Annotated in this window: 57 protein-coding genes, 1 pseudogene, 1 riboswitch and 1 other annotated feature (1 of these 60 running past the window's edge); of the genes and pseudogenes, 11 read left to right on the forward strand and 47 right to left on the reverse strand. The window is 38.5% G+C overall.

The window, feature by feature from the left end; translation table 11 throughout:
• Positions 1-149 precede the first annotated feature (149 nt).
• The 3 genes from CJ191_RS04210 to CJ191_RS04220 all read right to left on the reverse strand — a co-directional run bounded on the left by CJ191_RS04210 (position 150) and on the right by CJ191_RS04220 (position 4378).
• Positions 150-851: an O-methyltransferase gene (locus tag CJ191_RS04210; RefSeq protein WP_180960932.1), complete on the reverse strand. Its 702-nt coding sequence runs from the start codon at positions 849-851 to the stop codon at positions 150-152.
• Positions 852-935: 84 nt separating this feature from the next.
• Positions 936-2285 carry a hemolysin family protein gene (locus CJ191_RS04215; RefSeq protein ID WP_102199077.1) on the reverse strand — a complete coding sequence of 450 codons (1350 nt, stop codon included), beginning with the start codon at positions 2283-2285 and terminating at the stop codon, positions 936-938.
• 275 nt (positions 2286-2560) lie between these two features.
• A complete protein-coding gene (locus CJ191_RS04220; protein ID WP_070468830.1) occupies positions 2561-4378 on the reverse strand; it encodes a glycoside hydrolase family 3 protein in 1818 nt (605 codons plus the stop codon).
• 250 nt (positions 4379-4628) lie between these two features.
• Between CJ191_RS04220 and cbpA the strand changes: the two genes are divergently transcribed.
• On the forward strand, positions 4629-5276 hold the full coding sequence (cbpA, locus tag CJ191_RS04225) for a cyclic di-AMP binding protein CbpA (RefSeq protein WP_070468828.1): 648 nt from the start codon (positions 4629-4631) through the stop codon (positions 5274-5276).
• Between the two features lie 73 nt (positions 5277-5349).
• Here the strand turns inward: cbpA and CJ191_RS04230 are convergent, their stop codons facing one another.
• The 12 genes from CJ191_RS04230 to CJ191_RS04285 all read right to left on the reverse strand — a co-directional run bounded on the left by CJ191_RS04230 (position 5350) and on the right by CJ191_RS04285 (position 16943).
• Positions 5350-5949 (reverse strand): MBL fold metallo-hydrolase, encoded by a 600-nt coding sequence (locus CJ191_RS04230; protein WP_070468826.1) that lies wholly within the window; start codon positions 5947-5949, stop codon positions 5350-5352.
• Between the two features lie 86 nt (positions 5950-6035).
• Positions 6036-6530, reverse strand: a complete 495-nt coding sequence (locus tag CJ191_RS04235) for a QueT transporter family protein (RefSeq protein WP_070468824.1) — start codon at positions 6528-6530, stop codon at positions 6036-6038.
• Positions 6531-6535: 5 nt separating this feature from the next.
• A riboswitch (PreQ1 riboswitch) is annotated at positions 6536-6580 on the reverse strand.
• A 163-nt stretch (positions 6581-6743) separates the two neighbouring features.
• Positions 6744-7415: a DUF2179 domain-containing protein gene (locus tag CJ191_RS04240; protein ID WP_102199078.1), complete on the reverse strand. Its 672-nt coding sequence runs from the start codon at positions 7413-7415 to the stop codon at positions 6744-6746.
• Between the two features lie 27 nt (positions 7416-7442).
• Complete coding sequence (locus CJ191_RS04245) at positions 7443-8108, reverse strand: ABC transporter permease (RefSeq protein ID WP_070468820.1); 666 nt, start codon at positions 8106-8108, stop codon at positions 7443-7445.
• Positions 8108-9091, reverse strand: a complete 984-nt coding sequence (locus CJ191_RS04250) for an osmoprotectant ABC transporter substrate-binding protein (RefSeq protein ID WP_083272812.1) — start codon at positions 9089-9091, stop codon at positions 8108-8110. Before CJ191_RS04250 ends, CJ191_RS04245 begins: the two co-directional genes overlap by 1 nt.
• Positions 9075-9725, reverse strand: coding sequence for an ABC transporter permease (locus CJ191_RS04255; RefSeq protein WP_070468817.1), 651 nt, complete (start codon positions 9723-9725; stop codon positions 9075-9077). Before CJ191_RS04255 ends, CJ191_RS04250 begins: the two co-directional genes overlap by 17 nt.
• Positions 9725-10945 carry an ABC transporter ATP-binding protein gene (locus tag CJ191_RS04260; RefSeq protein ID WP_070468815.1) on the reverse strand — a complete coding sequence of 407 codons (1221 nt, stop codon included), beginning with the start codon at positions 10943-10945 and terminating at the stop codon, positions 9725-9727. Before CJ191_RS04260 ends, CJ191_RS04255 begins: the two co-directional genes overlap by 1 nt.
• Before the next feature lie 299 nt (positions 10946-11244).
• Complete coding sequence (gene acpS, locus CJ191_RS04265; protein WP_070468813.1) at positions 11245-11601, reverse strand: holo-ACP synthase; 357 nt, start codon at positions 11599-11601, stop codon at positions 11245-11247.
• A 243-nt stretch (positions 11602-11844) separates the two neighbouring features.
• Positions 11845-13350, reverse strand: a complete 1506-nt coding sequence (locus tag CJ191_RS04270; protein ID WP_070468811.1) for a DEAD/DEAH box helicase — start codon at positions 13348-13350, stop codon at positions 11845-11847.
• Positions 13351-13606: 256 nt separating this feature from the next.
• On the reverse strand, positions 13607-15010 hold the full coding sequence (locus tag CJ191_RS04275; protein WP_102199079.1) for a UDP-N-acetylmuramoyl-tripeptide--D-alanyl-D-alanine ligase: 1404 nt from the start codon (positions 15008-15010) through the stop codon (positions 13607-13609).
• A gap of 126 nt (positions 15011-15136) precedes the next feature.
• A complete protein-coding gene (locus tag CJ191_RS04280; protein ID WP_070468807.1) occupies positions 15137-16189 on the reverse strand; it encodes a D-alanine--D-alanine ligase family protein in 1053 nt (350 codons plus the stop codon).
• 37 nt (positions 16190-16226) lie between these two features.
• Entirely contained in the window at positions 16227-16943 is a 717-nt protein-coding gene (locus CJ191_RS04285; protein WP_257994124.1) for a hypothetical protein, read from the reverse strand.
• A gap of 187 nt (positions 16944-17130) precedes the next feature.
• On the opposite strand from CJ191_RS04285, the gene CJ191_RS04290 reads away from it, so the two are divergent.
• Positions 17131-17835 carry an SMI1/KNR4 family protein gene (locus tag CJ191_RS04290; RefSeq protein ID WP_102199081.1) on the forward strand — a complete coding sequence of 235 codons (705 nt, stop codon included), beginning with the start codon at positions 17131-17133 and terminating at the stop codon, positions 17833-17835.
• Positions 17836-17918: 83 nt separating this feature from the next.
• Here the strand turns inward: CJ191_RS04290 and CJ191_RS04295 are convergent, their stop codons facing one another.
• From CJ191_RS04295 to cysK, 3 genes are all read right to left on the reverse strand, one after another.
• The gene (locus tag CJ191_RS04295) at positions 17919-18623 is read right to left on the reverse strand and encodes a class A sortase (protein WP_070468803.1); all 705 of its coding nucleotides are present in this window, start codon (positions 18621-18623) and stop codon (positions 17919-17921) included.
• Between the two features lie 549 nt (positions 18624-19172).
• A complete protein-coding gene (gene epsC, locus CJ191_RS04300; RefSeq protein ID WP_102199082.1) occupies positions 19173-19736 on the reverse strand; it encodes a serine O-acetyltransferase EpsC in 564 nt (187 codons plus the stop codon).
• Complete coding sequence (gene cysK, locus CJ191_RS04305; RefSeq protein WP_102199083.1) at positions 19726-20646, reverse strand: cysteine synthase A; 921 nt, start codon at positions 20644-20646, stop codon at positions 19726-19728. Before cysK ends, epsC begins: the two co-directional genes overlap by 11 nt.
• Positions 20647-20938: 292 nt before the next feature.
• Here cysK and CJ191_RS04310 point away from each other — a divergent pair, with 292 nt between their 5' ends.
• Positions 20939-21403, forward strand: a complete 465-nt coding sequence (locus CJ191_RS04310; RefSeq protein WP_070468800.1) for a GNAT family N-acetyltransferase — start codon at positions 20939-20941, stop codon at positions 21401-21403.
• Positions 21404-21549: 146 nt separating this feature from the next.
• On the opposite strand, the gene CJ191_RS04315 is transcribed toward CJ191_RS04310, so the two are convergent.
• From CJ191_RS04315 to CJ191_RS04415, 19 genes and pseudogenes are all read right to left on the reverse strand, one after another.
• The gene (locus tag CJ191_RS04315) at positions 21550-21933 is read right to left on the reverse strand and encodes a RidA family protein (protein WP_102199084.1); all 384 of its coding nucleotides are present in this window, start codon (positions 21931-21933) and stop codon (positions 21550-21552) included.
• A 118-nt stretch (positions 21934-22051) separates the two neighbouring features.
• Positions 22052-22204, reverse strand: a pseudogene (locus tag CJ191_RS04320) (aldo/keto reductase); the annotation flags it as partial.
• Between the two features lie 65 nt (positions 22205-22269).
• On the reverse strand, positions 22270-22533 hold the full coding sequence (locus CJ191_RS04325; protein ID WP_070468798.1) for a type B 50S ribosomal protein L31: 264 nt from the start codon (positions 22531-22533) through the stop codon (positions 22270-22272).
• A gap of 104 nt (positions 22534-22637) precedes the next feature.
• Positions 22638-23933, reverse strand: coding sequence for a transcription termination factor Rho (gene rho / locus CJ191_RS04330; RefSeq protein ID WP_070468797.1), 1296 nt, complete (start codon positions 23931-23933; stop codon positions 22638-22640).
• A gap of 219 nt (positions 23934-24152) precedes the next feature.
• Positions 24153-25433 (reverse strand): UDP-N-acetylglucosamine 1-carboxyvinyltransferase, encoded by a 1281-nt coding sequence (locus CJ191_RS04335; protein WP_102199085.1) that lies wholly within the window; start codon positions 25431-25433, stop codon positions 24153-24155.
• A 404-nt stretch (positions 25434-25837) separates the two neighbouring features.
• A complete protein-coding gene (gene fba, locus CJ191_RS04340; RefSeq protein ID WP_102199086.1) occupies positions 25838-26692 on the reverse strand; it encodes a class II fructose-1,6-bisphosphate aldolase in 855 nt (284 codons plus the stop codon).
• 248 nt (positions 26693-26940) lie between these two features.
• On the reverse strand, positions 26941-28221 hold the full coding sequence (locus tag CJ191_RS04345; RefSeq protein WP_102199087.1) for an NAD(P)H-dependent oxidoreductase: 1281 nt from the start codon (positions 28219-28221) through the stop codon (positions 26941-26943).
• Between the two features lie 19 nt (positions 28222-28240).
• Positions 28241-28846 carry an NADPH-dependent FMN reductase gene (locus CJ191_RS04350; protein WP_070468793.1) on the reverse strand — a complete coding sequence of 202 codons (606 nt, stop codon included), beginning with the start codon at positions 28844-28846 and terminating at the stop codon, positions 28241-28243.
• 36 nt (positions 28847-28882) lie between these two features.
• Entirely contained in the window at positions 28883-29827 is a 945-nt protein-coding gene (locus tag CJ191_RS04355) for an FAD:protein FMN transferase (protein WP_102199117.1), read from the reverse strand.
• Positions 29828-29846: 19 nt separating this feature from the next.
• Positions 29847-30221 carry a YbaN family protein gene (locus CJ191_RS04360; protein WP_070468791.1) on the reverse strand — a complete coding sequence of 125 codons (375 nt, stop codon included), beginning with the start codon at positions 30219-30221 and terminating at the stop codon, positions 29847-29849.
• A gap of 162 nt (positions 30222-30383) precedes the next feature.
• Positions 30384-31694, reverse strand: coding sequence for an MFS transporter (locus tag CJ191_RS04365; RefSeq protein ID WP_102199088.1), 1311 nt, complete (start codon positions 31692-31694; stop codon positions 30384-30386).
• Positions 31695-31821: 127 nt separating this feature from the next.
• Positions 31822-32463 carry an orotate phosphoribosyltransferase gene (gene pyrE, locus CJ191_RS04370; RefSeq protein ID WP_070468789.1) on the reverse strand — a complete coding sequence of 214 codons (642 nt, stop codon included), beginning with the start codon at positions 32461-32463 and terminating at the stop codon, positions 31822-31824.
• A gap of 12 nt (positions 32464-32475) precedes the next feature.
• Positions 32476-33183: an orotidine-5'-phosphate decarboxylase gene (pyrF, locus tag CJ191_RS04375; protein WP_102199089.1), complete on the reverse strand. Its 708-nt coding sequence runs from the start codon at positions 33181-33183 to the stop codon at positions 32476-32478.
• Positions 33184-33668: 485 nt separating this feature from the next.
• Positions 33669-34364: a 5'-methylthioadenosine/S-adenosylhomocysteine nucleosidase gene (gene mtnN / locus CJ191_RS04380; RefSeq protein WP_102199090.1), complete on the reverse strand. Its 696-nt coding sequence runs from the start codon at positions 34362-34364 to the stop codon at positions 33669-33671.
• A 1-nt stretch (position 34365) separates the two neighbouring features.
• Positions 34366-35226, reverse strand: a complete 861-nt coding sequence (locus CJ191_RS04385) for a MetQ/NlpA family ABC transporter substrate-binding protein (protein ID WP_102199091.1) — start codon at positions 35224-35226, stop codon at positions 34366-34368.
• A 335-nt stretch (positions 35227-35561) separates the two neighbouring features.
• On the reverse strand, positions 35562-36038 hold the full coding sequence (locus CJ191_RS04395; protein WP_102199092.1) for an S-ribosylhomocysteine lyase: 477 nt from the start codon (positions 36036-36038) through the stop codon (positions 35562-35564).
• A gap of 116 nt (positions 36039-36154) precedes the next feature.
• Positions 36155-36395, reverse strand: a binding site (T-box leader).
• 686 nt (positions 36396-37081) lie between these two features.
• Positions 37082-38683, reverse strand: a complete 1602-nt coding sequence (locus CJ191_RS04405) for a CTP synthase (protein ID WP_102199093.1) — start codon at positions 38681-38683, stop codon at positions 37082-37084.
• Between the two features lie 232 nt (positions 38684-38915).
• Positions 38916-39491, reverse strand: a complete 576-nt coding sequence (gene rpoE / locus CJ191_RS04410) for a DNA-directed RNA polymerase subunit delta (protein ID WP_070467210.1) — start codon at positions 39489-39491, stop codon at positions 38916-38918.
• A 70-nt stretch (positions 39492-39561) separates the two neighbouring features.
• Positions 39562-40014: a DUF1934 domain-containing protein gene (locus tag CJ191_RS04415; protein ID WP_102199094.1), complete on the reverse strand. Its 453-nt coding sequence runs from the start codon at positions 40012-40014 to the stop codon at positions 39562-39564.
• 169 nt (positions 40015-40183) lie between these two features.
• Here CJ191_RS04415 and CJ191_RS04420 point away from each other — a divergent pair, with 169 nt between their 5' ends.
• The 3 genes from CJ191_RS04420 to CJ191_RS04430 all read left to right on the forward strand — a co-directional run bounded on the left by CJ191_RS04420 (position 40184) and on the right by CJ191_RS04430 (position 43423).
• Complete coding sequence (locus CJ191_RS04420; protein ID WP_257994123.1) at positions 40184-41056, forward strand: lipoate--protein ligase family protein; 873 nt, start codon at positions 40184-40186, stop codon at positions 41054-41056.
• Between the two features lie 62 nt (positions 41057-41118).
• Complete coding sequence (locus CJ191_RS04425; RefSeq protein ID WP_070467215.1) at positions 41119-42510, forward strand: HD domain-containing protein; 1392 nt, start codon at positions 41119-41121, stop codon at positions 42508-42510.
• Between the two features lie 73 nt (positions 42511-42583).
• The gene (locus tag CJ191_RS04430; RefSeq protein ID WP_102199096.1) at positions 42584-43423 is read left to right on the forward strand and encodes an aldo/keto reductase; all 840 of its coding nucleotides are present in this window, start codon (positions 42584-42586) and stop codon (positions 43421-43423) included.
• Between the two features lie 336 nt (positions 43424-43759).
• Here CJ191_RS04430 and CJ191_RS04435 read toward each other — a convergent pair whose 3' ends face one another.
• The gene (locus tag CJ191_RS04435; RefSeq protein ID WP_102199097.1) at positions 43760-44911 is read right to left on the reverse strand and encodes a pyridoxal phosphate-dependent aminotransferase; all 1152 of its coding nucleotides are present in this window, start codon (positions 44909-44911) and stop codon (positions 43760-43762) included.
• Between the two features lie 280 nt (positions 44912-45191).
• Between CJ191_RS04435 and CJ191_RS04440 the strand changes: the two genes are divergently transcribed.
• Both CJ191_RS04440 and CJ191_RS04445 read left to right on the forward strand, forming a co-directional pair.
• The gene (locus tag CJ191_RS04440; protein WP_070467221.1) at positions 45192-46259 is read left to right on the forward strand and encodes a YIP1 family protein; all 1068 of its coding nucleotides are present in this window, start codon (positions 45192-45194) and stop codon (positions 46257-46259) included.
• 29 nt (positions 46260-46288) lie between these two features.
• Positions 46289-47392 carry an NAD(P)/FAD-dependent oxidoreductase gene (locus CJ191_RS04445; RefSeq protein ID WP_070467222.1) on the forward strand — a complete coding sequence of 368 codons (1104 nt, stop codon included), beginning with the start codon at positions 46289-46291 and terminating at the stop codon, positions 47390-47392.
• Between the two features lie 401 nt (positions 47393-47793).
• On the opposite strand, the gene mscL is transcribed toward CJ191_RS04445, so the two are convergent.
• From mscL to CJ191_RS04475, 6 genes are all read right to left on the reverse strand, one after another.
• The gene (gene mscL / locus CJ191_RS04450) at positions 47794-48195 is read right to left on the reverse strand and encodes a large conductance mechanosensitive channel protein MscL (RefSeq protein ID WP_102199098.1); all 402 of its coding nucleotides are present in this window, start codon (positions 48193-48195) and stop codon (positions 47794-47796) included.
• A 134-nt stretch (positions 48196-48329) separates the two neighbouring features.
• The gene (locus tag CJ191_RS04455) at positions 48330-49367 is read right to left on the reverse strand and encodes a YdcF family protein (RefSeq protein WP_070467226.1); all 1038 of its coding nucleotides are present in this window, start codon (positions 49365-49367) and stop codon (positions 48330-48332) included.
• A gap of 8 nt (positions 49368-49375) precedes the next feature.
• Positions 49376-50272 carry a 16S rRNA (cytidine(1402)-2'-O)-methyltransferase gene (gene rsmI / locus CJ191_RS04460; protein ID WP_102199099.1) on the reverse strand — a complete coding sequence of 299 codons (897 nt, stop codon included), beginning with the start codon at positions 50270-50272 and terminating at the stop codon, positions 49376-49378.
• 4 nt (positions 50273-50276) lie between these two features.
• A complete protein-coding gene (locus tag CJ191_RS04465; protein WP_070467230.1) occupies positions 50277-50657 on the reverse strand; it encodes a GIY-YIG nuclease family protein in 381 nt (126 codons plus the stop codon).
• Positions 50647-51405 (reverse strand): tRNA1(Val) (adenine(37)-N6)-methyltransferase, encoded by a 759-nt coding sequence (locus CJ191_RS04470; protein WP_070467231.1) that lies wholly within the window; start codon positions 51403-51405, stop codon positions 50647-50649. The genes CJ191_RS04465 and CJ191_RS04470 overlap by 11 nt, the downstream gene beginning before the upstream one ends.
• Positions 51405-51800: an initiation-control protein YabA gene (locus CJ191_RS04475; protein ID WP_102199100.1), complete on the reverse strand. Its 396-nt coding sequence runs from the start codon at positions 51798-51800 to the stop codon at positions 51405-51407. The genes CJ191_RS04470 and CJ191_RS04475 overlap by 1 nt, the downstream gene beginning before the upstream one ends.
• Positions 51801-52153: 353 nt before the next feature.
• Here CJ191_RS04475 and CJ191_RS04480 point away from each other — a divergent pair, with 353 nt between their 5' ends.
• From CJ191_RS04480 to CJ191_RS04490, 3 genes are all read left to right on the forward strand, one after another.
• The gene (locus CJ191_RS04480) at positions 52154-53053 is read left to right on the forward strand and encodes a GNAT family N-acetyltransferase (protein WP_070467235.1); all 900 of its coding nucleotides are present in this window, start codon (positions 52154-52156) and stop codon (positions 53051-53053) included.
• Positions 53054-53233: 180 nt separating this feature from the next.
• Positions 53234-54235: a biotin--[acetyl-CoA-carboxylase] ligase gene (locus CJ191_RS04485; protein WP_102199101.1), complete on the forward strand. Its 1002-nt coding sequence runs from the start codon at positions 53234-53236 to the stop codon at positions 54233-54235.
• Positions 54236-54357: 122 nt separating this feature from the next.
• Positions 54358-54873, forward strand: coding sequence for a biotin transporter BioY (locus tag CJ191_RS04490; protein ID WP_102199102.1), 516 nt, complete (start codon positions 54358-54360; stop codon positions 54871-54873).
• A gap of 36 nt (positions 54874-54909) precedes the next feature.
• On the opposite strand, the gene CJ191_RS04495 is transcribed toward CJ191_RS04490, so the two are convergent.
• From CJ191_RS04495 to tmk, 3 genes are all read right to left on the reverse strand, one after another.
• Positions 54910-55836, reverse strand: coding sequence for a helix-turn-helix domain-containing protein (locus CJ191_RS04495; protein ID WP_102199103.1), 927 nt, complete (start codon positions 55834-55836; stop codon positions 54910-54912).
• A 159-nt stretch (positions 55837-55995) separates the two neighbouring features.
• Positions 55996-57009, reverse strand: coding sequence for a DNA polymerase III subunit delta' (holB, locus tag CJ191_RS04500; RefSeq protein ID WP_102199104.1), 1014 nt, complete (start codon positions 57007-57009; stop codon positions 55996-55998).
• Between the two features lie 32 nt (positions 57010-57041).
• A protein-coding gene (tmk, locus tag CJ191_RS04505) for a dTMP kinase (protein ID WP_102199105.1) crosses the window boundary here: on the reverse strand, positions 57042-57671 show its 3' portion. It continues 30 nt past the right edge of the window; the window shows 630 of its 660 coding nt (coding positions 31-660); its start codon lies beyond the right edge, outside the window; its stop codon occupies positions 57042-57044.

Raw genomic sequence — 57671 nt, forward strand, 5'->3', positions numbered from 1 at the left:
TCTCCTATCTATTAGTTGTCGTTAACTTAATGATAATGGAATCCTCGTTTTTTGCGAAAAAAATTGGACCAATGACTTTTTTAGTCATCAGTCCTATATATTGTAGAGCCAAGATAATCTTCATGACTTAGTCTTTGTCCTACACGTTACTAGAAATTTTTCTCAAGTAAATATGAAAAATCTGTTTCATCAATCTTCTCTACCAGTAATACACCATCCCCTAATGGTAAGACAGAAGTCTTCAGATTAGGATGTCCCACAATTTCCTCTAATAACAAATTCAATTTTTTATGGATTTTTCGCACACGTTTACGAATCGTATCCAACTCATTAAAGACAGTTCCCCCCTGGAATATATCATCAATCATCAAAATACCACCTACTTCAAGGCGATCCATGATCAATGGAAAGAAATCAAAGTATTTTGCTTTTGCTGAGTCTAACAGTGCAAAATCATATGTATCTGTTAAAGAAGGTAATACATCTTTCGCATCGCCCTCATGAATCGTCACTCGATCCGCTACACCTAATTTCTTAAAGTTTAGCTTGGCCGCTTCTATCATTTTATCATAACGATCAATAGTATCTAATGTCCGCTCTGGATGACCGTAAACCATTAATGATCCCGAGAAACCAATCGCCATACCAATTTCTAAAATTTTCTTTGGTTGTTTGATACTTAATAGAAAGTCTAAAAATACAGCAGTTTCGTGTGGGATAACAGGAACCCGATTTTCATGAGCATAATCTTCTAAAGCCTTTAATGGTGCTGGAAATTCACTTTGTCTGGTACGCATAAAATTTAATACGCCCGCTTCTACAACTGGTCTGTCCATCATTTCATTTTGAATAACTTTTTCTTTTGTGTTATTTGTTTCTGTCATATTTACTCCTTTAGTTGAAAAAAGTCCGGAAAAATTCCGAACTTCAAAGTGCTATTTATTTTCTTCTTCGACTACTCCATCTTCTGTTAATTCATCAGCTTCCATTCTTTTAACTTGAATACCACGGATTCTACCATTCTCAACAGCAGTAGTCATTAGCTTATAATTTTCTATTCGAATAACTTCCTCTGCTCGGTCTTCAGGAAAATATCCTAAAATTTCAATCATATAACCTGCGATGGTATCTGATTCATCAGATTCTACCCCTGTTTTAAATAACTGGTTAAATTTATCAATCGGCATAATACCATTGATAATATAGGTTGTATCGTTAATACGTTTATAAAGATGGGAAATTTCATCGTACTCATCTTCGATATCCCCGACAATCTCTTCGATCAAATCTTCAAGCGTTACTAACCCTACCACACCATTATATTCATCTTTGATGATCGCTAAATGTTGATGATTTTTCTTAAAATCGAACAATAAATCATCTATAAAACTTGTTTCAGGTGCAAAAAATGCTGGTTTAACAACGTTATTTATTTCAATATTTTCGAAACCAACTTTGCGTGCTTCACGCAAAATATCCTTTGTATGAATAATTCCTATAATATCATCTTTATCATCTCTAAACACTGGTACCCGTGAATACTGCGAGCTTAATATGTCGTTTACGATTTCTTGACTATCATCTTCAATATCCACCATAAATGTATCTGTACGAGGTGTCATCACTTCTCTAGCTAATTTAGTATCTAAAGATAATACACCTTGCATCATTTGAAACTCGTCACTATCAATAACCCCTTCACGACGTGAGGAATTAATAATTCCTTGAATTTCTTCGCGTGTAAATTGTTGACTATCCGCAGAAAATTCGAGTGGTGTGATCTTCTTCAGTATATTTGTTGATGCTGTCAGTAACCAGACAAACGGTTTGAAGAAAGTTTTTAACATGGAAATAATGCCTGCTGACTGTCTAGCATATGATTCAGGTACTTGTAAGGCTAATTGTTTCGGATATAACTCACCTAATACTAATGTAAAGTATGACAAAATTAATGTTACTGTTGCAGTAGCAATCGTTTCCCCTGCAGGGATATCAGTTAAGTAAGGTAGTAAATACGAAACGAAGGTAGTGGATGCTGATGCAGATGAGAAGAAACCTGCAAAAGTAATCCCTACTTGAATAGTGGATAAGAAATCATCAGAATTTTCAAGAAGTTTTAATACCTTCTGAGATTTAATATCTCCTTCTTCCGCCATAGTTTCTAGTTTTGAATGGTTCACGGAAACAAATGCCATTTCAGCCCCTGCTAAAAAAGCATTCACCAATGTTAAAATAATAATTAATAGTATCTGTCCACCTACGTTTGAGGCCCCAGGATCTCCCATAATATCGAATTCTCTCCTTCTTATATACAAGTATAATAAGCTAATTTTAGTATACAACCATAGGGTTTAAAAGGCAAGATTTGCCTTATAAGTATTACTAAAAATTGGTGTATTCATCGACTCTTTATAGTTTTTTTTTTGATAAAAATTTTAATTGGCCAGCTCTTCTTATTCAGCTTTTTACTAGTAAATTCATGAAGTAAGCGAATTTGTTCAGATGACTAAAAAGACCTCGCACGCATACGAGGTCTTAAACATTTTAAAGAATCGTTTGATTATTTAGTTTTAGCTGGGTTGATACGATTAGCATATACGTCAGCTGAAGAATAACGTGTATCTTCAAAGCCTGTAAACGAATCAACTGGGTCAACGCCTTTGAATGCTTCAGGTCCTTGAGCTAATTTGTCGACTAAGATTTCAATATTGAATTCTTTATCGTCGTAAGCGTTGATGTAAGTTTGTACTTGAGGCACATCTGCCAATGCAAATGGATGATTCACTGATACATAAATTGTAGGAATTTCGTTTACGTAGAATGGAATATCCGGTGTACCTTTAGATGCTGGCCATGCAACACGTTGTACCGTACCTGCAGCAATCTTAGCCAAGTTGATCACTAGATCATATTGGTCTGTTAATTGAGCAATTGGTTGTTTTTGAGCATAAACGTTTGCAATCGCTGCTGCACGTTCAGCTTCAGGTAACTTCATAATACGCTCTTCTGTTGATTCCCAAATCGTTACGTTAAAGCCACGTTCTTCCATTTTAGCTTTCATAATATCTACTGGAGACTCTTTAGAAGCAATCATCGCACCGAATCCGCCTTTAACACCTTCGTTAAGTACTAATAACACAGACTTATAGCGTTCAGGAGTTACTGGGAATATATCTGGTTGTTCATTTTTAACTAAAGTAATCGCTTGGTCTGCAACTTCACGAGCCATTTCTTTGTGTTCGTCTGTACCAATCTTAGCTAAGGCTTCTTCTTTAGGTGCTAAGATTTGAGTACGATCAACTTTGTGTAAGCCTAATTTAGCACGTAAACCTAATGTACGAGAAATTGCATCATTTAGGCGTTCATCGGTGATTGTACCATTTTCATAACCAGCTTTCATCCATGCAAAGTCTTCATCTGGATCGTTGAAGAATAAGAACATATCACAACCAGCTGCAATAGCAGTAGGTAATGCATCTTCACGTTTTAGCGCACTTGTGAATGCAACCATGTGTGAAGCATCCGTAATTACTGCACCATTAAAGTCTAACTCACCTTTTAATAAGTCAGTTAATAACTCACGTGATAATGTAGCTGGTAAATTTTTCTCAGATAATGAAGCTGATGGATTTACTTTTTCTACATATGAAGGTAAACCGATGTGTCCAGCCATGATTGCCGGTAAACCTGCGTCGATTAATCCTTTATAAACTTTACCATATGATGCAAACCATTCTTCTAGTGTTGAGTGGTTTGTTGCAAATGATAAATGGTGGTCACGTTCGTCGTTACCATCACCAGGGAAGTGTTTCGCAGTCGCAAGGATACCTGCTTCTGAGATACCTTTTAAGTATGCTAATGAGTTTTCTAAAACTTTTTCTGTGTCGTTTGACCAAGTACGTACTGAGATAATTGGGTTTCTCCAGTTTTCACTAATATCTACGATTGGTGCAAATGACATGTTACATCCGATTGCAGCAGCTTCAACACCAGCAATACGCCCCATTTCATAAGCGTATTTAGAGTCATTAGTAGCCGCAATTTTCACTTCATGACCGATATAAGTCCCGTCATTAGCGGCACCATCACCACCAGCTTCAGTGTTCGCTGCAATTAATACCGGATACTTAGAGTGGCCTTGCAATACTTTATTTTGTTCGTAAACAGTATCTGCGTTAGATTTGTTGTAACGAACCCCTGAAATGTGGTAAGTATCTAATACATCTTTTAAATATTCAGGTTCAGTACTCGCACCCATATTGAAGAATAATTGTCCAATTTTTTCGTCAATTGTCATATTAGCGATTGTATCTTCAACCCATTTGACAGCTTCTGCATCTAAATTATAGGGTTGTTTTGTTAAATCAACTTTAGCCATGTGAAATATTCCCCTTTCAAATGAAGTAAACGCTTACTTAACACTTATAAACGCTTACAAATATTTATCAACAAAAACATTATAGCAATAATTTCAATAAATGTAACCCCTTTTATCGTTTTTTGTTTATTTTATTTAATATTTTTAGCATTTTTTGCAATGTTTTAACCTTATTATAATCTTTAGCATGATTTTGTCATTTTTATGATATAATAAGTTATGAATACAATGAAAGAGCGAGGTCATACATATGAACATCCGCGAATTAAGTATTAAGCGTGAGGACGTTAAATATGTCACCGAGGCGAATACTTTACAAGAAGCTTTAGACATTATGAAAGAAAATAATTTTCGGTCCTTACCCATCTTAAGTCAGTCCGGAACGATGTATCGCGGAAACATTTATCGACAACACATTTATAAACGACTATTAAATGGTGAGTCTTTAGATGTATCGGTTACCCATCACCTAAAAAATGCGACAAAATACATCTATACCAATTCAACCCTTTTTCAAACAATTTTTGCTATTCGAGACCTACCTTATATTAGTGTCTTGAATGAAGACCATACCTTTTATGGCATCCTAACCCACCGAGCGTTTGAACGTGGTTTATTCAAGGCATGGTCACTGGATGAAGATGGTTTTGTTTTAACTATTGAAGCAAACCAGGAAGATCAAGGTGCACTAGCAGTAATATCACGAATTATCGGTCGTTTTGCATCTATCAATACGGTTGTTACAACCGTTGATCCTAAAACTGATCTATCCAACATCATTATTTCATTAAAAGGTGACTGTTCTCACCAATCACTTGAGAAAATTATTACAAGGATTGAACGAAAGAACTACAAGATCCTTTCAGTAGGTAATACAAAATCGATTGCCTTAAGTTAAATAGGAATATACAAAAAAAGCCTAGCCCTTTGACTGTTGTTAAGCAGTCATTGGACTAGGTTTTAATTTACTTTTATGTTTGCAAAAATGCATTGGTCGCTTTTTCCTGGCCAATTGTAGTAATCTCACCATGTCCCGGAAGAACTTGCGTTTCATCCGGTAGGGTTAATAAATGCCGCTTGATACCAGTAATTAATGTGTCTTGGTCACCGTGGGCCAAATCAGTTCGACCAATGGTACCCTTAAATAAAGTATCCCCAGCAATGACAAATCCGTCCTCGGCAAAAATATAAACTACGGAACCTGGGGAATGCCCCGGTACGTGGGCAGTTTTAAAAGTGAAGCCAGCCACAGAGTGTTCACCCATTTTGTCCCAATAATGGGTACGGGTTTTAGGAATACGGGTTTGCTTGTCTTTCAACCAGTCGGCTTCGATGATATGCTGCCATACGTCGATATTATACCGCTCGCGAATCGCTTCTACGGCACCGATGTGGTCGAAATGGGCATGCGTCAATAGGATAGCTACTGGATGTAACTGGTTGTCAACGATAAATTTTTCAATTGTATCTGCTTGATCACCGGGATCAATAATCAGCGTATCCTTGTTGTCTTTAACAATAAAGTAAGGATGTTCTTGGATAGGTCCAACTGTTAATTGATATACATGCATGTGCGTTATCCCTCCACCTTTATTAGACGGTTATCATATATCTTTTCCCGCATATTTTAGCAATCATGAACTAAAAGAACAAGGCATTATCCTTCCATCAACTTGTGGAAATTTAAGCGCTTGTCTAGGTAATAGAACAATGGGGCAGTAATACCCATAATGATGATTTCACTTAGGAAAGTAGTCAAGTAAGTGAACCAGAATGGGAGATGAATCACCCAAAATAATTCGAAAGCTATAATGAAGATCATCACTGAGAATACGAGACTAATGATGACCATACGTTGCTTAGTATCTTTCGCAAAGCGGAATAGGTACTCTGCCACTAAGAATGATAATAAGGTATGTAGTGTACCAAATACGATATCATAAATCCCTAGACTCGCTGAAAATAGTAAGTTAGAAAGAAATACGCCAATGACAACTCCCCATTTATAGTCTTTATGGAAAACAGCTAAGTGGTTTAAGCCTTCCGATATGCGGAATTGGATGGCACCAAATCCCAAAGGCTGGACAAAATACATCAAGACAATATAAACAGCTGTAATCATGGCTGAATTCACCAATTTTTTCGTTTTCATATAAATGCCTCCTAGTTTTTTTTTGTTGGATGGTTGCGAACAACAGTTATAAAAATACCGTAAAACAAAGGATAACTCAAGAAAAATATGATTTTAAAAAAAGTGTCTATTAAAGGAACAAAATGATTAAGCTGATATCGCAGTGTTATTAAATGTTCAGTTTAAACCAAAAAAGCAGCGCTGACTTGATGGCAAGCACTGCTTTTATATTGGTTACTCTTCACTTGATGTTGGGTCCTTTGTTTCTTCGTTGACCGCTTCATCGAATAAGTAACCTGTTTCCTCTACATATGCCTCTTTTGATTCTACTTCTTCAACCACAATATTATCGGTTTGTTGGTCTTTCACTTTTGATCGTTTAATTAAACGTGGATTCACACGTTTAGACCAGAATCCACCATGGATATATTTGGCATCATAAGATAGGTAGAATGCTTTGGGATCAATTTCCTCGATTGTCCGGTGCAAATATACTTCATTTGATCTAGGCGTTAGAATCGTTAAGATCAACCGATCACCATCACGACCGTAACCCACTTGGATGGTAACACCATAACCACGTTCACGTAAAGCGCTAGCTAAGGTATGGTCATCATTTTGCACATAAACTTCGACAACTGAATAACCCAAGGCGAGTTTGTTTTCAATTATCATTCCACAATATATGCCAACACCGAAACCTAAGGCATAAGCTATTAGGTAAATCGGATTAGATAAATATTGCATTACCATAGATAGTCCTAGAGTATAAATCGTCACCTCTATAACAGCTATTGCCGGCGCAATTTTTTGATAACCACGTATGGCTAATAGGGTTCGTATGGTATTCAACATGATATATATCAAGTTGATGAGAAGGATTTGCAGTAATAAACCCCAATCCATTAACTCATCCTTTCATTTGTTGCTAGATTATTTGGTTGATGAAGGGTCTAATCGTTTTTCAATTATACCTAACAACCAGTCAGCTAGGATTGACATCAGTGAAATTGGGATAACAGCTGCGATGATAATAGAAGTACCATCTGAAGCATTTACACCACGTTGCAATACGTCACCAAGTCCACCGGCACCAACGAAAGTACCGATTGTAGAAATCCCGATACCTGTAATAAAGGCATTACGGATACCACCCATAATCACTGAAAGCGCTAGTGGCAATTCAACTTTATAAATCACTTGCCAAGGGGTCATTCCCATCCCTTTACCAACATCTACCATTGTATCATCTACACTGATAACACCCGTATAAGTATTTCTCAGAATTGGTAAGATTGAATATAAGAAAATGGTAAATACAACCAAGTTAGGTCCTAGCCCCATCACCAACATTACTACGGATAGTAAAGCCAAGTTAGGTATTGTTTGGATAATATTCGCTAACCCTAAAACAAAGGCTGATGTTTTACGCTTGTGTGCAATAAAGAAGCCTAACGGTACTGCCACAATGATCGCAAACACTACCCCGTAAGAAGTCATAAGTAGTTGGCGGAAGAATTGTGATAATAGATACATCCCATTTTGCTGGAAATAATACCCAATCTGTTCAAGTAAATTCAATTGTGTCACATCTACCATTATTCTTCACCTCCTAATTGCGTTTTGGAAATAGGTTCCAAGTATGGTTCCTCATCTTCAAAATAGTTGTTCTCTTCTAAAAAGCGTTCTGCAACAATCTGAGGCTCTAATAAATACTGGTCACTTTGGAAGTTTAACTCTTGCATTGTTTCATTCGGTATTTTATTAGCCAATTTAGCAAAAATAGCATCCAATTCAGGATATTCTGCTCTAGCTTCATTGGTTACAACTGCCGCACCATCATAAGGTGGGAAAAGTCGTTTATCATCTTCAAGTACAACCAAGTCTTCAGAAATGATACGGCCATCAGTTGAATAACCTAAAACAACATCTACTTCACCAGAAGAAACTGCTGAATAAACCAACCCGATTGTCATTGGGTATAATTCTGGGAAATCAAAACCATAGATTTCTTTGAAAGCTTCATACCCATCACCTTCACGGTTTAACCAAGTATTATCTACCCCAACTGAAAATTCATCCGCATATTCTTCTAAGTCAGACACAGTCTCTAAGCCGTACGCTTCTGCATCTTCACGGCGAACCATGAAGGCATAAGTATTCGCAAAGCCATAACCTTGTTTGTACCAATTCATATCAAATTGAGAATCGAATTCTGATACAACCGTATCTAAGGCAACTTCAGGATCTGTTTCAGCTTCCAAACCTAGTTCACCCGTTAGTGATGTCCCTGTATAGTTTACTGCTGATACATTGGCATCGCCTGTTTCAAGCGCTTGATGGTTCATTGTTGATGAACCTAAGTTAGGAATGATGTTCGTCGGTGCGTCAGTATAATGTTCCACCATCCCTTCAACAATGTAGCCTAAGATTTGTCGTTCAGTTGTTGATCCAGAAACAATGGAAATCCCATTTTCAGATGATCCTCCTAGTCCAGGTAATGAACAAGCTGTTAAAATAATTGTCGATAAGACAGCAACAATCGATGTCTTAAGATATTTCATTTTACGCAAGTGATTCATCTCCTTTCTTAGAAGAGGTTGTCGGTGTAACCCATTCCTCTATGCGCGCCATCACTAGGTCAACAACGATTGCAAGGATGGTTACAGGAATCGTACCACCTAAAATTAAGTCCGGTCTAAATAGGTTCAATCCGTTAAAGATCATATCCCCTAGGCCGCCACCACCGATATATGAGGCAAGTGTTGTCCAAGCAATAACATAAACCGTCGAAAGACGAATACCTGCCATAATAACTGGTACCGCAAGTGGTAGTTGCACTTGACGAATAATTTGCATTCGTTTCAACCCCATTCCCCTAGCAGCATCTAGTAGATCTGGATTTACATTTGACATCCCTAAGTAAGTATTACGCAGAATCGGTAACAGCGAGTAGATAAATAAGGCGACAATTGCAGGCACCTTACCAACGCCTAAGAAGGGTATCATTAAAGCTAGAAGCGCTAACGTTGGAATTGTTTGTAAAACTGACACAATAGAAATCACTACATTAGCTACTTTTGGTACTTGTGAAAGAAAGATACCTAAAGGTACAGCCACAATAACACCCAAACCTAAAGAAATCAGTGACATATAAATATGCTCCCAGAGTAAGCGAATGACTTCACTACCTTGACTGGCAAAAAACTCTTGCATTATTTATCAGCTCCTTCAGTAGTCGCATCAATTGGGTGAGCTGCTGTTGTTTCTGCATTTTCAAATACGGGTTCATCAGTTAACTTGTCGATTTCTTCCTCGTCACCCCAAATTGAGTTGTAAACAAGATTTACTAACGCTGAACGTGTAACCAGTCCAGTTAAATGGCCTTCACGGTCTACCACTGGCATGTTAGGAATACGACCTTTTAGGATTTGTGTAGTTGTATCTTGCACTAAAGCATCTTCAAATACTGGACGAATCTTCGTATGCATCACATCTGCAACAGATAAACTTGAATTTGCAGCCCGTGAAGCCACATCATTTAAGGTCAATAGACCTTTTAGATGGTGATCATCATCGATGACAAATAATGAATCGACGTGATTATCACGCATGATTGTAATTGCTTTGGCTAAAGACATACCCAAGGTGGCAGTTAATGGTGTTGTTAACATGATTTCTTTTACTGTAATGAAATCAGTTTGTGCTTGCATTAAGCGTTCTTCACCTAAGAAACCACGTACGTGTTCGTTAGCTGGATTGCGTAAGATTTCATCTGGCGTATCATATTGGATTAGTTCACCTTCATGCCATACTGCAATATGGTCAGCTAAGTTTAAAGCTTCATCCATATCGTGCGTTACGAACACAAAAGTTGAACCAAATTCAACTTGTAGTTCTTTTACTAATTCTTGTAAAGCATCACGTGTAATTGGGTCCAAAGCCCCAAAAGGCTCATCCATTAAAACAATTTTTGGATTAGCAGCTAGGGCACGAATGACACCAATACGTTGCTGTTGCCCCCCTGATAGCTCACTTGGATAACGGTCTAAATACTCAAGTGGTAACTCCACGCGTTCCATTAAGCGTTCTGCAATTTCTCTATTTTTCTTTTCATCCCATTTTAGTAAGCGAGGTACTGTTACGATGTTGTCATATACAGTCATGTGTGGCATTAATCCTGTTTGTTGGATTACATACCCAATACCTCGCCGCAATGCTACCGGATCTTTTGATGTTGTTGGTTCTCCATCAATCAGAATTTCGCCTCCTGATGGATCATGCATGCGGTTAATCATTCGAAGTGCTGTTGTTTTACCAGAACCAGATGTCCCAATAAAACATACAAACTCACCATCATCAATTGTCAAAGAGGCGTCTTTAACAGCGGTTGTGCCCCCTGGATATACCTTTTCGACATTCTTGAACTCTATCATCACTTAGTCCTCCTAATTTTTGCCTTTTATAGAAAAAGTCTCTTATAACTCTATCAAAATTTGAAAAAATGACCAAATTTATAGCGGTTTATTTAACAAAAAAGGCGACAAATCCGCTTTTTCAAGAAGTTAACTTGGCAATTAACAATGTATAAGTTATAAGGAATTGTTCGCCTTTTTTATGACTAAAATTAATTTTTTGAATATACAATAATTGTACACTTTAAATGTAAAAATCGTGAAAACTGATAGCTACAATATTTACCATACGCTAATAGGGATAATCACGCTTATTCAAACTAATCCTCAATAATAACCGTTGCAGTAGCGTAATGGTCAGTGTGACTGATGGTAATATGTACTGGCGTAGCTACTTTGTCACAAATAATAATCGGTTTCCTCTGGTCATTATTTGAAACTTCAATATCACGAAAATGCAACTGACTCGAAATACCGGTTCCATAAGCTTTGGCAAACGCCTCTTTAGCCGCCCAACGACCAGCTACAAATTCTACTCGTCGTTTCTCATTGTGAATATCAGTGTAAGCAGCCAATTCATTTTCTGTTAGTAATTTCCCCAAAAAACGAGAATTGTTGGCAATCGCCTCCTTAATCCGCGCTGTTTCAACTAAATCTGTTCCTAAACCAATAATCATGGGCCTCTCCCTATTATCTATTACGATATTATTTATATATATTTTAACGTATTTAGTTCAAATCTGCATCTTTATGCGTACGCAAAAAAACAGGCAAATGAAGTACTTTACCTCACTCACCTGTTTGATTGGGTCGAAAGTCAGACTTGGCCGATACTTCACAAAATACTTTAAACACTTACAGTGTTTATTCGGCTTTTGCTCCAGCGCGGTACAAGTCTAAATGGCTTTCGTCACACCTTACTAACGAATTTTAAATTCTGCTGATTTTCTTTTAGATTGTTTATTACCACCGTATGATTTTTTTCGGTCATAATTGTTACGATTTTTATCTTTAGCGTTACCTTTGTAGCCACCTTTACCATTACGGTCACGATTTCCACCATTGTGTTTACGGTTTGACGCATTGCGGTGGAAGTTACGCTTATTGCGGTTTGGCAATGGACGTTCAGGGGTGATTTCTACTTTAACAGAAGAAGGATCTTTCACCAATGAACGTACTAAAGCTAATGCAATTTCATCTTCAGTGTAATTTTCTGACAAGTAAGTGATGGCATCTTGATACATATCAGTATTGTCAACTTCAGTTAACGCTTTTACTACTTCAACCACATTAGCTAATTGTCCACGGAAGGCTTCTTGGGTTGTAGGTGGACGTAGGGGCGACATTTGTTTCTTGGTTAAGTTTTCAATTGTACGTAGGTATGACATTTCATTGCCTGTAACAAATGTTACTGACATACCTTCCTTACCAGCACGACCTGTACGACCAATACGGTGAACGTATGATTCAGGATCTTGTGGAATATCGAAGTTGTAAACATGTGTTACACCTGATATGTCTAAACCACGTGCAGCAACGTCTGTTGCTACTAAGATATCTAATTTACCATTTTTAAAGTTTCGTAAAACCCCTAATCGTTTTTCTTGACTTAAGTCACCGTGGATTCCTTCAGCTGAATAGCCACGTTCAATTAATCCACGTGCCACTTCATCAACGCGACGTTTTGTACGAGCGAAAACGATTGACAATTCAGGATTATGTACGTCAATAAAACGTGTTAATAAATCAAATTTTTCGTAGTCCTTACAGCGAGTGTAGTACTGGTCAATTAGGTCCGCAGTCATTTGTTTTGTTTTAACATGAACGGTTACGGGGTCTTTCATGAAGTTATCAGCAATCCGTTTGATTTCTTGCGGTACTGTTGCAGAGAAAAGTAGTGTTTGACGCGCTGTTGGTAATTCACGAATAATGGATTCAATATCTTCAACAAAGCCCATCTTCAACATTTCATCTGCTTCATCTAATACTAAAGTTTCCACAGCATTCAATTTCAACACACCACGCTTAATTAGATCTAAGATACGACCCGGTGTACCAATCACAACTGGTGGATTTTTTTTCAATAATTTAATCTGGTGTCCAATTGACGCCCCCCCATATACAGTGGCGGTATGGATACCCTTGAATTTACCAAGACGGTATAATTCTTCACCTGTTTGCACAGCTAGTTCACGAGTTGGTTCAATAATTAAGGCTTGCACGCCACCATTTTCATGAACTTTTTCTAATAATGGCAATCCAAAAGCGGCTGTTTTACCAGTACCTGTTTGGGCTTGTCCAAATATATCTTGTCCCTCAAGTCCCATCGGAATCGTCTGTGCTTGGATGGGTGTTGCTTCCTCAAAACCCATATCTTCAATTGCGCGAAGCAGTGGCTTTGATAGATTCATTTCATTAAATTTCATCTAGTCTCTCCTTTTTCTACTTGAGTGAACGATTTATCTCTGTGAATAAGCTTTCCACATAACAAAAATAGCCGAGTATGCCAAATGCATCAGGCTCGACTATTTCCAACTGATATTGATTACTTCAGTAGTAGAACCTCCACTACTCCTCTAAATATACTCAAGCTAAATCACTATAACACATCTAAACGCGTGGTACAAATAAAAAGCACAAATCTCACTAGAGTTTAATTTAAGTTATACCAGCTGTTACAGGCTAGTTCTCTTCTGGTGTAGGCATTTTTAACGCTTCTACTACTTCAATTAACCCCATACCATTACTTGCCTTCACTAAAATTTTATCCTCCGGTTGTAAGATAGCTTTTATATCTTCAATCAAAGCTTGCTTATCTGACTCAATGTAAGTAATCAAGTCTGGGTGGATGCCTTTTTCAATCAACGCATCTACTAGTGGTCGAATACGTGGACCATATAAAAAGATATGTTTGAAGGTATTTAAACCAATAACAGTTGCAATTTCTTTATGTAAATCATCAGAGAAAGTCCCTAACTCCAACATATCCCCCAAGACAAGAATTTTTTGTGACATACCTTTTGAGGCAATAGCAGAGAAGTTACGAATAACGGCTTTCATAGCTGAAGGACTCGCATTATATGTATCGTTTAATATCTGTGTTTCTAAAATACCACGTTCCCATGAACCCCGATCTGCTGTAATCGAAAAATCCGCTAGGTTAGGACGCACTTGCTCTAATGATAAACCGAATGAATAGGCTACACCTAAGGCATACAAGGCGTTTTGAACATTATAACCACCTGATAATGGAATCTCCATTTTTAACTCTGGGGATAAATTGGTATAAAAGGTCGCTTGGAATTGGTCCATCATCACATCAAAAGCAAAAATGTCTTGACCTTCATTTAATCCAATCGTCAACGTCGACTGTGGTAAGTCTTTAGGCATTTGATCCACGATTAAAGGTTCTTCACCTGGATAGATGAATGTACCGTCCTCTTTTAAGCCATCTAAAATTTCTAGCTTAGCTTTGGCAATATTTGCTCGTGAACCTAAAAATTCAATATGGTTTTCACCGACCATGGTAATCACAGCCACATCCGGTTCTGCCAGTTGACTCAGAAAGGAAATTTCCCCAGCAGCAGACATCCCCATCTCTAAAACAATCACATCTGTATCTTCTGGCATATCTAAAATTGTTTTTGGTAGACCAATATCATTGTTATAGTTACCATTGGTTTTGTGCACTTTTAAAGCTGCCGATAATGCAGCTGCGGTCATATCTTTTGTCGTTGTTTTACCAGATGACCCTGTAATACCAACGACTTTTGGCTTAATCCATGATAGATATGCTTTCGCAAATGCCTGCATAGCCACAAGAGTATCTTCTACTTGTATGATTGGAAAATCAGCCGGCGCTTCACTTGGATCATTAGACCACAAGGCCGCAACTGCCCCATTTTCAATGGCTTTATCAATATAAGAATGGCCGTCAGTCGCCCCTTTTAAGGGAACGAATAGGGCCCCAGGGGTAATTAACCGCGAATCAAATTCTACTGAATTAATTTCCGCCAAACGAGCTGTCGATGTGAAATCAATTGCATCGACGGCTTTTACGATATCTTTAATTTGTGTGGGTTTCATACTTGCCTCTCTAACTACTAAAGGTCGCTCAATCTTGCTTCCAGCGCCTTAGCTACAATAGCTGCTTTTCTTCAATGTTTCATTAGACTATTTAGATGACTTATTTAAGGTATGCTATCAGAATGACTACAGTGACTGCTGAATACTTTTCTTCTTATTATAGCGACTTAACCCTAATTGAATCAATTCTTCTAATAAATCCGTATAAGATTTTCCACTCGCTTCCCATAAAGCTGGGTACATAGAGAATTGCGTAAATCCTGGTAAAGTATTCACTTCGTTAATATAAATTTCACCAGATTCAGTTAGGAAAAAGTCCGCCCGCGATAAACCTGACCCATCTAGGGCTAAGTAAGCTTTTCTCGCAAAGTCTTGTAATTTAGCAACAGTCGGCTCATCAATCGCTGCTGGAATTAACATTTCAGTTGTATTGTTTAAATATTTCTCTTCATAATTGTAGAAACCTTGTCCCTTAGCTAATTCACCTGGAACTGAAACAAAGATTTCGTCATTACCTAAGACCGCCAACTCTACTTCACGTGGGTTCTGTACACTTGCTTCTACTAGGACGCGACGGTCATAACGGAAGGCTAATGTTAAAGCTGCTAGTAACGACGCGTCATCAACGGCTTCAGATACCCCAACACTTGAACCCATATTTGCTGGTTTAACAAAGACTGGATAAGCTAAGGCATTTGTGACTTTTTCAATAGCTAAAGTTTGGTCTTTTTCCCAATCATAAGCTGATAAAGCTACAAATGGTACTTGTGGTAAGCCTGCTTGGTTGAATAAGTGTTTTGATACGATTTTATCCATCCCTGCTGCAGAAGCTAAAACGCCTGCTCCTACATAAGCGATATTTAAACTTTCAAATAAGCCTTGAATTGTACCATCCTCACCATTAGGGCCGTGTAAAGCAGGGAAAACAATTTGCTCATCCCCTTCTTTCAAGACATCTGTGGGTACAATAGCTTGCCCAACTTGGTCTAGTTGGAAGTTTGCTGAAGCATCTGGTTTTTCAGTCATGCTTGTACCCTTAAACCAGTGACCTTGTCTATCAATGTATACCGGTGTAACGGTATGGCGATCATATTGTATATTTTGCATGATGGCTGTTGCTGTTAAGATAGAAATATCATGTTCCGCACTTTTTCCACCAAATAAAACGATAATTTCCATGAAAATGTCCTCCGTCAATTGTCTCTAGTATTTTTATTTACGCTTGGAAGTCCCAAGTTTCTGTTGTTAAATCGTAAGTGAGTCTACCTAATAATAAGTTGGATGTCTTGTCTGTTTCAACAAAGCGTGGATTGTCCTCAGCTAAATATACGCTAAATGCCCTGTTGTTGGGGCCAACACGGTCAGATCCTTCAAAGGTAATGATAATACCATCATGGCTTAATCGAGCTAAATGGCTTAATATAGGCTTAGCTGGTATAGGTACCGATTTGCCTTTTTTTACTACGGTCTTCTTACGGAACAAAAACATTGACTTTTGCTCTTGTAAGTTTGCCATTACTTTATCTGCCAATACATAACCGAGTTGTTTGAAAAAGTCATGGATATCACGGTAGTACATTTTAGTTGTTGGATATGAATTCGGATAAGTTGAACCAAAGAAGGTAAATCTATTCCCTAATTTATAAAAAGTTGGCTGGTTCAATGGTGCATCCGTATGGCCTAAAAATAACAGTTCCGCAATTTCTTGGTCGGACAGCTGCTGGAATAGGGATTCATATTTAAAATCAATCCACTTAGTCTGGACCTGGGCTCCATTAGCTTGTTCATCAATAAAAGCTTTCACAGCCTCATGTCCACTCACGATATGAAAACGCGTAAACTCATCAAATCGACCTAGATTATTAGGATTCTTGATGAGTAACAAGTTATTTGGTATGGTATTTACCGCACGCGTAAAATATTTTAAACCCACGCCCAATGATTGCACCTGATTTGAGATTGGGTTTGTAAATATGTATATATAATCATTTGTCACAGCTGTGCACCTCTTATTCCAGTAAATATTTTAACAAATTACGTTTCAAAACACTATCTTTCATCCCATAAAAGCTTTAAAATACCAATGATTGATAGTCAAATCTTTAAGGAGGCTTTTCAACATGCACTTGATTGCATCTCCATTGCAAAAACAATTCTACACTTATTTACCTAAATCACCAATATATAAACAGTTTTCTGTCGAAGATTTACCAATTTCTTATCATAATCTGGTCAACCAACAAAATGGGGGTTATACCTCTCATAGTTATGTCGTCAGCAAACGCCCTAGTCGCGATGCTTTAACCGCTGTCTACATTCCTTTTATCGCCGGTATGTACGAGCAGAAACCAACCGCTGATTATCAGCTACCAAGTATCACTCGGCAAAATGACTTTATCCATCGTTCTAACGTCCCGGAAACAGGTATTATCTTTTATGAAGACCACGACCGGGTCGCGTACTTTGATTTTGCCCAATTAAATGATAAGGGCGAACCAGCCGTCACTTATATGGATGTCGGTTTAGGCCAAACCATTAGCTTAGCGCCAGACTTTGCTTCATTCTTAGACCTGTTTGAATACCGATTCCTAGGATTACCCGCACCAACTTTGGTATCATACCACCGAGTAAATGCTGCCATCCTACATGCGCAATCCTTTGAGGAAATCTTCAACCTACTCGCACTTTACGGACCACTATTAGGTCAGGAATGGCAAAATGATTGGCAAAACTTGCTGGCTCACTTTGTCACTAGGCCTTTTGATCAATTCCAAACAGCCTTAAATACCTACAGTCAAGGTCATAAATCAATTTTATCGATATAAAGTACTACCGATATATTAGAAAACGGCTAGCCTAATTAAAGCGCTAGCCATTTTCTTTATCTATGTATACTTATTTATTAAACTTATTGGAATAAAGCTTGAATATCTTCCGGTGACTCATCAAAAGCCCACGTTTCTATTAAGTTTCCTTGAACAATCCACCGTTGGGTAAGATCAGCTGTACAAGTCATCAAGGTAATAATTGGGTCCCCTGTTATATCTTGAGAAATGTACTGTACTTGGTCTGGATTCACTGCTTCAACAAAAAAAGTATCATATACGTAAACATTCGTTAAATCACTCAGATAAATTTTATCTCCAACTGTCACTGAATCGGAAATATTATTCAACAAGATATCGGTGCCATAACCTATATGATGGCTAGCCAAAGTATAATTTCCTTGGCCCATTACTTGATCTGGAAACATTGTGCCGGCACCAGAAACCATCGCCGCATCAGACATTCCTTTAATTACTGCAGTATTTAAATTAGCATTTGGAATAGCGACCGCACCTAATACATCTAAGTCTGCTTCACCTGATGCAATATCTGAGCGCACCTGGTTAACTTCTGCTGCTGACACATTCCGAACTTCATTAAAATCAAACTGGCCATTCGACTGGTCCGCCTGGTTGTCCTGAATTTCTTCAGCCGTATAATTAGTCACTGCTACATCTCGTTGATTTAAATAAACTTGTACTATTGGCCAAGCCTGGTATACCATCATCACAATCCCCACTAGCAATAATAGCAGACCTAAAATCCTGCGAAATCCTAGCTTTTTCATCAATTAACACCCACTTCTAAATCTTACTTACTGTTTTCTAAATTCATTATGACACATTTTCCTATACACCGCTATTCGCCCCCTTTGTCATAAATTCAATCCACAGACCAGCATCTGACTTTTACCCAAGTTATACACAGCACTCATAAAAACTCCCCCTAATTTATCAAGTTTTCAACCGATTTCATCTAGTTTACCCACAGGTTGTTGATAACCTCTATTTTATTTACACAGATTTTACACAATAATCACCTATTTACCCACAACGTTATCCACAAATCCACAGAGAAAGGGAAAAAAAGAGGCTGGGACAAAAATATCTCAGCCTCTCTATGCTATATAAGAACGTATATAATTGGCTTCCAAAAGTCAGCATTATTCACCTTATGGTCCAGTACGTCAATGCTAAACGACTTTTGTCTCACCTTATTTTAACTGCTATATTGCAAATGAATGTAGTTTTCAGTTGAAATACCTATTAAATACAGAATCTTATCCCCAGATTATAAATATTGGATATTTCTAGGGAGATACAATTCAAAACAACAACTAAATACTATACTCACCGATTCGGTTCCAGTTTTTATCATGTAAAATAATACGTGCTGGTACCCCAACAGCGGTGGCATACGGTGGGACATCATGAATGACGACTGCATTAGCCCCTACTTTTGCATGATGTCCAACTGTCACATTACCTAAAACAGTCGCATTGGCCCCCACTTCAGCATCATGTTGAATGGTTGGATGGCGTTTAGCCCCTTTATCATTACCAGTACCACCCAAAGTGACCCCATGGTATAACTTTACCCGGTCGCCAACTATTGCTGTTTCACCAATTACAACACCCATACCGTGATCAATAAATACATTTTCGCCAATTTGGGCTCCAGGATGAATTTCAATTCCCGTATCTTTACGGGTTTCTTCTGCCATTTTTCGAGCACCATAATAATCTTCTTGTAAGTAAAGTTCTCGTTCAGCGATATGTCGAATGACTGCCTGAAAACCAGGATAAAGAAAGACTTCTTCTATAGACTGCGGTGCAGGATCATGATCATAAATGTATTGTGCAAAGTCACGATGGGCTTCATTTAATTCATCACTCAGCATGCCCATCACCAAATTGGCCGGTGGATAAATAACGTTCTCCAGAATCTGGGAAAACCGTCACTACTACTTTACCCTTACCTAATTCTTTAGCTAAAGCTTTGGCAGCTACGTAGTTAGCACCTGATGAAAAGCCGGCAAAAATACCTTGTGTTTTCGCTAATTCTTTAGCAGCAGCAATCGCTTCTTCATTTGAGACGGTCGCTACCTTATCTAAGGTTGATTGGTCTAAGACATCTGGAATAAAGTTTGCACCTATTCCTTGAATTTTATGTGCTCCTGCCTTACCTGCTGTTAATAACGGTGAATCAGATGGTTCTCCACCCCAGATTAAGGTAGCTGGATTTTTTTCTTTTAAGATATGACCAACACCGGAAACTGTACCACCAGTACCAATACCAGAAACGAAGCCATCAACATTTGGTAAGTCTGCTAAAATTTCTTTTGCAGTCGTTTCCTCGTGAGCCTTCACATTGGCTTCGTTAGTAAATTGTCCAAAAAGCACACCGTTACGTTCAGCCGCAATTTTCTCAGCTGTCTCACCTGCTAATGCCATACCGCCTGATTTATCCGTCAACACGAGTTCCGCACCATAAGCTTGGATCAATTGACGACGTTCAATACTCATTGATTCTGGCATCACAATAACAACGTGAATACCTAAAGCTGCACCAACCATCGCTAACCCCACACCAGTATTCCCTGATGTAGATTCCACAATTGTCCCGCCAACGGCAACTTTACCTGAATCTAATAAATCTTGCACAATATACTTTACTGGGCGATCTTTAACAGAGCCAGATGGATTGTTTTTCTCTAATTTGACATAGATATCTGCCGAATTTTCATCTAAACCATTAATTTTGACTAAAGGTGTGTAACCAATCGCATCTACAATATTTTCAAATAACATAAAAAATCCCTCCAAATATAGACCATCGTCATTTTTGATTACTTGCTTTCACGCTACATTATGCTGCATTTCTTAGGAGCCTCTTACAAGTTTTTTATAACAGAAAGACAAGTCAACTATCTATCCGAATAGTACCCTTTTCGCTCCCCATAAGCAATTGCTTTGCTCAATTTTCGATGAGGAATAATTGAAGTATTTTGATTGGTTTGATCTATCAAAACATACGCATATTCATTTTGATTTTCATTTACTCAGGCGTATGATGGAAATACAATATACATTGGAGGTAGCTATGGACATTCGATTCGCACAAAAACAAGATATTACAGACATTTTAAAATTACTAGCACAAGTCAATTTAATCCACCACCAAGCCCGCCCGGACATTCTAAAAAAAGGAACTAAGTACACTTACGAAGAGGTTGCAACAATCATCGATAATCCACAACGACCAATTTTAGTCGCTGTAGAAGACAACCATGTACTTGGATATATGTTTGGTATTTTCCAAGAAACTACAGAAGATAATATACTAGTAGCTGAGAAATCTTTATACATCGATGATATCTGTATTGACCAAGATGCCCGTGGAAAACATGTAGGCCAAGCACTTTATCAAGCAACAAAAGACTTGGCCACTGATACCGGATGTCGTCGGATTACCTTAAACGTTTGGGATTTTAACGATTCAGCCAAATCTTTCTATAAAAAAATGGGCATGCAGACTTTTAAAACGACTTTAGAAGATATTTTATAAACAATCACAACGACTTAACAAACTTGTTAGGTCGTTTTCTTTTAGGAAAAAATGAATCCATGTCATCAAAAAAAGTAGCCTCCACTCGGAAAGCTACCCTAATCTTATATGGATTAAGTTCAATTTTTTAAGCTAAATTATAGTGACTAATCTTCTACGGCAACTGCTTCAATCTCTACAAGCGCCCCTTTAGGAATCGCCGCAACTTCAAAAGCTGCACGAGCAGGGGTTACACCCGTAAAGAATTCAGCATAGACTTCATTCATCGCCGCAAAATCATCAATATTATCTAATAAAACGGTTGTCTTTACTACATTAGACATATCCAATCCTGCTTCCGCTAAAATAGCTTGAATATTGGTTAATGATTGACGGGTTTGCCCTTGAATATCAGTAGCCGCAAATTCACCCGTTGCTGGGTCAATGGGTAATTGCCCAGATACATAAACAGTGCCATTCACACTAATAGCTTGAGAGTATGGGCCTAAAGCTGCAGGTGCCTTTTCAGTTGCAATCGCTTTTTTTGACATAGATAATACAACTCCTCTAATTTTATTTTAATCTTCTATATACATTATTCACTATATTAGGGAAATTGTCGATGCCTAAATCGTAAAACTAATGCCGACCAATTAACCAGTCAACAGTTCAAGGATCATCATGGTCAAAGAAAGCAGATTCTTCCATATCTAAAGCTTCTATCTTAACTATATCTTCAGTGTGCAATTTAAAGTCATAGATAGCAATATTTTCTGTCATACGTTCTGGACGAACAGACTTAGTTAAGGCAACCACACCTTTTCCCCATGCAAAAAAAGAGTACCCAGCACGGATACTCCTGAAAACTGAAAAATTCAGTCTTTTTATTATTCTGCAGCGTTGTTGTCTGTGAAACCGTATTTTTTGTTGAAACGGTCCACACGTCCATCGGCTTGTGTGAATTTTTGACGTCCAGTGTAGAATGGATGTGAGTCTGATGAAGTTTCAACACGGATCAATGGGTAAGTGTTGCCATCTTCCCACTCAATTGTTTCAGTAGAATTAACTGTTGAACCAGATAAGAATTTGTATCCTGTACTTGTGTCCATAAATACTACTGGATGGTAATCTGGATGAATTTCTTGTTTCATTTGTACATACTCTCCTTTTCGCCCTGAACTTCTGCAGCCCAGAGATTATTTTTAACATAACACGAGTAGTCTACCATAGTGTACTATCACTTTCAAGTAGATATTTATGATTTACTTTTATTTTTTCCTTTCGATAAAAAGACATCAAGGCGGTCAATAAACTGGTCATTCGTCTCCGTCTTCTTCATTTCTTTCAGCATTTCATTGGTATATACCAACATATCGCCTTTCATCGTTTGACGTAATTTCCATAAGACTTTCAAGGTTGCTTCATCATGTAACAACTCTTCCTTACGCGTAGATGAACGACGAATATCGACTGCTGGGAATACGCGAGACTCTGCTAGGTCACGAGATAGATGAATCTCCGCATTCCCTGTTCCTTTAAATTCCTCATAAATCATATCGTCCATCCGTGAACCAGTATCCACTAAAGCTGTTGCTAGGATTGTCAGCGAACCACCATCTTCAATATTACGCGCTGACCCAAAGAATTTCTTCGGCTTGTAGAAGGCAGCTGGATCAATACCTCCAGATAAAGTTCGGCCACTAGGCTTCTCGACTAAGTTATATGCTCGTGCTAAACGAGTAATAGAATCCATTAAAATGACTACGTCACGTTTATCTTCCACCAATCGCCGCGCTCGTTCTAACACTAATTCCGCAACCCGTACATGATTTTCAGGCCGTTGATCAAAAGTAGATGATACCACTTCACCATCAATCGAACGCTCTAAATCTGTCACTTCTTCTGGTCGTTCATCAATTAAGAGCATAATCAACTCAACATCCGGATTATTCGCAGTAATCCCGTTGGCAATCTCTTTCATCAGGACTGTTTTACCTGCCTTTGGTGGTGCTACAATCAAACCACGCTGACCGTAACCAACTGGCGCAATCAAATCAATCATCCGGGCAGATAAACGTCCAGGTGTTGACTCCAACCGCAACTGTTCATTTGGGTACACCGGCGTCAAAGCAGGAAAATGTGCACGCTCCTTAGCTTCATCCGGATCTTTACCATTCACTGCATACACATGCATTAAACCAAGATATCGCTCATTCGCCTTCGGTGGACGCGCCGTACCCGATACCAAATCTCCATTCCGCAAACCAAACCGACGAATCTGAGAATTCGAAATATATATATCTTCCTGACTTGGCGAATAATTAATCGAGCGAAGAAAGCCAAAATCAGACCCCGTAATATCAAGCACACCCTCGACATTCATAAAGCCTTGACTCACCTCTTGCGCGCGCAAGACAGCCATAATTAATTCCTTCTTATTCATTTGACTATAATACGGCACCTTATATGCCTTTGCATATTGGTAGATTTCCTTCAAAGTCATAGCCTGCAAACTATGCAACTTTACTTGTTCTTGCTCATTTGATGACATAAAAAAACCTTCATTTCTATTTATATTTCATTTATTTCTGGAAAAGGGCGACCGCGTAGAAGCTGAGTAATCTTTACATAAAACTAGCTATAAAGCAGCTAGCTGGTCGTTAGATCTAAAGAAGTGTTCAAAGAGGACTTGCTATCATTAAAATAAAAGTGTAAAGGACTGCGCCACTATTAGCCACAGTCCTCACATACAACCACTACAGTGAAAACATTAGTTCACTGTTGAATCATCATATTGTACCAATTGAATATCAGCACCTAACGCTGACAATTTTTCATCAATGTGGTCATAACCACGTAAGATGTTACCAGCACCATATAATTCCGTTTCACCTTCAGCCATCATTGCCGCAATGACTAAACCGGCACCTGCACGTAAGTCAGAAGCCGTTACAGTTGCCCCAGTCAATTGGTTAGGCCCACTAAAGGTAATTTGATCATTATTTTCAGCAATATTTGCACCCATACGCACTAACTCCGGTACATGCTTAACACGTTTAGGATAGATTGTATCCTCTAAGTGACCACTACCAGTTGCTGATAGTAGTAATGGCGTAATCGGCTGTTGTAAGTCTGTTGCAAAACCTGGGTAAGGGGCTGTTTTGATGTCTACCACTTTTAATTGACCGTCATTTGGATGAATATAGATTGAATCATCATTTACATCCATTTTAACGCCCATTTCCCGTAATTTTGCTAAGAAACTTTCGATATGTTCCGCAATCACATTATGAACTGTGATACCTTGACCAAGCGCAGCAGCGGCTGCAATATAAGTACCCGCTTCAATCCGGTCAGGGATTTGTTGGTGAGAAGCACCGTGCATGGTATCTACACCTTCAATACGGATTGTAGAAGTCCCTACGCCTTTAATTTTAGCGCCCATTTTATTTAAAAGCATTGCAATATCAATAATTTCAGGCTCACGCGCCGCATTTTCAATCACCGTTGTGCCTTTAGCACGGGATGCTGCTAACATGATATTAATGGTTGCACCAACACTAACAACATCAAGATAAACTTCAGTACCAGTCAACCCTTTACCATTTGTCGTTAAATGCATTGCACCTAATTCGTTACTAACTTCTGCACCTAAAGCTTCAAAGCCCTTTAAATGTAAATCCATTGGACGAGGGCCCAAGTTACAGCCACCTGGTAAACCAACAACACCCTCGCCGTATTTTCCTAATAAGGCCCCCATGAAATAATAAGATGCCCGTAAGCTTTGGATCTTACCATCAGGCATTGGGATATTTTTCATATTAGTCGGGTCAATGCGCATTACATGGTCATTAAACGCTACATCCACGTTAAAGTCTTTCAAAATCTCAATTAAAGCGAATACGTCATCAATTTCCGGTACACCCTCAATTACTACCGGTGAATCCGCCATTATCGCTGCAGGAATAAGTGCGACTGCACTGTTCTTCGCTCCTGAAACTGTAATCTCACCCTTTAACGGATTACCACCCTTGATGATAAATTTTTCCATTATAAAACCCCTCATTCGTCATTTTCATTTTATCTAATGCTTATATTTAGTTGAAGTTTGATTCAATAATTATCTATCATCACCAAGTACGCTTTTTTTGCAAAATATTCCGATTATACGATAGATAATGCAAAATTGATTATACCTAATTCTCTATGAGATAACTACCATTCCCGTCATTTTTAATGGTTTTTTTAACTTCTATGTAAAATTTTTCATATATATCATTAGTTATAAGTCTATTATAGCCCATGAAGTCACGATGCATCAGAAAAAACTAAAAATGCTTGATAAAGCGCTTTTACGTCAAATTTTAATTTTTAGCATACAAAAAAGAGCAACAACCCCACAGGTCATTGCTCCAAAAAGGATGTATTAAGCGGAAATCCACTGGCTAAAATGAATTATGCTTTGTTTGATGAACCAAACATACGTAATGTTTCACGAGCAGTTTCAACAATTGCAGCTTTACCTGGTGCTAAAACTTTACGTGGATCGTAAACTTTATCATCATTATTTAAGTTTTCGCGAACTGCAGCAGTAAATACGATTTGTAATTCAGTATTTACATTGATTTTCGCATGTCCACGTTCAATGGCTTTTTTAATTTGCTCTTCAGGAATACCTGAACCACCGTGTAATACTAATGGTGTATTGGTGTATTCAGAAATTTCTTTCATTTCATCGAAACCTAAAACAGGTTCACCTTGGTAAGGACCGTGAACTGAACCTAAGGCTGCAGCTAATGCATCGATACCAGCTTCATCAACGATACGTTTACATTCTTCTTTGTCTGCATAGTTGATACCAGCAGTAACGCCGTCTTCAGTACCTCCAACAGTACCGATTTCACCTTCAACAGAAGCACCACGTTCGTGTGCGTATTCTACAACTTTTTTAGTCATAGCGATGTTTTCATCGATTGGGTGATGAGAACCATCAATCATAACTGAAGAGTATCCAGCGTCGATTGCACGTTTAGCAGTTTCAAAAGATGAACCGTGGTCTAAATGTAAAGCAACTGGAACAGTGATTTCCATATTTTCAATTAAAGCTTTAACCATTGCGGCAACAACTTCTGGGCCACCCATGTATTTACCAGCACCCTCAGAAACACCTAAAATTACTGGTGAGTTTTCTGCTTGAGCTGCTTCTAAAACAGCTTGAGTCCATTCTAAGTTGTTAATGTTTAATTGTGCTACTGCATATTGACCGTCTTTCGCTTTTTTCAGCATGTCGACCATATTTTCTAATGGCATATATAGTTCCCCCTGATTTTTAATTTTGATGTGCTCGTGCCTATTGTAACCCTTATCAATTGCTTTTTACAAGAGTTTTGTCTCACAAAAAACAAAATGTTAAATGATGCCATAAAACACCATTCAGGAAACGCATACACTGTATTCATCATTAGTATAGTGCAATTTATGCAATGATAATCCTATTTGTTTGTAAATTTTTTGACTAACAGTGATTATTTCCAATTTAAACTAGACTATTATACTGACTAAGACTGGCTAGCACTCGTATCCTCATCAGTACCACTAGCTGCAGGGGTTGTTTCTGCTACTTCTGCATCACTTGCACCACTTTCAGCATCAGCTTCCACTGTGTTTTTATCATCGTGGCTCCAAGCACCATTCATTGAAGCACTTGTTGAAGCATCCGTTGTATCTTCCTCAATTTTCACTAACTTTTGTCCTGTTTGCGCTAGATACCAATCAATTACAGGTTGCAAGTCTAAAACATGCTCGTTGATGCCACGATACTTACCATCTTCATCATGCATCGCTACATAATTGTGAACAACATAGTTATCTTTATGGATTGGTACGTGTACATGAACCCCTTCCATATTTCCTGACCGCAATTGAGAAATTACCCAAGAAACATTCTTCATTGCGCGTGGCGGGTGAACGGTACCAAGTGGGCTACCAACATCTTTTTTGTAACGAGAAGCGAACATATCCTGACCAGGTTTCACTCGGTTATAGTAAATATACTGGTTGTTCTCATCTGCATAAGTCAATTCAAGAGGGATGGTCTTTAAGAACCAATTCAATTGATTTACGGTTAATAAACCACGGTCTAATTTAACATAAGTATCCCCTTCAACAGCACCAACCTTCTCTGCTGCTTGCTCAACCCAATCTGGTGCAGTCATGTCTACACCTTCAATAGTTGTGTCACAATGCTTAGTAGCCGTTAAATCTTCCTCAGGGAATACAGGGTTATCTTTAAGTGGTTGAACAGATTCGACGTACTTCATGAACTTCTCTAAACTACCTTTCAAGAAGCTGACAGTGCTAGGGTCGACTAAATCACCGTTAGCGTTGATGGCCTCTTTACAATTCCCCAATAGGAATTCTTGACCTGGCATTACTAAAGCATCGATTCCTGGTGCCTCAAGAATTTGACGTAAGTGTAATTGTGACCGCGATGTTCCTTGGTCTAGATAAGAAGCGCCAATGATTTTTACAGGTTTATTTTTCAATGGATGAATTGTGAATGATAGCCATTCCAATGCACTCTTCAAAGGCCCTGGTGTTGTATGATTATGCTCCGCTGTAGCAATAATTACACCATCGGCTTGACGAATTTTCCGGTTCAAGGTATGAACAGGTCCTTCTGTTGCTAATTCTGGATTATCTTGATTAAATAAAGGTATTTGGTCAATTTCAAGAATCTCTAAATCAAATAAATCAGTAAATTCTCTTTGAATATATTGTAACAATAAACGGTTATATGATTTTTCAGCAGTTGAGCCAACAATACCAACAATTTTCATTTTGTCACCCTAGTCCTTTCTACTTAGTCCACTCGTAGTTTTCAGCAGCAGCTTTTGTCTCGGTTCTTAGCTGAGTAAATTCTTGTGTATGATCAATAAATTGAATAAATTCTTTAAAAATTTCTTCTAATTGTTCAACAGTTTTTTGATCACTTAAATCGCCATCATCATCAAATGCTTGTAAAGAATGTCCTAATAGAAATTCTGAATTTGGTATCACACGCGCCCTAATATCTGGCGAGTCTAAAATTTGGCGTAAGTGCATTTGTGCTCTAGAAGATCCTAAACGACCGTTAGAAGCACCAGTAATCATAATTGGTTTATCTGCTAAGGGATAAATATAATAGCTTAACCAATGTAAGGCATTAGTTAGTGAAGACGTAATAGAATGATTATATTCTGCAGCACTAATAATAACCGCATCTGCTTGCTCGATTTTTTTAGCATCCTCTTCAACGATACTTGGGAGTGTCTTATCTTCTGGTTTAGTAAATAGGGGATAATCACGAATTTCCAATAATTCAATTTCAGCTTGATCTGCAAAATGTTTCTGAATATATTTCAGAAGTTTTCTATTAGTAGATTTCTTAGAATTTGTACCTACGATTCCGATAATATGCTTCATGATTTTCTGTCCTTTCTATAGTAGAAATATAGCCTGCTAACAAATAAGTTCAACTTTGCCCACTAAACCAGATGTATAGGTAACCTGTCCCTGTTGGTCAACAACCAACACTTCAATATGGTCTATTTTTTCTGCTTGATTGATAATTGCTTCCTTAGATAAGGGAAACAACCGAGTAGTCCATATTTCACCGTCTAAAGAAGATTCACTTACCACAGTGACACTGCGAACGTCCGCTTGAAAGGGCTTACCATTTGTAGAATCTAAAATATGGTGGTAAAGATGCCCATCCTGTTCGAATACGCGTACGTAATCTCCAGACGTTACAACTGATTGGTTACTCAAATCGACAATGGCCTTGTTATAACCACGCCTTTGGTCGGGATCCTGGATACCTATACGCCATTGTGTACTTTCTGCATGATTGGGTCGATGGCCATAGAATCTAAGGTTACCACCAAGATTAATAGATGCCCTGGCTACGCCTTGCTCTTTGAAATAAGCGATAATTTGATCTGCCGCATACCCTTTTGCAAGCGCACCTAAGTCAATCGACATCCCTGGCTTAGAAAGGTAAACTGTACTTTCTATTTCATCTAGATGAATTTCATCCGGGTCTACTAAAGTCAGTCGGTCATCAATCTCTTGCTGGCTAGGTTTACGATAATCCGCAAAACCAATCCGCCACAAGTTAACTAAAGGCCCAATTGCTATATTTAGCTTTCGCCCTGATGCAATACTTTCTTTTTTACCGATTTGAATGAGATGAAATAGCTCTGGATGAACGCGTACAGCCTTTAATCCTGCTGCTTGATTAACCGCCATTAATTCAGAAGATGGGTCATTCGCCGAAAAACGCGCTTCCAATTGAAACAAACGCTGGACTGCAGCAAGTAATAAAGCATTACTATTTGGATGATCAACCATCAAATCAATCGTCGTACCCATCAAATTGATAGAATGACGTTTTTCAAAGTCCAAATCACTAGCCTCCAACTCCTTAAACCTCTTCTACCCTAAATAGTAGGAAGTAACCAAAAACTAAACCACAAATGCCTACAAAAATTTGTACATATCTTAATGGCATAAGGAACATTGATAAACCCATCACAAGATAAGTTGTCGTTAGGATATGAATTTTTTTGCGCCTGCTGATACCACCTTGTCGCTTAAAGTCACCAACATACCGTTCATACAAACGAGTAGATTCTAACCAGTTTTTAAATCGCGGTGAACTTCGCGTGAACAACCAGCCAGCGAGCAACAAGAAAGGGGTTGTCGGTAAAACAGGTAATACGACGCCTACACTCCCTAGGATCACACTTAACAAGCCCAATATTAGAAAAGCCTTCTCTTTAAGAGTTCTCATTTCCATGCCTCACCTCTTGAAAATATATTCACATGATAGGTCTATTTCAAATTACTAAATTATACTTTCTTCGTCAACCAATAACCAATTATTAAAAAGAGGATACAACATTTGTGTTGTATCCTCTAAAATATGTCTTGTTTTATTCTCATCTAAAACAAAATTGTATTACTTATCTAGCGACTTATGGCGAATATTTAATTGGTATTGTTCATAGTTTGCTCGTTTTAGTTGTGGTAAACTCATCATAGCTATGAAGCTAAATAGATAAAGGCTTGCTAGGAAAAGCATCACCATACCTACACTTGAAGCATCTAAAATGAAACCAATAATAACTGATGAAAAACCACCCACTGCACGTCCAACATTCAAGATAGTATTATTGGCAATAGCATTTACTTTGAATGGATACAAATGAGAAATCATTGCGCCATAGCCACCAAACATACCATTTACAAAGAAACCTACAATAGCGCCTCCGATTAAAATTGTTAATGCTGAATTGGCAAAGGTGAACAGATACACTGAAACTGCTGATGCAATTAAATACATACCATAAGACAATCTTGGGCCTAATCTATCTAAAATTTGCCCAAATGTCAGCATTCCCAAGCACATACCTAAGATTGTCGTTACCATCCAAGTAGATGACCCAGAAACTGTCACACCAACTTGTTCTTGCATGATTGTAGGTAACCAGTTCATCATGCCAAAGTAACCCGCAATTTGTACAGTTGTCATCACCATTAAGACGATAGTTTGATAGGTTTGCCCTGGAGTCTTAAATAATTCCTTAATAGAAGGTTTTTCATTTTCATTAATATCTACTAGGTCTTCCGTGACTTCATCCGTATTAATCCCTAATTCATCTTCGTTAATAGTTAATTTCGCCCATATCACCACTAAGATTGGTAAGAGACCAAATAGGAATAACCCTCTCCAACCCAGTGTTGGTACAATAAAACCTGCTAGAAGCGCCGAACTAATGGAGCCGATTTGACCAACAATCCCATTTAAGGATGAAATTCGCCCTAACTGTTTAGCCGGCACAAGTCCAGCCATGATGGAAATTGCTACTCCATACTCACCACCTACACCAATACCAGCGATGAAGCGTAATAGGTATAGGTATTGAATGTTTGGCGTGAAGAAGATTAAAGCTGTTGCAATAGAGAAAGTAAGAATCGTTAAGTAGAAAACCTTCATCTTGTCCCAGCGGTCAGCTAAGACACCGAATAATAAACCGCCAGCTAGCATCCCTAAATTGGTAATTGTCGCGATCCAACCGGCAGCTACACTGGAAATTCCTAATTGGCTGATGATAGATGACATTGAAAATGATAAGAACATCACGTTCAAATCATCTGTCCCCGATGCAACAATAGCCGCAATCAAGGCATTACGTTGCGATTTATTTAACTTGTGATCTCCCGCTTGTAACGCATCTTTACTTGCATTATTTTCGATTGTTTTTTCCATTTTTGTGCTCCTTTTTTGGTAAAACTGATGTAATTCCCTCATTTAATCACCATAAAAATAAAAATGGGCAAAAAAAAAATAAGGTCGTCAATCTGGTAAAGCTATTTATATAGTAGAATTATCCACATTAACCGTGAATCTCTGACCAAGCTTTCGGATCCTTATACCAATCCATCAACTTGTCATAATACGGTGATAATTTAGGGTCTTTTACTGCATAATCCAAAATCTTCACGTAATTCGTTAATGTCATCAAAGGATAACCCACTTTTTCAAAGGCTTCTTTACTTGCTCCTAATAAGTAGTCAAAAATCGCTACTGCTGCAATGACTTCTCCGCCTGCTTCTTGAATTTTATCTGCTGCTGTAATGACGCTTCCACCTGTTGAAATTAAATCTTCAATAATCACTACTTTAACACCAGGTTTCAAAGCCCCCTCAATTGCGTTTTGCTTACCGTGGTCTTTAGCTGAAGAACGCACGTAAATCATTGGTAAATCCAAGCGTTCACTGACAAAGGCCGCATGAGGAATACCCGCAGTCGCTGTTCCTGCAATCACATCTACATCGGGAAAGTTTTCTTTAATCAACTCTGCAAGTGCATCTTCTACAGTTGTACGTACACTCGGGTAGGACATGATTAATCGATTATCTGTATAAATCGGTGCTTTAAGTCCGCTTGCCCAAGTATATGGCGTCTCAGGACTAAAATTCACTGCTTTAATTTCTAATAATTTTTGTGCTACTAAATCAGCTTTTGCTACTGTCATCTCGCGCCCTCCTTATTGTCCAGACCAATCAGTAGTGATTTGGTCATAAGTCACTTTTGAATTATCCGCTTGTGTAATTGGTCGTCCCACCACGATGTAGTCAGAACCGCTTTGGGCTGCTTGACTTGGCGTCATAATCCGCTTTTGATCATCCGCAATAGAGGTCGCTAGACGAATACCCGGTGTAATCGTTTGGAAGTCTTCACCACAGGCATCTTTAATTGCTGCTGCTTCAAGTGGTGAACACACTACACCATCAAGGCCGGCTGCTTTCGTTAATTTAGCGTAACGCAATACGGAACCCAATACTTCACCAGGAATACCTTGTTCTTCATTCATTTGCTCAGTAGAAGTGGACGTTAATTGAGTAACACTAATTAACATAGGCCGTTTACCTGTCGAACCTGCCTCTAAACCACGAAGTGCTGCTTGCATCATCTCTTTCCCACCTGCCGCGTGTACATTGACCATTGCAACACCAGTACTGGCTAAAATCGCCATTGCTCGCTCCACAGTATTTGGAATATCATGTAATTTTAAGTCCAAGAAAATGTCGTGACCTCTTGCTTGTAGCGCATTTAAGAAAGCTGTCCCTCCAGCATAAAACAATTCCATACCTACTTTTACATTTAGTTGTTGACCTTGGAACTGATCAAGGAACGCAAATACCTCTTCTTGATTAGGAAAATCTAAGGCAATAATTGGTTTCTTCGGATCCACGTGGCACTTCCTCTCATATTTCTCTGTTTTCTTTTCATTATTCTCTCATTTATCTAAAAATGGGCAAAAAAAATAACCAACAACGAAACAAGGTTGCTGATTATATACTAGCGGATGCTGGTCTTAAAATTTGTTCACTGACAAAATAATAATGGTTATTCTTGTAAGCGAACAGCTCTCATGTTCAGGGCATCCATACGCTAGTGCAGTTTCCCCTGTTTTTACTCTGTTGGCTATTGTACCGACTTAGAAAGAAAGAGTCAACATATATTTTAATAAATATTTACAATGATAATTAAAGACTGTCAAATCAACCATCATCCCTATAAAAAATTCTTTCCCACATACAAAATATACGAAAAGAGGTGCTATATTTTATGGGAATTATGAATCAAAATTTGATATGCTCGCTTGTTAGAAAAAGCTCGTTTAAAAAATTTAGAAATGTTCTTTATGCTTCTCATACGAATTTCTCTAGCCTTATATCAACTTAGGTCTTGTTGCCAAAAATCGATTAGACTACGAACTGCGTGAAATGCTTGGTTGGCAGCAAACTCAAGATTATCATCAAAAGTAGCTGGTGCATGCTCTCCGACATGATCTGAAATCCCCCTGACATTGATTACCGGAATCTCATAAAAACTTGCAATTTGCGCAAGCGCGCAGCTTTCCATATCAGACGCTGTAAGCAAGGGGAATGCCTTTTTGATTGCTGAAACAGCTAATTCATCACTCATAAAGGAATCAGCAGTCCCAATAGTTCCTTGAAAGGCGGAAATTTGATTTTGGGTAAGCACTTGCTTAATGATCGCCAGAAGCGTTTCTGAAACTGGATAGTCCGCTGGCATTTGCGGTACCTGACCATAAGCATAGTCAAACCCTGTTGCGTCCACATCACTATAGACGAACCGATCAGTGAAAACAATACTACCCAGAGGAAGTTCTTTACGGAAGGAACCGATTGACCCCGTATTTATTAGGAGATCTAACGACAACTGCTGACAAACCCAAGCAGCAGTTGCGGCTGCATTAGCTTTGCCAATCCCTGATACTACCAAATATAAGTCTTCATGAACCTTTTCAATGATTGTTTTTCCCTTTTGCCAAATAACCGTGGAAGCATAAAAATTACGAAAGGGTGCTAACTCTTCTTCCATTGCTGCAACTACTGCTATTCTCATCTTAGTTCCCCCATATCTCTGCGATTGGTGTAGTTACTTCCGCTTTTGTTCCTTCAAATTTTTCTTCAATATAGCTTTGAATTTCAGGGTCATGGTACAACTCATCTAATTTTTTTAAAGCAGCATCGTCCTTACGAGATTCCTTTACTGCTAAAACATTGATTGTTTCTCGAATAGCCGTGTCCGCCTCTTCATGAAAAATGGAATCCTGTAAAACATTTAAGCCACCTTCAAGGGCAATCGTATTGCTGATTAAAACCAAGTCAACATCCGGTAAAACCCGTGGACCAGTTAAATCATCAATGAGTGTAAATTCTAAGTTCTTGGGATTTTCGATTACATCACTAGTTGTTCCTGTTCCATCATCAAAGTCATCCTTTAACTTAATTAAACCAGCCGTTTCCAATAAGCGTAATCCTCTTGCAGTATTTGAGGGATTGTCAGCCAACGCTACTATTGAGCCATCTGCGATCTCATCTATACTTGTAAATTTATCAGAGTAGATACCCATCGGTTCGACATAAGTTGCCGCAATCGGTACTAATTGTTCAGGACTCTCCGCATTAAAGCTTTCTAAGTATCCAATTGACTGAAAAGCATTTACATCCACATCACCATCTACAGTGGCTTGATTGGCAGTCGGTCCACCGGTGATTTCTTTAACTTCAATTTTTAATCCCGCTTCTTTTGCAGCCTCAGATTCTGCGATATGTGTCCAGATTTCTGCATCGGTACCGACTGACCCAACCACGATTGTTGAATTCTCAGTTGATTCCGCTGTATTGGCAGTTTCTTGATTACTACAAGCTGTTAGCATTAGCGCCACTGTCAATAAACCAATCCCTTTAATCATTTTTTTCATTTATTTTGCTCCTTCCTAATGCATCGTCATGCCACCAGTTACATTGATTGCTTGACCAGTCATATAGCTTGCTAGCGGACTAGCCAAAAATAAAATGATAATTTGCGTTCGATTAGTTGCTTAGCCATAGCCACTAACGAAGTTTCCCTTCCAACATCCACGTTGACTTGATAATACTAATCGGTGATTCATCAAAACATTGACTCTTGAAAGCCAATATCAGCTGCAATTACAATTGCTTGATCTTTCAAAAAGGTTTGTACAACCACCTCACTAAATCCTTATTTTGAGCCGATAACTAGCACAAATTGTTATGCTAAAGTGTCAAAATACATCTATTTCACCACATGTCTTTGAAACGCATCGTCACTGATTCCCTCTTCAATAACGATTTTGGCATACTCCTTGGCACCAAATAGTGAATGGTCGCGATAATTCCCACAGCTTTCTATACCAACACCTTGAACATCTTCCCATTGTGACTCATTTGCAATGATTGTTAATACCTCGGTTAAAGCCTGCGCTACCTCGGTCGCACTAGGGACTCCCCAAGTAATCAAATGAAATCCTGTTCGACATCCAAATGGAGAAATATCAATGATGCCATCTAAGCGATCACGCAATAAATCTGCAAGTAAGTGTTCTAATGTATGAATCGCTGCTGTTGGCATTTCTTTCTCATTTGGTTGTAACAATCGTAAATCATAATTGGCGATCACATCGCCTTTCGTTCCTACCTCTTCTGCAATTAATCGGACATAAGGGGCTTTAACTTTCGTGTGATCTAATGTAAAACTTTCAACTTCTGCCATTTTCTTCTCCTCCTAAATTTTGCTATTTTTCACCATCGACAATTCAACTTACTTGACAATACTTACCTTCCCTCCTTTACCTAGGTATAGAAAAAGCCCTTAGATATCAAAAAATATCTAAGGGCATAAAAACTGCGTTACCACCTTAATTTACAGCATTCTCGCGAAATACTGCCTCATTCAGTTCCCACTACAGTGGAGACTGCTGTCTGCTAACGTAACATCTCCCATATTCTCTTAATTATTCAGAGAATCCACTCTAAAGCCATTTTCAAGCATTTGTTCTTTGCCTCTTTTCAGCTACCGAGGTTCTCTAGAAAAAAACAAAAGCTTTACTTTCTTTTTCATCGTGTTTAATTATTAATTGCAATGACTATATCAGATAAATTATAAGAAAGTCAAGATAAAATGATGAGTAATTCACTAATTTATAATTAATTTTCTAAATCATTACTATTATGCGTAATGTTTCCCTCCCTACGTAATCGATACTACCTAGAGGTGTTTACTTTATGATACATTAGGTTCAATAGAAAAAATCCGGGGGTATCGGTACTGAAGTAGGTGATGCCATCTTGATTATCAAGCAGCTCTATATTGGAGCCCTTCTTTTTGGTGGTGAGTTTGGTTTGATGATATTTTGTCAGTTGACGTAACACTTATGTAACATTGCTTCGGTTGCAACACAACGACTGAGTCCATCAGATTTAGTAAGTAGTAAGCAGTTCACCGATATTTGGTAACTGTTTGTCAGATTTTCTTAGTCGGTCCTTAACGGATGACTTAATGTCTGGTATTTCTTTGTCCTTGATTGTGTGCTGTATTCCTTAACAGCCATTGTTCTGCATAATCCTTTTATAAACGATAACCTAGTAAAATCAACAAAAAAGAGCTGTCTATTTCGCTAATTCCTCCTAGGTATTAATACCTAGGAGGAATTAGCTGACAGCTTGTAAATGAAATCAAAAAACCTACTCTCTAAAGTTTTTGGAGTAGGTTTTTATTGTGTTTTCACAAGTTAAAATAAACTTTTTTAAGCAGTGTTATGCTTCTAATGCTGCACCAATAAAGCCATTAAAGATTGCTTGTGGACGGTTTGGACGCGAGATAAATTCTGGGTGGAATTGAGATGCCACAAAGAATGGATGATCTGGAATTTCAATGATTTCAACTAAATTGCCGTCTGGAGATGTTCCAGAGAAGATCATACCTGCTGCTTCGAATTCTTCACGGTAGGCATTGTTAAATTCCCAACGGTGACGGTGGCGTTCTTCCACTAGCGCTTCATTGTTGTATAATTCACGTACTTTAGAACCTTCTTTAAGGGCACATGGGTATAAACCTAAACGTTGCGTACCACCTAAGTTTTCTAGTCCTGATTGTGTTGTCATCAAGTCAATTACTGGATGTTCAGTATTTGGATTGATTTCTGTAGAGTTGGCATCAGTATATCCCAAGACGTTACGTGCAAACTCAATAGACGCTACTTGTAGACCTAAACAGATACCTTGGAATGGCACATTGTTTTCACGTGCATATTTGATTGCTTGGATTTTACCTTCAATACCACGATTTCCAAATCCACCTGGTACTAAGATACCGTCAGCATCACCTAGGATTTCTTGTACATTTTCTGCAGTAATGGTTTCAGAGTCGATCCAATCGATATCCACTTCAGCGTCATGCGCATATCCAGCGTGACGTAATGATTCGGCTACTGAAAGATAAGCATCTTGAAGAGAAACATATTTACCTACTAAAGCAATTTTCACTTTCTTAGATAGGTTTAGTACACGGTTTTCAAAGTTACGCCATTCACGCATATCAGCTTCTGGTGTTTCGTCAAGACCTAAAACTTCACATACTTTGTCATCTAACCCTTCTTGTTGTAGACGCAGTGGTAGAGTATAGATTGTTTCTACATCACGGTTTTCAATAACGGCATCTTCTTCAACATCACAGAATTGTGCGATTTTTGCAGTCATACCGTCTGGTAGTGGGTGCTCTGAACGTACCACCAAGATATTAGGTTGAATCCCCATACCACGTAATTCTTTAACAGAGTGTTGCGTAGGTTTTGTTTTCAATTCACCAGCTGCTGCAATATATGGTAGTAAAGTAGTGTGGATATAACAAACATTATCTGCACCAACTTGTGAACGCATTTGACGTAATGCTTCAACGAATGGTGTTGATTCAATATCCCCAACAGTACCACCAACCTCAGTAATCACGGCATCAGCGCCTGTTGTATCACCTGCACGTAAGATTTTATCTTTGATTGCGTCAGTGATGTGTGGAATTACTTGGACAGTTGCCCCTAAGTAGTCCCCACGACGTTCTTTATTGATCACTTCAGAGTAAATTTTACCAGTCGTTACGTTTGAATATTGATTTAAGTTGATATCAATAAAACGTTCATAGTGACCTAGGTCTAAGTCCGTTTCAGTTCCATCGTTTAATACAAATACTTCCCCGTGTTGATAAGGACTCATTGTACCTGGGTCAACGTTAATGTATGGATCAAATTTTTGAATGGTTACTTTTAAACCTCTATTTTTTAATAAACGTCCTAAAGATGCTGCCACTAAACCTTTACCGATTGAAGAAACTACCCCACCGGTTACAAAAATATACTTTGTCATGATAACCTTCCTTTTCTAAAAATTTTTATGCTTACAATAAGAAGGGAGATGCGAATAACTATTTCCTTAGAAAAAATAAAAAAATCCCTATCTTTCCTAGGAAAGACAGGGAGTAACGTGTTCATCTCACTTCAGTAACGAAACTAAAGTGCCCAAAAAGAATGATAATTCATTTACTTATTCGAGTCAAGGAAAAACAACATGTTTTTTTATAGAGATTTCGAAATCTTTGTTAGAAGTCTTCTTCGTCTTCCTCATCATCATCTTCATCGACTAAGCTAAGGTCGCCTTCAAGACCGTCTTCAAGATCGTCTTCTTCCTCATCGTCTCCTAATTCACCTAAATCAGAAGAGTAAGCTGAGATTTCGTCTTCCTCATCTTCATCATCATCGTAATCTTCTTCGTCTTCAACATAGTCCACATCTTCTGGGTCATCAGATGCATAATCAATTAAGTCTTCATCTTCAACAGAAGCCAATAGACTCTTACTACCTTTATGTTTAGCCTTGATCTCGTCATCATCAATTGACGAAATAATTTCTTCATCAATTGAATCAACTGCATACCACTCACGTAAGCCCCAACGATTTTCACCTAAAGAGATAAAACTACCGTCATAGTTCATTTCTGTATAAAAATTCGCCATTCTATTTTCTAATTCATCTTGTGGCATATTCAAGAAATCTTGAATTTCAGCTAATAAATCATTGAACTCGAATACATTATTCGTTTCTAATAAAATTTGGTATGCGACTTCAACCATTGATAACTGTTCTTTGTTTTGACCAGCAAATCCTTTTAATTCCACTACTAGTTCATCCTTTCGCCTTATAATCAACGCACTGTGATTAATCGTCTAGTATATCCATTATATATTACTACACATGAACCCTTGTTTGCAATTCGATTTGGTATTGACCAATCATTTCTTCTGATTGATATAAGTTGTATGCCACCCGGGCATTAAAGGTTTCCGCATCGTTTTGGTTTATAGTAAGTAAATTTAATTGTCCTTGGAAAGTAATTGCTTGCGTATCTGTCATATGGTAAAGGATATCTGTCTTTTTACCTTTGACCAAATGCATTGTCGTTTCTATACCATTCCCTTGACGGCGGATAGTCACTTTGTCGTTAGCTTCAAATTTTAAACGAACCGCTATGATATTTTCGGTGATTTTTTCTTCATATTCAACATAAATAGCCTCGCCTACTTCATAGTAATAACCATTCGTTTTCGTGGTGAATTCCTCTTGCACTTGTTGTCCATCACGATCTTGCTGGATATAGTTTTTAACCTTTAACTGAATTTCTTGTTTACCAGCATTTGCCATTTGGCAACCTCCTCTAAATTCATCATTGTATGCATATTTTACCCTCCCTATTCTAACATGATTCCCTAGGACTTCAAAGATTGTATGTTGGTGAAACCACCGCCAAATAGGGGAAATAGCTACTTTTATGTTACAATATAAGCAAATTAGTGGAAAGGACTTTCACATCATGTTTGATGTTTTTAAAACAAGCGACAAACCGCTAAATATGGCGGTCTATAAAGATATCACTAAAAATCAGGATGCCTATAATTTAAATGAGGCAGACCAAGTTTTACTGCCCTTTGCGGTAGACGATGCTATCCTAAATGCAATCAATCAAGGGAATTTTGAAGCTCCATTAGCTATTCATTTTTGGCCAACACGCCCAACAGTAATTCTTGGTGGCATGGATACTCGCTTACCCAAATTTAACCAGGCCATAACTTGGTTATATAAAAGCCAGAATATTTTACCGGTGGTACGTCCTGCTGGGGGACTAGCGGTAGTTTCAGACCCAAATGTCTTAAATGTAACCCTATTAATGGATACACAAAATCATGCCTTCACCATTGACCAAGCTTATGAATTCATTGTTGCCCTTCTACAAGAGATGATGGATGAATACGGACTTATATTAGAGGTCGGGGAAGTAGCAACATCGTACTGTCCAGGGAAATATGATGTATCGATTAATGAGCAAAAGGTAGCCGGCATCGCCCAACGTCGAATTGGGCATGCGGTAGGTATTTATCTTTACATGTCAATTACTGGTGATCAAACCAGTCGCGGACAATTAATCGCTGATATGTATCAAAAGGGACATGCGGACCAAGATGAAAAAGGGCGCTATCCTCAAGTTGATCCTAGTGTCATGGCGAATCTGTCTGACTTTTCAAACATTGATTCCGTTGAGCAATTTATGGAGCAATTGCTAGCAGTTATCGCTCATGCTGGTGTCAACTTAAGCGAAAGAAAACATAGCGAATTAGATACGGCGACATATATTGAGCGGATGCAAAAGCGCAACCAAGCGCTCTACGATATATTGGCTGACAAGTAGACAGGAATCGTTCTTTTTCACGTATAAATATAGTAAAGAAGCGTTTATTAAAGGAGGTTTTTATGAGTATTCTAGAGGCTAGTAAACGTATACCGGAGAAGGTCTTTCGAGATCCCGTACATGACTATATACATGTCCAACATCAAGTCATTATGGATTTAATTAATACTAAGGAAATGCAACGGCTTCGTCGAATTAAGCAGATGGGAACGGCTTCTTATACCTTCCACGGAGCAGAGCATTCTCGTTTTAGCCATTCTTTAGGTGTTTATGAGATTGCTCGAAAGATTTGTGATAAATTCGTACGTAATGATGCGGTAGAAGATGGTGGTGCTTGGGACGATAGTGAGCGACTGTTGGTTTTATGTGCCGCACTCTTACATGATATTGGTCATGGCCCATTCTCACATACTTTTGAAAATATTTTCGATACCGACCACGAAAAGATGACACAAGAAATTATTTTATCTGAAGCGACTGAAGTCAACCAGGTATTACGTAGTGTAGCAGCCGACTTCCCTAACCAAGTAGCTGCTGTGATTGATAAAACATATCCTAATCCGCAAGTAGTCCAGTTGATTTCTAGTCAAATTGATGCGGACCGAATGGACTACCTTTTACGTGATTCATATTTTTCTGGGACGAATTACGGTAATTTTGATTTGAGTAGGATCCTACGTGTGATGCAACCTTATGAGGACGGTATTCGCTTTGCTTATAATGGTATGCATGCTGTAGAAGATTATATTACTAGCCGTTACCAGATGTATATGCAAGTCTATTTTCATCCTGTATCAAGAGGTATGGAAATGTTACTACATCACTTGCTGAAACGAGCACAGGAGTTGTTCTTAACAAAAGATACTTTTATCAGTCGAGATACTTATGCACCTTTTCTAGAACCATTTTTCACTCAGGATTGGACACTTGAAGACTATCTGCGCTTAGATGATGGCGTCTTACAAACCTATTTCCAACACTGGGTTGTCTATGCAGAAGATCCCGTATTGCGGGACTTAGCTGACCGCTTCATCAACCGAAAACCATTTAAGTCAGTTACTTATAATGTAGACGAAAACCAAGCTGACCTTAAAACTTTAATTGATTTGGTTGGTAAATTAGGCTATGACATCCGTTATTACGTAGCGATGAATTCGCGTTTTGACTTACCATATGATTTCTACCGACCTAGTGCAGAGAAACCGCGCACTCAAATTGAATTGGTTGAGAAGAATGGCCATATGATTGAGCTATCACAAGCTTCTAGTTTGATTGCAGCTTTTACTGGACAGCAACGCGGTGATGAACGATTATTTCTACCAAACGAATTATTTTATGGGAAAAACCGCGATAACATTACCTTATTCGAACCAATCTTAAAACAGATTCACGCTATGACAAAAACAGGTACAATTACCCCATTGGATGAGAATTTACGAGACACATTGCTATAAAGAGATAGCAGGAGGCTTACATGTTAACTTTGTAAGCTTTTTCATTTATAATATTGATAATGGAGGTGGCAATATGGAAAATATTCGCTTATACAATGGTGTAGATATGCCCCAACTAGGTTTTGGTGTCTTTTTGATCAAAGACTATTCAGAATGTGAACGGTCCGTTGTAGATGCTTTGGCATCAGGATACCGGTCTATTGACACAGCCCAATTCTACCAAAATGAAGAGGCTGTCGGTTCAGGATTAGCAAAGTCAGATGTACCACGTGAAGAAATCTTCTTAACTACAAAAATTTGGCCAAGTGATTACGGAGAAGAGAAAACGTATGATGCTGTTTTAGGCTCTCTTAACCGCTTAGGGACTGATTATTTAGATTTAGTCTTATTACATCAGCCATTTGGTGATTACTTTGGTGCTTGGCGGGCCTTAGGAAAACATTACCGTCAAGGGATTATCCGGGCCATTGGAATATCCAACTTTTACCCTGGACGCTACCAAGATTTCGTACACTTTGTAGATATCAAGCCAATGGTCAACCAAGTGGAAACACATATTTTCTACCAACAAGAAGAATTACAAAGAGTGATGGCACCTTACGGAACTGTGCTTGAAGCTTGGGGTCCACTTGCACAAGGGAATCATGATTTCTTTAACCATGCAGAAATTAAAGCTATTGGTGACAAATACGGTAAATCTAATAGTCAAATTGGACTGCGATTCTTACTACAATCAGGTTATGTAGTGATTCCAAAAACTACCCATAAAAAACGAATGGATGAAAACTTTAATATCTTCGACTTTGAATTATCAAAAGATGATATGGCTAAGTTAAAAGCTTTAGATACTGGTCAGCCAAATCAACCCCCTCATTGGGATCCAGAAAGAGTCAAACAAATTCTAAGCAAATGAAATAAAGCGTAGAGAATGTCGTATTTCGGCCACATCCTCTACGCTTTTAAATAGTTGAATTATTTAAGCTACTTTCATTACAGGTTTTCTTGCTTCTGATCTTACTGGTGAATACTGTCTTGTAGGTATTAAAGCCAGTTTAAAGGCACTAAGAGAGGCTGGGACAAAAATGTCTCAGCCTCTCTTTGCTATATAAGAACGTTTATAATTTGGTTCCAAAAGTCAGCATTGTCCGAGACTGCCCAAATGTCTCCAATAACATTTCATTATTGTTCGGCTTTTAGTCTAGTACGTCAATTCTAAACGACTTTTGTCTCACCTCTTATGCATCATCCACTATATGTCTTGCATAAAGGCTGCCATCCTGTCCATAGCGACTGCGATATCCTCGTCGGATGCTGCATATGAGAAACGGAAGTAACCTTGACCTCCTGGTCCAAAAGCAGAGCCAGGAATGACACCAACTTTGGCTTTTCTTGCTAAATCTAAAACAAAGGTTTGGTCATCATCACCGTATTTAGCTGGTATACGAGGGAAGACGTAAAAGGCCCCTGCTGGATGCGGTATATCTATACCCATAGCAGACATTCGTTCTACAATCATCTTGCGGCGTCGATCATATGCTGCCTTCATCTCATCAATAGCTTGATCTCCATCATTATAAGCTGCGACACCAGCCCATTGGTCCGGCGTTGATACACACGTTACCATGGTTTGGAAAATTTTAAACATCTCTTCGTATAGGTGCGAAGGAATGTGTAAGAAACCAAGCCTAAAACCAGTCATCGCATAAGATTTTGATGCTCCTGCAAGTAAAATCGTCCGATCTGGTAACTCCTGTACCATTGAATAGTGATCATCTTCATAAACTAAATCGCCATATATTTCATCAGATAAAATATAGACATCCGGATATCTACGTAAAACATCCGCTAAAGCCTTTACTTGGTCTTTAGAGTAGCAAGTACCAGTAGGATTATTGGGATAGTTTAACATCAATAGTTTAACTTCAGGATGTGCTTGTAATTGACTTTCTAAAACTTCAGGTGTCAAGATGAAATCATCTAAAGAAGTGTCGACCTTAATGGTTTCCCCTCCAGAAAGAATAGAAGAATAGCCATATAAAGGGAAATATGGTGATGGAATCAACACTTTGTCCCCCGGATTTAGCAAGGTCATCATTGTAATCATAAACCCTTGACTTGCCCCTACCGTAATCATAATTTGTTGCCAGTTTAAGTCTAGTTGATGACGACGTTTGTAAAAGTGGGCAATCGCTTGTCGCAACTCCAGTAAACCATCCGAAGCTGCGTAATGGGTGTAGTTCTTATCCAAAGCTTCTTTCATTGCATCTTTGACAAATTCTGGCACATCAAAATTCGGCTCTCCAATGGTAAAAGACAACAAGTCAGGAATCGATGAAACCTGTACATCAAAAGCCCGAATTTCTGATGGTGTAATCTGCTTTAATCGCTCATTGATCATCATATCACTAAAATCCTTTCATTAATCTACAATTTTCCCAACCATATATTTCCTATATTGTAGCACTCATTCCGTTAAACCATGATGCTTTTTCTCAACCTATTGGTAAAAGGGCAATTCTTAAGCTTTAAAAATTACAAAAGATTTAAAAGCTACCGCTATGGGTCTGACTTTTGGTAGTATATAATGAAAAGGAAGTGCATTATAAGGGATGTGCTGACAAAAATGCTTCAGCCCTTTTTCTAAATCAATATATCAAGTGTAATAATGAGGAGTGTATACGATGGCACAACGAAGATATAATACGGATGCGGATGTGGACCAAATGCAAACTCTGCGGGCGGAAACACATAAAAAAGCCAATGCGCTATCGTCGGATATGCGATCCTTCTTCCAGGATTGTGAAGGGTATTTTTTAACGAGTGCTCCGGCGCAACTCGCAATTTATCAAGAATTATCAAAATTAGTAGACCGATTACAGGTAGCGGAATTAAGACAAATTTCAGCCGAAGAAGTGTTAGGCATGTCAGGGGAAGATTATTGTAAGTTAACCCTACGTCGTTTAAACGTTGAGCGTTATGATTTTAGCTTGTCTAAGTATGTTCCAGCAGTTTTATCTTTTATTATATTAACCTTAACCATTTATGCGACTTATATGTTTATCGCTGGCTTTGTTTGGTGGGGAGACTTTTCCTCAGCTATTCAGATGCCTGTAGCGGTGTCTATTCTGGGTTTGCCCTTACAAGTTTTCGTTATTTTTACAGCACTTTTCTTCTGGGTAACTTTCAAACGTCATACGTCTTTTGGCCGTAAATGGTACCAAGATTTTAATATACTATATTTATTGGCGGGTATATTTGCTAGTATACTAGTCTTCACCTTACCTTATATCATCCACACTTACCAAGTAGCACAAGTAAACTTCCCTGTTTGGTTGGTTTGGTTAGTGGCTGTTATTGCGGTTGCCCACTACTTCTTGGTAGCCCATTTTAATGTTGGTGATAAGGTAGATTCATGGATTTCAAACCGCGCTGCACAGACAACCTTAAGTGAAGATGATACTTACTCCCCAACACTGGGCACTTATCTAACCGGTCAACCTGGAAATGATGATAAGGATTTAACGCCTGTTCGGGAATTAGACCAAACACCCGAGAGTGAAGAAAAAACAGGGGTTTCTGATGAACCTATGCGCTTGAATAATTTGTGGAACACCATCATGTTAAAACGACCAATCATCAACCGAAAGACATACCGGGAGATGCAAGAGCGTCAAGAACGCGATGTAGTCTCTGATAAAGACGATAAAAAACATAAGGAAAATCAAAAAAATAATCAACGCCGCAAATAATGACGACAAATAGTAAAGGAGTTCGCTAAGTGAAGATAGCAGTAATAGGTGGCGGGATCGTTGGATCTACCGCTGCCTTTTATTTAACAAAAGACCATGAGGTCACTTTATATGATGATGGAACGGGACAAGCAACCAAGGCTGCTGCCGGAATTATCTGTCCGTGGTTCTCTAAGCGTCGTAACAAACCCTGGTATCGTCTCGCTAATGGCGGTGCGCACTTTTATCTGGATCTATTAAAGGATTTAGCGGACGCAGGTATCAACAGTCAGGCTTATCAACAAAAAACAACTTGGCTGTTAAAGAAGAAGGCGAAATTAATTGATGATTTAATGACCATTGCCGAAAAACGCCAAGAAGGCGCACCGTTAATCCAAGAAATTAACAAGTTATCCCCAAGTTATCAACAGGATAAATTTCCTTATTTCCATTATCAACATGACCTCATTGAAACGGATGGCGGTGCGGTAGTAGATGGTCATGATTTATGTCAGGATTTAATTGCCGCAGCGAATGGGGAAAATCTAAAAGTCGTGAATTGTCGGGCTGATTTAACTTTCTTATACGATGGTAAAGTTATGGTGAAAAATGACCAAGAAGTCTATGATACCGTGGTTTTAGCAACTGGTGCTTGGTTAGGTCAGGTGCTTGAACCCTTAGGATATCAAGTCGATATCCGCCCACAAAAGGGACAATTGGCGGTGATTGAAACTGACTGGGATACCCAACAATTGCCATTAATTATGCCTGAAGGTGAAGGCGACTTTATCCCCCATTTAGATGGCAAAATATTTGTAGGCGCCAGCCATGAAGATGATAAAGATTTTGACTTATCCACAGATCCCAGTCAATTAGAGGATATCTTTTCCACAATTTATCAACTGATCCCAGAACTGGCAACTTATCCAGTTACAGACTATAAAGTAGGTAGCCGTGCCTATAGCTCTGACTATGCACCCTTCTATGGTTCATTGCCTGACCGGCCAAATGTTTATCTGGCATCCGGCTTGGGTTCATCCGGTTTAACCACCGGCCCTTTGATTGCTAGAGAAATTGTCCGGATGATCAATCAGGAAACACCTCAGCTAGATCCCACTGACTATGCAGTAGAAAAATATATCCACATAAAATAAATAAAATCCCCTCTGACAAAAATCAGAGGGGATTTCTTCATTTCTAATATTGTGTATAACTTGTTAAAAAGGAATCCTAGCCACTAAAAAAGACGCAGACAAACGTCTACGCTTTCAAAGTTGTCATTAGGATAGTAACCAGAGCGTTGACGCTCACACTCATCCTTTATAGTCGAGTTCGTTCGACCAGCTCAAGTCCACTTCAGAATAGTTTGTTTCACACTTTGTGTGCTACGGCACTATTCTTCCAGTGTTGTTGAGCTTAACGGTCTCACTCTCATCCTTTATAGTCGAGCTCCAAATGTCAGACTCGTGCCACTTCAGGATTAGGCTGCGTGATTTTTAATCACTCCGTCTAATCCTTCCACTGTTACGAGTCTTAGCGACATTTGTCACATCCTTTATTTTTTGTTTTGTTCTTTTAGTAAGTCACGGATTTCTGTTAATAGTAATTCTTGGCTATCCACAAGTGCTACTTCGTCGTCTTCTTCAACGCTGTCTTCTTCATTATCGAACTGGCTCTTCAATGTTGCTACTGCTTTCATCACAAAGAACAATACCAATGCGATGATTAAGAAAGTGATCACTGCTTGGATGAAGTTACCTATTGTTAATACAGCTGAACCTAATTGAACTGTGATAGAAGTAAAGTCTGTTGACCCCAAAAACAATCCAACAAATGGCATAATAATATCACTTACTAATGAGTTCACGATAGCAGTAAAGGCAGTCGCCATTACAACCCCGATAGCCATGTCTAAAACGTTACCTTTAGCGATAAAATCGCGGAATTCTTTAATCATTTCATTTCCTCCCTAATATAACATATACTTAATACACACTCTGTTATTAAACCATAATGGTCTTTTCTTGTAAAAAAATAGCCTAAAATCATACAAAAAAAGTACAATTTTAGGCTAAATATTATAATATTGTATTAAAAATGTACGAAATTAATGATACCTAAAGCGATCATCAAGCAAGATACCGCTAGATGTAATTTTCGGTGCATGAAAATAATAGCTACAAATTCACGCACCCAATTTAATAATCGCTCCATCATCATAGCCTGAGCACCTACACCAGACATTTGATATAAGCCTTCCATATTGGCATAAAGTTGACTACGGTATAAATGATATGAAGAGGTAACAAAAACCGCCTTGGTCGTTTTCAACTGTTTCGTATTGGCTTGTATAATACCTTTAGCATAGATGAAATTCTCATGCGTATTACGTGCTTGGTCTTCAAGTATGATCGTTTCAGGTGGCACTCCATGGTCCACCAAGTAATCAGCCATAATCCGTGCTTCACTCACATGAGACTCCGCCCCAGTTGACGTTCCACTCACAATAATGCGGGGGACGGTCTGATATTGGAACCGTTGCCTTTCAATATAATCTATCGCCATATCCAAACGACTTTCTAAAACACTAGAAGGCTTTCCTTCCCTAGATAGTTGTTCGCCTAGAATAATCACAAAATCCTGTTGGCCCTCATCCTCAAGTAAGGTCAGACGCAAGGTGACCACCAAATAATTGACAAAAGCTAGTACGAAATAGGCCATTGCAAATTGAAAAACTGTCATCACTTCTTGATGAGAAAAAGGGGCATAAAAGAAGCTTGCCATATATTGAAAGACTGTGCCACCAACCAATAAGACAGCTAATAGTAAACCAATTGTCAACTGCAACTTAGACTTTTCAACTCGGTAAACTTTTAAGGCATAGGAAACCATTCCAATCCCAAAAATCATGGTAAATAGGGGTGCGAGTAACCGCACATAGCGGTCTAACCAATAAAAGGCATGTTGAAACAGCGGATGGTTATTAAAAGTCGGGTCGTTTAAAATCGCTAAAAATAGCATAATAAAACCCGCTAAAAATAGAAAGTTATCCACCAAATTACGCGGTGCAATAACGAGAATAACTATGCCAACAAGAAAACATGTTAGCGCTATGAGATATGGAATCATAAAGCCTCCTATATTTCGTGGTAAGCTGCATATACTTCCCGCTTATTGATACCCGTTTGTTTAGCAACTTGTTTAATCGCATCCTTTGTCGACAAGTCTTTTTGACCCATCCACCAGTCTACTTGTTCTTTTAAGGACATCTCTTCTGAAGCATTCTGTAACATGGTCGCTTCAGTTATTGGCGCATCGTTACCGGCGATGTAGAAGCAAATTTCCCCTTTAATTGGTCCATTTTGAGCGAAATGTATCGCCAGCTCATCAAGGGTGCCACGATTAAATTCTTCAAACTTCTTGGTCAATTCCCGTACCACAACCGCGCGCCGGTCAGGACCAAAGGCGTCTCTTAAATCCTCAAGGGTTTGCACTAACCGGTAGGGTGATTCATAAAACATCATCGTATACGGAAAATTCACCAAGTCATCTAAGAAGGCCTTTTTCTCAGATTTCTTACGAGGTAAAAAACCAATAAATGCGAACTGGTCGGTATCTAGCCCGGACGCAATAAGTCCAGTCAAGGCTGCATTAGCTCCAGGTAGTGGCACCACACGAATGCCTTCAGCGATTGCAGCTTGCGCTAATTCAAAACCTGGATCTGAAATAGCAGGCATACCAGCATCCGATACCTGAGCTAAATGCTGCCCTTTTTTGAGCAAATCTAAAATTTGTGGAATCCGCGTCTGACTATTGTGTTGGTGGTAGGACATCTGCCCCGTCGTCACCTCAAAATGGTTGAGCAACTTTTGCGTATTTCGCGTATCCTCCGCCAAAATCATATCCACCGATTTCAAGGTATTGACTGCACGAAAAGTCATATCCTCCAAATTACCAATCGGCGTCGGCACCAAATACAAGGTCCCAAACCCTTCATTCTCCTGTTTTGTAAATGAATGTTGTACCTGAACCATGCCCTCACTCCTCATTCTTATCCGTCACTACTTCTTCTGGTAAAAAGGGTAAACTGCCCTCTAAGCTATCAGCCACCCGGTCCGTCCACATGTTTGGTGGCCAAACTTGGTTGACGCCCTTTTCTTTAAGGAAGGCTTTCTTTTGACTGCGGGTTAGCTGTTTAAACCAATACTCTGCTGACATCGCCCGCGACTTTGATGTAAACGGCTTGCTATAGACCATATGTACTGGCCTGCGTCCCTTCGCTTGAGTATACTTGGCACCCTTTCCTTGATTGTGCACCTTTTCTCGACGATCTGGATCCGTCGTATAGCCTGTGTAAAGCGTATTATCACTGCAAGCTAGCACGTAGAAATAGTGCCATTTTTCTGACTTATTCGCCATAAATTAACTGTCTCATCTCCGGTGTATATTCATCAGAAACGGTTTGGGTATAGAAAGGTGGCAAGACCCGAAGTCCTTTATCATGACCATCTTTCATGAATTCTAATAAAATTGTTTTGGCTTCTTTACCTGGTTTAGGATAGATAAACTGCAGCCGCTTCAATGTTAAATGATACTGGCTACCAAGTACGATCAATTCACTCAACCGCTCCGGACGATGGACGATATATAGCTTGCCTCGATTGCGTAAGACGAATTGTGCTTGCTTGAAAATATCTTCTGCTGTCATGGCCACTTCATGACGCGCTAAGGTTTTCGCATCTAGTAAATTGACCTTAGAGTCTTCATATTTTTTAAAATATGGTGGATTACAAGTCACTACATCCACAGAATCCTTTTTAAAAACGTCGCGGACAGTTTTTAAATCCATCTGGTGAATCCTAATTTTATCAGATAGGTCATTGTGGACCATAGACCGTTTCGCCATATCCGCTACTTGGGGTTGGATTTCGATGCCATGAATCTGCGTTTTATCGTTGGTTTTGGCTGATAACAATAAAGGAATGACCCCATTACCCGAACAAAAGTCAATGACCTGCTTCACACGACTCGAAGACACTTGGGCGAAATGCGCCAATAAAATGGCGTCTACTGAAAAGGAGAAGGTCAGGTCACTTTGAATAATTTCAAGATTTTGTGGAATTAAGGCATCTAACCGTTCGCCTGCTCGTAATAAGGATGTCTCCATTAGCCTTGATTCTCCTCACCAGCACGCTCACCATACAGAATATCTAAACAGAACATGCACTGTTCGTCATTTCCTCGGCGTTGACCGTAGGAAATATTACAAATATGGAAGCCATCTTCGTAGATATTCATAAGATTTTGACGGGCTTTTGACATCACCTGTGGTGTATCCTCGCCAGCAGGTTCATCTGTTTTCGCAGTATTTTGCGATAAACTATCGTTTAATTCCGTTAACTCTTGTACCCGTTCACGTAAATAAAAATTTTCCATTTTCAAGTTGTGGGAGGAAATCAATAATTTGTCCCATTCTTCATTGATAGCATCAATTTTTTCAATCATCCCCTGCAATTCACTTTTCAATGCAGTAATTTCTTCTGCTACATGATGTTCATCCACGTTCCCGCACCTACTTTCTACTAGTCATCCTATACCTATTTAGCCAAAGCTTATTTAAGCATCCAATCATTTCCATTAAAACGCAATATCTACGCTTTTCCACTCTCCATGATACCATATGATGTGGCTAACCTAAATGAAAACTTTATTTTCAACTAGCGTCAATTATAGCACACCTGTTCGGTTTTTGATGATTAATTACCCTAAGGCCATCTTAAAAAAGAATATTTCGCTGAAGTACTAGCAAGTTAAACCTGAGCAGTATAATTTATTTACCTAAACGATTAAACTCAGCTATGCTAAAATAAAGACAATGAATCGACAAAAAATTTCCAACGAACGGAGTTTCACTCATGCAAGATTTTACCTTTGATAATATGTTTACCCTCGCTGATACCTACGATGAAACCGAATTGTACTATTTCATTGGTAATCGCAAGGTCCCTAGCATGTATAGTAACAATAAAATCGTCCTCGATTTTGTCCCTACAGCTGAAGAATTAGATATTCTAGAAGACAATTTCCTAGATTATGCATATGACTTAAACCTTGCTTACTACAGCTTTGTACTACCTATGAATCAACCACTAGCCCCAGACCTATTCGCTTCAATCGGTGAAGTGGGCTACGAAATTTCACTAACCAAGTTGATGGTGCTAGATCCAGCTGACTTCAAAGGGACAACCAAAGCCAAAGATACCTACGGCGACCGTCTCGTCTTAAAAGAAGTAGATGCTTCTATTGAACAAGACTACTTTAATTTCAACCAAGTTTTTGATAAAGCGATTGATGACTCAGGCCAATTTGCAGCACAAAAGTTAAATTATTACCCATGGTTTTTAGCGGAAAATAATACCACTGCGCTAGCTGTTTACATCGATGACAAATTAGTCGCTATTACAGATATTATCCGCTTAGCACATGCCTATGAAATTGATAATTTTCAAGTCTTAGATGATTACCAGCGTCAAGGAATCGGTTCACTCATCCAACAATGGGTATGTAATAAAGCCCTAGCTGAAGGTAAAATGGTTATTCTTGCTGCTGATGCTGACGATACCCCTTATGATATGTATGTAAAACAAGGCTACCAAGACCAGGGTATGCAAATTGGGCTCAATCGAAAAATCGAAGCCCCTATCATTGAAGACATCCAAACTTATCAAGCTGACCCAGTTGCTTATATGCTTGATAATGCTAATTTTGATGACTTTGATGACTTTGATGAGTTTGAAGCATTTGAAGACGAATAGAAGAAGTATTATGTCCCCCTTAAAGGTATTAAACTTTCAATCTACTAGAGCGAATGCATATCAATAAAGGGGGGTTCGTGTATATTTAAGCACATATCGTCACCCTTATAAAAATAACAGTTGACAATGAAAGTTTAACTTGCTAATCTAATGCTTATATCAAAAGAAAGGACATATGTCATGACAGTTAAAGCAAAGTTACTGGCTTACCTATTAGATCATCCTGGACATTTTCATACTGGACCAGAATTAGCCGACCACTTCCAAGTCAGCCGCAACGCTATTTGGAAAGCTGTAAAGCAACTAGAAACTGAAGGATATGGAATTATCCGTCACCCTAAAGATGGCTATGCCTTAGAAAACCTAAATCATGCCATTGATCCTAACCAAATTCGCCATGGCTTACAAAAAGTTTGGCCTGAATTAAAGGTATACTACCAAGAATCTACCACGTCAACCAATGACCTTGGCCGTAAACATGCAGCAGATCATCCTAACCAACCCGCTCTATTTATTTCGAGCGAGCAAACAGCTGGACGTGGCCGTCGCGGTCGATCTTTTTATTCATCGCTTAGCCAAGGACTTTACTTCTCATTAGTGATGACGCCACCAAGTGGTGCCAATAATGAACTGGTCGCTTCAATGACGATTGCTTCTGCTTCAGCCTATGCAGAAACATTATCAAGCTATTTATCTGATGATGTTATGATTAAGTGGGTGAATGACCTATTTTATCAAGGGAAAAAGGTTGTCGGTATCCTAACCGAAGCAACTTTTGATATGGAAAGCCAGACCATTTCTCATCTGGTACTAGGGATTGGGTCTAACCTTGCGGGTGACTTTGCCAAAGAAAATGCAGAAAATCAAACTGTTGCAGGTACCTTATTTGGACCACAATTACCAGGAACATTTAATACGAACGATTTAATTACAAACTTTGTCATTAAGTTTAAATCTTACTATGATGACTTATCTAGCCTGGCTTTCCTTGACTATTACCGTAGTCACTTATTAGGTAAAAACCAGTGGGTGAACTATACAGAAAATCACAAAAACTACCGTGGTAAAATCCTTGATGTAACAGATCTTGGTCATCTTTCAATCGAAACACCAGAAGGTAAAGTGCGAACCCTTGTATCTGGTGAAGTATCTTTCTCTAGTCAGCAATTCGCTGACCAATAACGCACTTAAACTTAACTATAGCAACAACTTTTGGATGTGTGATCATTTAGCACACATCCATATAAAAAATAAATGGTCAACCATAAATAAAATATAGTTGACTCAATTAAAAGGAGAACAATATGACAAAATCATCTACTTACTATTGGATACTTTCAGCACTTATGAGTGTTATTACATTCATCGCTTCCTATGTTGTTGTACCGTTCGGTGCAATTCCTTTCACGCTACAAACCTTAGCCGTTATTTTAACAGGTTTATTACTACCGAGAAAATATGCAGCAGTGGCTATGCTTTTAAACGCTATTCTTTTATTTATGTTTAAAGGTGCCTTTATTTACAGCCCTTCTTTTGGTTTTATCATCGGTTTTATTGCGGCTATGTTTTTTGCTAGTCAAAATCCAGCACTTGAAAAAGGTTGGAAAGCATTAACTATTCGTGCAATTGTGATGAATGTCATCATATTTTTATGCGGTTTAACATATATGTACTTGGCACTAAACTTCTTACTAGATTCACCAATCACTTGGATGCAAACACTTATGTCAGGTATGATTATCTTCCTACCGACTGATATCATTAAAAATATAGTAGCCATTTACCTTGCTTTAGTCTTGAAAAAACGATTAGTCCTATAGAAGTTAGCATACTTATTCAATCAAAAGGCCGTGACTTTATCGTCTCGGCTCTTTTGATGATACTATATGCGAATTTGATCTTTCACCATTCTGACTATCTTGTGATACTGAAATAGTAAAGATCGTTTGATAACAAGCTAATTCATCTCGATGCATTTTAGCGAATGGTGGATCAAATAATTCAAAGACTTGAATGGCCTTATGACACTTGCTTAACCCTTCATCCGACTGACCTTCAATCATTTGAATAAGCCCATCTAAAAATAAGAGTCTATTTTTGAAATAATAAGCATTTGTGCTAAGTTCAGGTTGGACTTTAGCTACGATATCTTTCACTTCTTCAGTCCGCCCCGACCGTAAACGGTCAAAACACACATTAATTAGAATGCTGAGCAAGTGATTTTTGATAACATCAGTCTCTTGTAGCGTAGGCAGTTTTTTGACCATTTCATAGACTAATAAGTCCTGCAAAGACATTGTGAGTCCTCTAAGGGAATTCCCTAATAAAATCACTTCATAAGTTGTCCAGATTGAACAATTCAAAATGTAGTCACTAATAGCCTCTTTATCTGCTTCAGCAATCTCAACCTCAGTTAAATCGTTGAGTAAAAGTTTCGTCATAATAGCATTATACCTAAATAACACCTGGTTGGTTTCAAGGTACAACTTTTCATGGGTTTGAATAATCATTTTCAAAGCATCAATATCACCTTGTTTATAGGCACTATCAATTTCTTCAATATATAATTTATATGGGCTATCGAATTTTTCAATAGCAGCAATAAATTCTGAAAAGGATATGCCTAAGTTATGAACTAAGTTCACCAAATGATGAATTGTAATACTAGATTCACCACGCTCAAACTTTGAGAGTTGGGAATAAGAAATCTCTCCCGTGGTCGCATCCTTTAAGGTTAAACCCCGCTCCGTTCTTAAATCTCTATATATTGAACCAATGTTCACGCTGTTGCTCCTTTGTAATATATGACAATAAATAAAATTTCTCGTATAATTCTGCTATATTTTAACAAAAAGGAGACGAAATCATGAAACAAAAGATCTTATCTTTACTAACAACTATCTCTATTTTTGGTATTATCGGTGTCTTATAAAGATTTAAGCCTATTGTTTCCAATAGGCTAGCACCATATATTCCATAGCGGATTGTACACTCACATTTGATTGAATCATCCGTTGTGCTTGCCCTACTAAATGTAGGGCTTTTGTTGCTTCTTCGACCGTAATCTTAGCCAGTATTCCTTGATAGGCCTCAAAATTATTAGGAAACACCATCTGGTCTTGATTGCTTTGTCCTTGATCCGCATGTAGCAATAGATAGAGTAAATCATGAAAATGAAAAGCTACAAGATTAAGGGCTTGAATGATATCTGCTCTACCCTTGGGACCCTTCATCCAGTCTGATGCTACCATGGTTAGACCTCGAGGGTCTTTTTTCACGATTAAATCAACCCATTGCATAGACCAGGTCAAACGTTGTTGGAAATCTTCATCCCAAGCCAAGGCAACTGCCTCGTCGATATCATTGGTCAAGGCAGTCAAAGTGGTCGCCATACTTGGTTTAATCCCAGCTTCTTCAAATAAAGCTTTTAAACTTACCTGATTCAGTTGGGGAAAATGAATCATCTGGCAACGAGAAACAATGGTTGATAAGATAGCATCTCTATTATTGGTTAAAAGGAAGATAAAGACATTTTCATGCGGTTCTTCAATGAATTTTAATAGTGAATTAGCTGCATTTACAGTCATTTTCTCTGCTTCATGAATGATAAATATTTGGTTGTCTCCTTCAAGTGAAGACATAGACAACCGCTCTTTCAAATCTCTGGTCTGATCAATTTTTATGGTATTGCCGTCTGGCTCAATATGGAAAACATCTGGATAATCAGCAGACAGAATCCTGCGACAATGGTTACAAGTGCCACAAGGGATCCCTTGGTTATCAGGATTTAAACAATTTAAATAAGCTGCTAAATAAAGTGCCATATCTTCTTGACCAGCGCCGACCATCCCTTCAAAAATATAGGCATGACCAAGGCGATTATTGACGAGTACCCTGTCCATCATAGCGGTTAAATCAGCTTGTTTTCTAGCGATATCAAAATGTTCATGTGCCATAGATGGACTCCTTCCAATTGTTTTATCAGTATCTAAAGAAATAATTGTGGAAAATGCTTTTCTAAAATTGCCAGCGCTTGTATTTGCATACTTTCTGGATCTTGGCGAGCGTCAATTACCTGAATACGGTCTGGGAAACGATCTTTCAAGACAGTATACCCTTTATGCACACGTTGGTGGAAATCAATGGCTTCTACATCCAAACGGTTTTGTTCCGATTGACTACGGTTAGCTTGAATGCGTCGAATTCCTTCTTCAGCAGTAATATCTAAATATAAAGTAAGATCTGGTTGGCGACCATCAGTTGCGAATTGATTAATGGCTATAATACCCTCTTCACCAATTTCACGACCATAACCTTGATAGGCAATCGAAGAATCTACAAAACGGTCACATAAAACCATTTGTCCAGCTTCTAGCGCCGGAATTACCGTATGCATCAAATGTTGACGACGACTCGCTGCATATAATAGTGCCTCAGCCCGGGCATCTAAAGCTACATTTTCCGGATGCAAAATGACACCTCTAATTTGTTCAGCAATCGGGTCGCCACCTGGCTCGCGTGTCAGCTTTAACGGCACAGCCAACTTTGCCTCAAGTTTTTTTGTTAGTCCTTGAATTAAGGTTGTTTTACCAGCGCCATCTGGCCCTTCAACTGTGAT

Source organism: Aerococcus viridans, from assembly GCF_002871935.1.
Lineage (GTDB): Bacteria > Bacillota > Bacilli > Lactobacillales > Aerococcaceae > Aerococcus > Aerococcus viridans_B.

Coding starts and splice junctions, on each gene's coding strand:
- CJ191_RS04215 (WP_102199077.1), bottom strand. CDS start 2,285: ATGGGAGATCCTGGGGCCTCAAACGTAGGTGGACAGATACTATTAATT.
- CJ191_RS04220 (WP_070468830.1), bottom strand. CDS start 4,378: ATGGCTAAAGTTGATTTAACAAAACAACCCTATAATTTAGATGCAGAA.
- cbpA (WP_070468828.1), top strand. CDS start 4,629: ATGAACATCCGCGAATTAAGTATTAAGCGTGAGGACGTTAAATATGTC.
- CJ191_RS04230 (WP_070468826.1), bottom strand. CDS start 5,949: ATGCATGTATATCAATTAACAGTTGGACCTATCCAAGAACATCCTTAC.
- CJ191_RS04235 (WP_070468824.1), bottom strand. CDS start 6,530: ATGAAAACGAAAAAATTGGTGAATTCAGCCATGATTACAGCTGTTTAT.
- CJ191_RS04240 (WP_102199078.1), bottom strand. CDS start 7,415: ATGGATTGGGGTTTATTACTGCAAATCCTTCTCATCAACTTGATATAT.
- CJ191_RS04245 (WP_070468820.1), bottom strand. CDS start 8,108: ATGGTAGATGTGACACAATTGAATTTACTTGAACAGATTGGGTATTAT.
- CJ191_RS04250 (WP_083272812.1), bottom strand. CDS start 9,091: ATGAATCACTTGCGTAAAATGAAATATCTTAAGACATCGATTGTTGCT.
- CJ191_RS04255 (WP_070468817.1), bottom strand. CDS start 9,725: ATGCAAGAGTTTTTTGCCAGTCAAGGTAGTGAAGTCATTCGCTTACTC.
- CJ191_RS04260 (WP_070468815.1), bottom strand. CDS start 10,945: ATGATAGAGTTCAAGAATGTCGAAAAGGTATATCCAGGGGGCACAACC.
- acpS (WP_070468813.1), bottom strand. CDS start 11,601: ATGATTATTGGTTTAGGAACAGATTTAGTTGAAACAGCGCGGATTAAG.
- CJ191_RS04270 (WP_070468811.1), bottom strand. CDS start 13,350: ATGAAATTTAATGAAATGAATCTATCAAAGCCACTGCTTCGCGCAATT.
- CJ191_RS04275 (WP_102199079.1), bottom strand. CDS start 15,010: ATGAAACCCACACAAATTAAAGATATCGTAAAAGCCGTCGATGCAATT.
- CJ191_RS04280 (WP_070468807.1), bottom strand. CDS start 16,189: ATGGAAATTATCGTTTTATTTGGTGGAAAAAGTGCGGAACATGATATT.
- CJ191_RS04290 (WP_102199081.1), top strand. CDS start 17,131: ATGCACTTGATTGCATCTCCATTGCAAAAACAATTCTACACTTATTTA.
- CJ191_RS04295 (WP_070468803.1), bottom strand. CDS start 18,623: ATGAAAAAGCTAGGATTTCGCAGGATTTTAGGTCTGCTATTATTGCTA.
- epsC (WP_102199082.1), bottom strand. CDS start 19,736: ATGCTGAGTGATGAATTAAATGAAGCCCATCGTGACTTTGCACAATAC.
- cysK (WP_102199083.1), bottom strand. CDS start 20,646: ATGTTATTTGAAAATATTGTAGATGCGATTGGTTACACACCTTTAGTC.
- CJ191_RS04310 (WP_070468800.1), top strand. CDS start 20,939: ATGGACATTCGATTCGCACAAAAACAAGATATTACAGACATTTTAAAA.
- CJ191_RS04315 (WP_102199084.1), bottom strand. CDS start 21,933: ATGTCAAAAAAAGCGATTGCAACTGAAAAGGCACCTGCAGCTTTAGGC.
- CJ191_RS04325 (WP_070468798.1), bottom strand. CDS start 22,533: ATGAAACAAGAAATTCATCCAGATTACCATCCAGTAGTATTTATGGAC.
- rho (WP_070468797.1), bottom strand. CDS start 23,933: ATGTCATCAAATGAGCAAGAACAAGTAAAGTTGCATAGTTTGCAGGCT.
- CJ191_RS04335 (WP_102199085.1), bottom strand. CDS start 25,433: ATGGAAAAATTTATCATCAAGGGTGGTAATCCGTTAAAGGGTGAGATT.
- fba (WP_102199086.1), bottom strand. CDS start 26,692: ATGCCATTAGAAAATATGGTCGACATGCTGAAAAAAGCGAAAGACGGT.
- CJ191_RS04345 (WP_102199087.1), bottom strand. CDS start 28,221: ATGAAAATTGTTGGTATTGTTGGCTCAACTGCTGAAAAATCATATAAC.
- CJ191_RS04350 (WP_070468793.1), bottom strand. CDS start 28,846: ATGAAGCATATTATCGGAATCGTAGGTACAAATTCTAAGAAATCTACT.
- CJ191_RS04360 (WP_070468791.1), bottom strand. CDS start 30,221: ATGGAAATGAGAACTCTTAAAGAGAAGGCTTTTCTAATATTGGGCTTG.
- CJ191_RS04365 (WP_102199088.1), bottom strand. CDS start 31,694: ATGGAAAAAACAATCGAAAATAATGCAAGTAAAGATGCGTTACAAGCG.
- pyrE (WP_070468789.1), bottom strand. CDS start 32,463: ATGACAGTAGCAAAAGCTGATTTAGTAGCACAAAAATTATTAGAAATT.
- mtnN (WP_102199090.1), bottom strand. CDS start 34,364: ATGAGAATAGCAGTAGTTGCAGCAATGGAAGAAGAGTTAGCACCCTTT.
- CJ191_RS04385 (WP_102199091.1), bottom strand. CDS start 35,226: ATGAAAAAAATGATTAAAGGGATTGGTTTATTGACAGTGGCGCTAATG.
- CJ191_RS04395 (WP_102199092.1), bottom strand. CDS start 36,038: ATGGCAGAAGTTGAAAGTTTTACATTAGATCACACGAAAGTTAAAGCC.
- CJ191_RS04405 (WP_102199093.1), bottom strand. CDS start 38,683: ATGACAAAGTATATTTTTGTAACCGGTGGGGTAGTTTCTTCAATCGGT.
- CJ191_RS04415 (WP_102199094.1), bottom strand. CDS start 40,014: ATGGCAAATGCTGGTAAACAAGAAATTCAGTTAAAGGTTAAAAACTAT.
- CJ191_RS04420 (WP_257994123.1), top strand. CDS start 40,184: ATGTTTGATGTTTTTAAAACAAGCGACAAACCGCTAAATATGGCGGTC.
- CJ191_RS04425 (WP_070467215.1), top strand. CDS start 41,119: ATGAGTATTCTAGAGGCTAGTAAACGTATACCGGAGAAGGTCTTTCGA.
- CJ191_RS04430 (WP_102199096.1), top strand. CDS start 42,584: ATGGAAAATATTCGCTTATACAATGGTGTAGATATGCCCCAACTAGGT.
- CJ191_RS04435 (WP_102199097.1), bottom strand. CDS start 44,911: ATGATGATCAATGAGCGATTAAAGCAGATTACACCATCAGAAATTCGG.
- CJ191_RS04440 (WP_070467221.1), top strand. CDS start 45,192: ATGGCACAACGAAGATATAATACGGATGCGGATGTGGACCAAATGCAA.
- mscL (WP_102199098.1), bottom strand. CDS start 48,195: ATGATTAAAGAATTCCGCGATTTTATCGCTAAAGGTAACGTTTTAGAC.
- CJ191_RS04455 (WP_070467226.1), bottom strand. CDS start 49,367: ATGATTCCATATCTCATAGCGCTAACATGTTTTCTTGTTGGCATAGTT.
- rsmI (WP_102199099.1), bottom strand. CDS start 50,272: ATGGTTCAGGTACAACATTCATTTACAAAACAGGAGAATGAAGGGTTT.
- CJ191_RS04465 (WP_070467230.1), bottom strand. CDS start 50,657: ATGGCGAATAAGTCAGAAAAATGGCACTATTTCTACGTGCTAGCTTGC.
- CJ191_RS04470 (WP_070467231.1), bottom strand. CDS start 51,405: ATGGAGACATCCTTATTACGAGCAGGCGAACGGTTAGATGCCTTAATT.
- CJ191_RS04480 (WP_070467235.1), top strand. CDS start 52,154: ATGCAAGATTTTACCTTTGATAATATGTTTACCCTCGCTGATACCTAC.
- CJ191_RS04485 (WP_102199101.1), top strand. CDS start 53,234: ATGACAGTTAAAGCAAAGTTACTGGCTTACCTATTAGATCATCCTGGA.
- CJ191_RS04490 (WP_102199102.1), top strand. CDS start 54,358: ATGACAAAATCATCTACTTACTATTGGATACTTTCAGCACTTATGAGT.
- holB (WP_102199104.1), bottom strand. CDS start 57,009: ATGGCACATGAACATTTTGATATCGCTAGAAAACAAGCTGATTTAACC.